This window comes from Streptomyces sp. NPDC051563 (assembly GCF_044454225.1).
Classification (GTDB): Bacteria; Actinomycetota; Actinomycetes; order Streptomycetales; family Streptomycetaceae; genus Streptomyces.
The window spans coordinates 342307-383444 of the sequence record NZ_JBITDL010000004.1; the positions used below are offsets into that span (position 1 = coordinate 342307).

The 41138-nt window shown below is 72.2% G+C and carries 34 protein-coding genes (1 of these 34 running past the window's edge); 10 read left to right on the forward strand and 24 right to left on the reverse strand.

Going from position 1 to position 41138, the window contains the following annotated elements; genetic code table 11:
- Window positions 1-174: the beginning of a signal peptidase II gene (gene lspA / locus ACIA8F_RS07535; protein WP_399377300.1), read on the reverse strand. It extends 390 nt beyond the left edge of the window; 174 of the gene's 564 nt are visible here — the first part of the coding sequence; its start codon is at window positions 172-174; its stop codon lies off the left edge, out of view.
- Window positions 175-358: 184 nt separating this feature from the next.
- Window positions 359-1261 carry a TraR/DksA family transcriptional regulator gene (locus ACIA8F_RS07540; RefSeq protein ID WP_399377301.1) on the reverse strand — a complete coding sequence of 301 codons (903 nt, stop codon included), beginning with the start codon at window positions 1259-1261 and terminating at the stop codon, window positions 359-361.
- A 683-nt stretch (window positions 1262-1944) separates the two neighbouring features.
- On the opposite strand from ACIA8F_RS07540, the gene ileS reads away from it, so the two are divergent.
- On the forward strand, window positions 1945-5091 hold the full coding sequence (gene ileS, locus ACIA8F_RS07545) for an isoleucine--tRNA ligase (protein ID WP_399377302.1): 3147 nt from the start codon (window positions 1945-1947) through the stop codon (window positions 5089-5091).
- A 350-nt stretch (window positions 5092-5441) separates the two neighbouring features.
- On the opposite strand, the gene ACIA8F_RS07550 is transcribed toward ileS, so the two are convergent.
- From ACIA8F_RS07550 to rsmH, 16 genes are all read right to left on the reverse strand, one after another.
- Window positions 5442-6701, reverse strand: a complete 1260-nt coding sequence (locus tag ACIA8F_RS07550) for a DivIVA domain-containing protein (RefSeq protein WP_399377304.1) — start codon at window positions 6699-6701, stop codon at window positions 5442-5444.
- Between the two features lie 82 nt (window positions 6702-6783).
- Complete coding sequence (locus tag ACIA8F_RS07555) at window positions 6784-7080, reverse strand: YggT family protein (RefSeq protein WP_112450285.1); 297 nt, start codon at window positions 7078-7080, stop codon at window positions 6784-6786.
- Between the two features lie 60 nt (window positions 7081-7140).
- The gene (locus tag ACIA8F_RS07560) at window positions 7141-7761 is read right to left on the reverse strand and encodes a cell division protein SepF (RefSeq protein ID WP_399377305.1); all 621 of its coding nucleotides are present in this window, start codon (window positions 7759-7761) and stop codon (window positions 7141-7143) included.
- A gap of 151 nt (window positions 7762-7912) precedes the next feature.
- A complete protein-coding gene (locus ACIA8F_RS07565) occupies window positions 7913-8632 on the reverse strand; it encodes a YggS family pyridoxal phosphate-dependent enzyme (RefSeq protein WP_399377306.1) in 720 nt (239 codons plus the stop codon).
- A 3-nt stretch (window positions 8633-8635) separates the two neighbouring features.
- Window positions 8636-9367, reverse strand: coding sequence for a peptidoglycan editing factor PgeF (gene pgeF / locus ACIA8F_RS07570; protein WP_399377307.1), 732 nt, complete (start codon window positions 9365-9367; stop codon window positions 8636-8638).
- Complete coding sequence (gene ftsZ / locus ACIA8F_RS07575) at window positions 9364-10563, reverse strand: cell division protein FtsZ (protein WP_243330151.1); 1200 nt, start codon at window positions 10561-10563, stop codon at window positions 9364-9366. The genes pgeF and ftsZ overlap by 4 nt, the downstream gene beginning before the upstream one ends.
- Before the next feature lie 280 nt (window positions 10564-10843).
- A complete protein-coding gene (locus ACIA8F_RS07580; RefSeq protein ID WP_399377308.1) occupies window positions 10844-11719 on the reverse strand; it encodes a cell division protein FtsQ/DivIB in 876 nt (291 codons plus the stop codon).
- 31 nt (window positions 11720-11750) lie between these two features.
- Entirely contained in the window at window positions 11751-12845 is a 1095-nt protein-coding gene (gene murG / locus ACIA8F_RS07585; protein ID WP_399377310.1) for an undecaprenyldiphospho-muramoylpentapeptide beta-N-acetylglucosaminyltransferase, read from the reverse strand.
- A 6-nt stretch (window positions 12846-12851) separates the two neighbouring features.
- The gene (gene ftsW, locus ACIA8F_RS07590; protein WP_399377311.1) at window positions 12852-14273 is read right to left on the reverse strand and encodes a putative lipid II flippase FtsW; all 1422 of its coding nucleotides are present in this window, start codon (window positions 14271-14273) and stop codon (window positions 12852-12854) included.
- A 78-nt stretch (window positions 14274-14351) separates the two neighbouring features.
- The gene (murD, locus tag ACIA8F_RS07595; protein WP_399377312.1) at window positions 14352-15779 is read right to left on the reverse strand and encodes a UDP-N-acetylmuramoyl-L-alanine--D-glutamate ligase; all 1428 of its coding nucleotides are present in this window, start codon (window positions 15777-15779) and stop codon (window positions 14352-14354) included.
- Window positions 15761-16831 carry a phospho-N-acetylmuramoyl-pentapeptide-transferase gene (gene mraY, locus ACIA8F_RS07600; protein WP_250743750.1) on the reverse strand — a complete coding sequence of 357 codons (1071 nt, stop codon included), beginning with the start codon at window positions 16829-16831 and terminating at the stop codon, window positions 15761-15763. Before mraY ends, murD begins: the two co-directional genes overlap by 19 nt.
- Entirely contained in the window at window positions 16828-18246 is a 1419-nt protein-coding gene (gene murF, locus ACIA8F_RS07605; protein WP_399377313.1) for a UDP-N-acetylmuramoyl-tripeptide--D-alanyl-D-alanine ligase, read from the reverse strand. Before murF ends, mraY begins: the two co-directional genes overlap by 4 nt.
- On the reverse strand, window positions 18243-19943 hold the full coding sequence (locus ACIA8F_RS07610) for a UDP-N-acetylmuramoyl-L-alanyl-D-glutamate--2,6-diaminopimelate ligase (RefSeq protein WP_399377314.1): 1701 nt from the start codon (window positions 19941-19943) through the stop codon (window positions 18243-18245). The genes murF and ACIA8F_RS07610 overlap by 4 nt, the downstream gene beginning before the upstream one ends.
- A gap of 45 nt (window positions 19944-19988) precedes the next feature.
- Complete coding sequence (locus ACIA8F_RS07615; RefSeq protein WP_399377315.1) at window positions 19989-22001, reverse strand: peptidoglycan D,D-transpeptidase FtsI family protein; 2013 nt, start codon at window positions 21999-22001, stop codon at window positions 19989-19991.
- Window positions 22002-22328: 327 nt separating this feature from the next.
- Window positions 22329-22832: a hypothetical protein gene (locus ACIA8F_RS07620; protein ID WP_399377316.1), complete on the reverse strand. Its 504-nt coding sequence runs from the start codon at window positions 22830-22832 to the stop codon at window positions 22329-22331.
- Complete coding sequence (gene rsmH / locus ACIA8F_RS07625; RefSeq protein WP_399377354.1) at window positions 22829-23758, reverse strand: 16S rRNA (cytosine(1402)-N(4))-methyltransferase RsmH; 930 nt, start codon at window positions 23756-23758, stop codon at window positions 22829-22831. Before rsmH ends, ACIA8F_RS07620 begins: the two co-directional genes overlap by 4 nt.
- Window positions 23759-24099: 341 nt before the next feature.
- Here rsmH and ACIA8F_RS07630 point away from each other — a divergent pair, with 341 nt between their 5' ends.
- The 4 genes from ACIA8F_RS07630 (at window position 24100) to ACIA8F_RS07645 (ending at window position 29664) form a co-directional block, all read left to right on the forward strand.
- Window positions 24100-24651: a beta-class carbonic anhydrase gene (locus tag ACIA8F_RS07630; protein ID WP_399377317.1), complete on the forward strand. Its 552-nt coding sequence runs from the start codon at window positions 24100-24102 to the stop codon at window positions 24649-24651.
- Window positions 24652-24824: 173 nt separating this feature from the next.
- A complete protein-coding gene (locus tag ACIA8F_RS07635) occupies window positions 24825-25835 on the forward strand; it encodes an AAA family ATPase (RefSeq protein ID WP_399377318.1) in 1011 nt (336 codons plus the stop codon).
- Window positions 25835-27244, forward strand: a complete 1410-nt coding sequence (locus ACIA8F_RS07640; RefSeq protein ID WP_399377319.1) for a DUF58 domain-containing protein — start codon at window positions 25835-25837, stop codon at window positions 27242-27244. Before ACIA8F_RS07635 ends, ACIA8F_RS07640 begins: the two co-directional genes overlap by 1 nt.
- Window positions 27241-29664, forward strand: coding sequence for a transglutaminaseTgpA domain-containing protein (locus ACIA8F_RS07645; protein WP_399377320.1), 2424 nt, complete (start codon window positions 27241-27243; stop codon window positions 29662-29664). The genes ACIA8F_RS07640 and ACIA8F_RS07645 overlap by 4 nt, the downstream gene beginning before the upstream one ends.
- A 323-nt stretch (window positions 29665-29987) precedes the next feature.
- Here the strand turns inward: ACIA8F_RS07645 and ACIA8F_RS07650 are convergent, their stop codons facing one another.
- From ACIA8F_RS07650 to ACIA8F_RS07660, 3 genes are read right to left on the reverse strand one after another with little or no spacing between them, the layout of a single operon-like run.
- Window positions 29988-30620: a TetR/AcrR family transcriptional regulator gene (locus ACIA8F_RS07650; RefSeq protein ID WP_399377321.1), complete on the reverse strand. Its 633-nt coding sequence runs from the start codon at window positions 30618-30620 to the stop codon at window positions 29988-29990.
- 36 nt (window positions 30621-30656) lie between these two features.
- Entirely contained in the window at window positions 30657-32741 is a 2085-nt protein-coding gene (locus ACIA8F_RS07655) for a YhgE/Pip family protein (protein WP_399377322.1), read from the reverse strand.
- A complete protein-coding gene (locus ACIA8F_RS07660) occupies window positions 32713-33654 on the reverse strand; it encodes an ATP-binding cassette domain-containing protein (protein ID WP_399377323.1) in 942 nt (313 codons plus the stop codon). Before ACIA8F_RS07660 ends, ACIA8F_RS07655 begins: the two co-directional genes overlap by 29 nt.
- 258 nt (window positions 33655-33912) lie before the next feature.
- Between ACIA8F_RS07660 and ACIA8F_RS07665 the strand changes: the two genes are divergently transcribed.
- From ACIA8F_RS07665 to ACIA8F_RS07685, 5 genes are all read left to right on the forward strand, one after another.
- Window positions 33913-34410 (forward strand): SAV_6107 family HEPN domain-containing protein, encoded by a 498-nt coding sequence (locus tag ACIA8F_RS07665; protein ID WP_399377324.1) that lies wholly within the window; start codon window positions 33913-33915, stop codon window positions 34408-34410.
- 70 nt (window positions 34411-34480) lie between these two features.
- Window positions 34481-35239, forward strand: coding sequence for a class I SAM-dependent methyltransferase (locus ACIA8F_RS07670; protein WP_399377326.1), 759 nt, complete (start codon window positions 34481-34483; stop codon window positions 35237-35239).
- 286 nt (window positions 35240-35525) lie between these two features.
- Window positions 35526-35927: a DUF3040 domain-containing protein gene (locus ACIA8F_RS07675; RefSeq protein WP_399377328.1), complete on the forward strand. Its 402-nt coding sequence runs from the start codon at window positions 35526-35528 to the stop codon at window positions 35925-35927.
- Window positions 35928-36053: 126 nt separating this feature from the next.
- Window positions 36054-36668, forward strand: coding sequence for a DUF4126 domain-containing protein (locus ACIA8F_RS07680; RefSeq protein WP_383950572.1), 615 nt, complete (start codon window positions 36054-36056; stop codon window positions 36666-36668).
- A gap of 10 nt (window positions 36669-36678) precedes the next feature.
- Entirely contained in the window at window positions 36679-38079 is a 1401-nt protein-coding gene (locus ACIA8F_RS07685) for a phytoene desaturase family protein (protein ID WP_399377329.1), read from the forward strand.
- Window positions 38080-38290: 211 nt separating this feature from the next.
- Here ACIA8F_RS07685 and ACIA8F_RS07690 read toward each other — a convergent pair whose 3' ends face one another.
- From ACIA8F_RS07690 to thiE, 3 genes are all read right to left on the reverse strand, one after another.
- Window positions 38291-39208 (reverse strand): hypothetical protein, encoded by a 918-nt coding sequence (locus ACIA8F_RS07690; RefSeq protein ID WP_399377330.1) that lies wholly within the window; start codon window positions 39206-39208, stop codon window positions 38291-38293.
- 50 nt (window positions 39209-39258) lie between these two features.
- Window positions 39259-40173 carry a methylenetetrahydrofolate reductase [NAD(P)H] gene (metF, locus tag ACIA8F_RS07695; RefSeq protein ID WP_399377332.1) on the reverse strand — a complete coding sequence of 305 codons (915 nt, stop codon included), beginning with the start codon at window positions 40171-40173 and terminating at the stop codon, window positions 39259-39261.
- Window positions 40174-40325: 152 nt separating this feature from the next.
- Complete coding sequence (gene thiE / locus ACIA8F_RS07700) at window positions 40326-40976, reverse strand: thiamine phosphate synthase (RefSeq protein WP_399377333.1); 651 nt, start codon at window positions 40974-40976, stop codon at window positions 40326-40328.
- Window positions 40977-41138: the final 162 nt, after the last annotated feature.

Here is a 41138-nt window from a genome sequence, read left to right on the forward strand (position 1 = left end):
GTGCTCCAGCTTCGCCACGACCAGCATCTTGCTGCCCAGGTCGACCAGGTAGGCGAGAAGCGCCACGACCAGCAGCGCGACGATCCGCCGCCGCCCCTTGGGCGCCGCGGATTCGGGCTGGGTGCCGTCTTCCCCGACCTCCGGCGTACCGATGATGCTCTCCGCCTCTGCCACGTGAGTCCCTCGAAAGCTCGAACCAGGTTGTTGGACGGCACCGCGCCGGCCGACCCGCCAGGTTCCCGGACCCTGACGAGACACGAGAGTACGTCAGGGCGCCCTCGGGCCGCCGCCCCGGCCGGACCCCGCAGGAGCCCGCCCGGGCCGTCCCGGGGCCCGCCCGGCCCCGCTCAGCCCCCGCTCAGTGCCGGCGCTCCTGCTTCTGCTTGCAGTCCACGCACAGCGTGGCCCGCGGGAAGGCCTGCATCCGCGCCTTGCCGATGGGCTGACCGCAGTTCTCGCAGAGGCCGTACGTGCCCGCCTCCAGCCGTTCCAGCGCGCGCTCGGTCTGCTCCAGCATCGAGTTGGCGTTCGCGGCGAGGGCGAGCTCGGACTCCCGGGTGATGTTCTTGGTCCCGGTGTCGGCCTGGTCGTCGCCCGCGCCGTCGCCGGAGTCCCGCATCAGCCCGGAAATGGCCGCGTCGGAGGCCTGGAGCTCGGCGCGCAGCCGCAGGATCTCGCTCTCCAGCTCGGCCCGCGCGTCGGCGACCTCCGCCGGGGTCCAGGGGTCCTCACCGGGCCGTACGGCGAGCTCGCCGGGCGCCAGGCCCGCCGTGCCCCGCGCCTTGGGCAGCCCGCTGGTCGCGGCCGCGGCAGTCTTCCTGGCCGTGCCGGTGCTCTTCTTGGCAACCACTTTCCGGGCTCCCGTCTCGTGCGCGGCCTGCGCCGCCCCCTCGGCCCCGGCCGTCTTGGCCGTGGCCTTCTTCGCTGCCGCCTTCTTGACGGCGGGCGCCTCGCCGGCGGGCACCGTCCCGGCAGCCGCCTTCTTCGCGCCGCCGGCCTTCGCCCCGGCAGCCGTCTTCGCTCCGGCAGCCGTCTTCGTCCCGACCGCCGTCTTCGTCCCGACCGCCGTCTTCTTCGTGGCCGCCGCCTTCTTCCCGGCGGCAGCACCTTCCACCGGCCCGGCCTCCGGATCGCGGGCCGCCACCTCCGTCACCGACTCCTGCGCCGGCTTCTCCGCAGCCTTCCCGACAGCCTTCTTGGCAGTACTCCCGGCGGTCTTCTTCGCCACCATGGCCGCGGCCCCTTCACATACTGTGATCATTGCTCGCGAATCGTGCCGGAACGATAAATCGCCTCCGGCCCCGCGGCAACGGGGCACGCGTCCATCGAGGTCAACCTGCATCCGTTGTGCCCAGCAGGGAGCCCGGTAATCCGCCCCACCGGCCCCGCCGCACCCCGGAGCGGCCCATCGGCCCATTCGGGTCAACCGGGTCCCGGAACCGGGCCCCCTCCGGCCCCGGTCCGGACCCGCTCCGGAGCCCGGCTGCGACCCCCGGTCCGACCCCCGACCCGGACCCCGGCCAGACCCCCGGCCAGACCCCCGACCCGGACCCCGGCCCGACCCCCGGTCCGCGCCCCGCCCGGACCCCCGCGCCACGCCCCGTAAACCGGTCTGCCGACCGGCCCCCCGGCCCGTACACTGGGCCCAGCGAGAGGCATGGATGGGGACGAGTAGCGTCGGACGCAGCCAGGAGCGACCCGGGGACGGTGAGAGCCCGGGGGCGAGCGCGATGCGAAGGATCACCCCGGAGCCGCCGGAAGAAAGCCCGTCGGGATTCCCGAAGGGCGAGTAGAACCGGCTTCGCACCCCAATGAGGGGGCCGACGGACCACAGGTCCGCAGGCCAAGGAGGGTGGTACCGCGGGAGCAGACCCTGATCTTCAGGGCGTGGCTCTCGTCCCTCCGGACGGAAGTGACACCCCGCCGGAGGAAGAGTTCAGCCTCATGACCACACCGCCGCAGTACCGCCCGGTACCCGCCCAGGTCGACCTGCCTGCCCTTGAGCACGCGGTCCTCGACTTCTGGCGCGAGAGCAACACCTTCGCCAAGACCCTGGAGCAGTCCGAGGGGCGCCCCGAGTGGGTCTTCTACGAGGGCCCGCCCACCGCGAACGGCATGCCCGGCGCGCACCACATCGAGGCCCGCGTCTTCAAGGACGTCTTCCCCCGGTTCCGCACCATGCGCGGCTACCACGTGGCCCGCAAGGCCGGCTGGGACTGCCACGGCCTGCCCGTCGAGCTCGCCGTCGAGAAGGAACTGGGCTTCAACGGCAAGAAGGACATCGAGGCGTACGGCATCGCCGAGTTCAACGCCAAGTGCCGCGAGTCCGTCACCCGCCACACCGACGCGTTCACCGAGCTCACGAACCGCATGGGCTACTGGGTCGACCTGGACGACGCCTACCGCACCATGGACCCCGAGTACGTCGAGTCCGTGTGGTGGTCGCTCAAGGAGATCTTCAACAAGGGCCTGCTCACCCAGGACCACCGCGTCGCCCCCTGGTGCCCCCGCTGCGGCACCGGCCTCTCGGACCACGAGCTGGCCCAGGGCTACGAGACGGTCGTCGACCCCTCGGTCTACGTCCGCTTCCCGCTGACCTCCGGCCCCCTCGCGGGCGAGGCCGCGCTCCTCGTCTGGACGACCACCCCGTGGACCATGGTGTCCAACACCGCCGTGGCCGCGCACCCCGACGTCACCTACGTCGTCGCCACGAACGGCGAGGAGAAGGTGGTCGTCGCCCAGCCTCTGCTGGAGAAGTCCCTCGGCGAGGGCTGGGAGGCCACCGGCGAGTCCTTCACGGGCAAGGAGATGGAGCGCTGGACCTACCAGCGCCCCTTCGACCTGGTGGAGTTCCCCGCCCCCGCCCACTACGTCGTGAACGCCGAGTACGTCACGACCGAGGACGGCACCGGTCTGGTCCACCAGTCCCCCGCCTTCGGCGCCGACGACCTCGCGGTCTGCCGCGCGTACGGCCTGCCCGTCGTGAACCCGGTCCGCCCCGACGGCACCTTCGAGGAGGAGGTCCCGCTCGTCGGCGGGGTCTTCTTCAAGAAGGCCGACGAGAAGCTGACCGCCGACCTCGACGCGCGCGGCCTGCTCTTCAAGCACATCGCCTACGAGCACAGCTACCCGCACTGCTGGCGCTGCCACACCGCCCTGCTCTACTACGCGCAGCCGTCCTGGTACGTCCGCACCACCGCGGTCAAGGACGCGATGCTGCGGGAGAACGAGAAGACCAACTGGTTCCCGGACTCCGTCAAGCAGGGCCGCTTCGGCGACTGGCTGAACAACAACATCGACTGGGCGCTGTCCCGCAACCGCTACTGGGGCACCCCGCTGCCCATCTGGCGCTGCGAGGAGAACCACCTCACCTGCGTCGGCTCGCTCGCGGAGCTGAGCGACCTCACGGGCACCGACCAGTCGGAACTGGACCCGCACCGCCCGTACATCGACGAGGTCACCTTCCCCTGCACGGCGGAGGGCTGCGAGCTCACCGCCGTCCGCGTGCCGGAGGTCATCGACGCCTGGTACGACTCGGGTTCGATGCCGTTCGCGCAGTGGGGCTACCCGCACAAGAACAAGGACGTCTTCGAGAAGCGCTACCCGGCGCAGTTCATCTCGGAAGCCATCGACCAGACGCGCGGGTGGTTCTACACGCTGATGGCGGTCGGCACCCTCGTCTTCGACAAGTCCTCCTACGAGAACGTGGTCTGCCTGGGCCACATCCTCGCCGAGGACGGCCGCAAGATGTCCAAGCACCTGGGCAACACCCTCGAACCGATCCAGCTGATGGACACGCACGGTGCGGACGCCGTGCGCTGGTTCATGGCGGCCGGCGGCTCCCCGTGGGCGGCACGCCGCGTGGGCCACGGCACCATCCAGGAGGTCGTCCGCAAGACGCTCCTCACGTACTGGAACACGGTCGCCTTCCAGGCCCTGTACGCCCGCACCTCGAACTGGGCCCCGTCGGCCTCCGACCCGGCGCCCGCGGACCGCACGGTCCTGGACCGCTGGCTGCTCTCGGAGCTCCACACCCTCACGACCGAGGTCACCGAGGCGATGGAGGCGTACGACACCCAGCGCGCCGGCAAGCTCCTCTCGTCCTTCGTGGACGACCTCTCCAACTGGTACGTCCGCCGCTCGCGGCGCCGCTTCTGGCAGGGCGACGCGGCCGCGCTGCGCACCCTGCACGAGGTCGTGGAGACGGTCACCCGCCTCCTCGCCCCCCTCACCCCCTTCATCACGGAGCGGGTCTGGCAGGACATGGTCGTCCCGGTCACCCCGGACGCCCCGGAGTCGGTGCACCTGACCACGTGGCCGGTGCCGGACGCCTCGGCGATCGACCCGGAGCTGTCCCGGCAGATGCTGCTGGTACGCCGCCTCGTGGAGCTGGGCCGCGCGACGCGGGCCGAGTCGGGCGTGAAGACCCGTCAGCCGCTCTCCCGCGCGCTGGTCGCCGTATCCGGCTTCGAGACCCTCACCCCCGAGCTGCACGCGCAGATCACGGAGGAGCTGAACGTCTCCTCGCTGGCCTCGCTCTCGGAGGTCGGCGGGTCCCTGGTCGACACCACGGCCAAGGCCAACTTCCGTGCGCTGGGCAAGCGGTTCGGCAAGGGCGTGCAGGACGTGGCGAAGGCGGTGGCCGCGGCCGACGCGGCGGCCCTGTCCCTGGCCCTGCGCTCCGGCGAGGCCTCGGTGGAGGTGAACGGCGAGACCGTCACCCTCACCCCCGAGGAGGTCATCATCACGGAGACCCCGCGCGAGGGCTGGTCGGTGGCCTCCGACTCGGGCGCGACGGTCGCCCTGGACCTGGAGATCACCCCGGAGCTGCGGCTCGCGGGCCTGGCCCGTGACGCGATCCGCCTGATCCAGGAGGCCCGGAAGAACTCCGGCCTCGACGTGGCCGACCGGATCGCCCTGCGCTGGTCCTCGTCGGACCCCGAGCTGGTGGCGGCCCTGACGGACCACGCATCGCTGATCGCGGACGAGGTCCTGGCCACGGACTACGCCTCCGGCGAGGCGGACGCCTCGTACGGCGCCCCCTTCGAGGACGAGCCCCTGGGCCTGACCTTCCGCCTCCGCAAGGCGTAGCCCCTTCGCCGATAGCGGCCCGTGCCCCTCCCCTGGGGGCGCGGGCCGCTTCGCATTTCCCCTACCCGCCCTTCCACCGTTCCCCGGGCTCCGCCCGGACCCGGTCCTCAAACGCCGGACGGGCTGAAATGACGCTCCGCCGGGGAAAATCCAGCCCCTCCGGCGTTTGAGGAGCGGGGTCTGGGGCGGAGCCCCAGGGAACGGTGGAAGGGCGGGTAGGGGACAGCCCCCGCAGGGCCCACCGCCCGGCCCGCGGGGGCCTCGTACCGCCCGGGTACGGAAACGGGCCGGGCCCGGTGCCCCCGAAGGGGAACCGGGCCCGGCCCGTACCGTCTGCCGACGGCTACTGCTTAGTTGTCGTCCTCGTCGATCAGGAAGCCCCGCATGGGAGACGGCGCCTGCTGCATCGGCTGCGGACCAGCCGGCCGCACCGGAGCCATCGGCTGCGTCATCGCCGGGGACATCTGCTGCTGGCCGCCACCGTAGGAGGGGGACATCGGCGACGGGCCACCCATCGACGGACCGCCCATGGAGTGCATCGCGCCGGCCGGAGCCATCGACGGGGTCGGCGACGGCGGCAGCGCGGGACCGGCGGGGTTCCGCGGCGGAGCCAGCGAGTCGTCGGCCTGCGTCTCCAGCTGGCGCAGCTGCGATTCCAGGTAGGACTTCAGACGGGTGCGGTACTCACGCTCGAAGCCCCGCAGGTCCTCGACCTTGCGCTCCAGCGTGGCGCGGGCGGACTCCAGGGAGCCCATCGCGACGCGGTGCTTCTCCTGCGCGTCCCGCTCCAGCGCGTCGGCCTTGGCGCGGGCGTCCCGCTCCAGGCCCTCGGCGCGCGACCGGGCCTCGCCGACGATCTTGTTGGCCTCGGAGCGGGCCTCCGCGATCGCCTGGTCGGCGGTCTGCTGCGCGAGCGACAGGACGCGGGCGGCGCTGTCGCCACCGGGACCCTGCTGCGGAAGCTGCTGGGGCTGCTGCTGGTGCATCTGCTGGCCCATGGGCTGCATCTGCTGGCCCATCGGCTGCATCTGCTGACCCATCGGCTGGCCCATCTGCTGGCCGAGCGGGTTCTGGCCACCCATGGACTGCTGCTGCTGTCCCTGCATCGGGCCGCCCATCAGGCCGGGACCCTGCTGGCCCATGCCCTGCTGTCCCATGCCCTGCTGGCCCATCTGCTGCTGGCCCATCTGCTGCTGCCCACCCATGGTGTGCTGCTGCATGGGGCCGCCCATCGGGCCGGGACCCTGCGGACCGTGCCCACCGGGGCCGGCCGGAAGCTGGGGCGGGCCGCCCTGGAGCTGCGGCTGGCCCATCGGGGGCTGCTGCTGCTGCGGGGGGCCGGATATGGCCGCGGGCACGGGGGCGCCGGGGCCACGCTGGCCTCCGCCGTCCTGGGGGTCCGGCTTGCGCATGCCCTGCTGCTGGTTCTGTGCGGCGGCACGCGTGGCGGCCGCCAGCTTGGCGCGCAGGTCCTCGTTCTCGCGCAGCAGGCGCGTCAGTTCGGACTCGACCTCGTCGAGGAAGGCGTCGACCTCGTCCTCGTCATAGCCTTCTCGCAGGCGGACGGTCGTGAACTGCTTGTTCCGCACGTCCTCGGGAGTCAGCGGCATGTCTTCTTCACCTCTACGTAGTCGTCGGCAGTCGGCAGGACCGTATCGGGACTGTCCCCGCGCCTGCGGGGGAGCTCATCGTTCACACGCTTCTCGCAGCGGTGCTCACGAAACTGATGAGGATGTAAACGATGATCATCAGAACGAAGAAGGACAGGTCGAGTGCCACGCCCCCGAGACGCAACGGCGGGATGAGCCGCCGAAGGAGCTTGAGCGGTGGATCGGTGACAGTGTAGGTGGCCTCCAGAACGACCACCATCGCCTTGCCGGGTGTCCATGAACGTGCGAACTGGAACACGTAGTCCATGACCAGTCGGAAGATCAGCACGATGAGGAAGCACATCAGCGCGATGTAAACCACTTGCAGTGCTACGCCCATCCCGCGCTTCCCTCTCCCCTGCTTCCGCCCTGTACCCGGTCCCGTATCTGACGGATCGGTCTAGCTTTGGTTGAAGAACCCGCCCTCCGCGATGCGGGCCTTGTCCTCCGCCGTGACATCGACGTTAGCAGGAGACAGCAGGAACACCTTCTGTGTCACGCGTTCAATGCTGCCGTGCAGACCGAAGACGAGACCGGCGGCGAAGTCGACAAGACGCTTCGCGTCCGTGTCGTCCATCTCCGTGAGATTCATGATCACCGGAGTGCCCTCACGGAAGTGTTCCCCGATGGTACGGGCCTCGTTGTACGTCCGGGGGTGCAGCGTCGTGATGCGGTACGGCTCCCGCTCGGAGACGACCTTGGGCATGATCACGGGGGCGTTCTTCTCCAGATTCGAGCGTTCGGGTGTGATGGACGCCACGGGGGCAATTCGCGCAGGACGTCCGTTTTCAACCGGCATTGGGATGGGTTCCCTTGGCGCCGGAGGCTGGGCAACTCGTACCGGTTCGTCCGATACGGGCGTTTGATGCGAAACGGGCTGCTGCCGACGGTCCCGCTCGCGCGGCCGTTCCGGCTCCGGCTCGGGTTCGAACTCGTCGTCGGGGTCGTACCCCGGGTTGTCGTACCGGTCGTCCTCCACGAGGCCGAGGTAGACCGCCATCTTGCGCATCGCGCCGGCCATTCTCTGAGTCCTCCGCTCTGTGGTGGATCGCCCTGTCGCAGGTGTCTCGCCGTGTCACGAATGTCACCAACTGCCCGCGATCCACGTGGCCTGTCCGCTCATCAGCGGAAATGACCATATTTTCTGCTGTGGTCCGACTTTCTTCGCGACGTTACCCGAGCCGGGGTCTCGCGCCGAGTACCGCAGTGCCGACGCGTACATGTGTCGCACCGGCCGCAACGGCCTGTTCCAGGTCTGCGCTCATCCCGGCCGACACCATCGTGGCAGCCGGATGGTCCGCGCGCAGGCGGGATGACAATTCCACCAGCCGCTCGAAGGCCGCCTGTTCGCGTCCCGCGTACTGCCCGGCCAGCGGAGCCACCGTCATGAGGCCCTCGATGCGCAGTCCGGGAGCCGCGGCCACGAGGTCCGCGAGCTCGGCGAGCTGCTCGGGCGCCGCGCCTCCGCGGGCCCCCCGTTCGCCCGACTCGGCGTCGAGGGCGATCTGCACGAGGCAGCCCAGTTCCCGTCCGGCGCCCTGCGCGGCCGCCGAGAGGGCCGTGACGAGCTTGGGGCGGTCGACGGACTGCACGAGGTGCGCGTATCCCGCCACCGAACGGACTTTGTTCGTCTGCAACTGGCCGACGAAGTGCCAGGTGAGGGGCAGATCCGCGCAGGCCTCGGCTTTGGGGGCCGCGTCCTGGTCCCGGTTCTCCGCCACGTGACGGACCCCCAGGTCCGCCAGCAGTCGTACGTCGCTCGCCGGGTAGGTCTTGGTGACCACGATGAGGGTCACCTCTTCCCGCTTGCGCCCGGCGGCCGCACAGGCGGCCCCGATCCGCTCCTCCACGTGCGCGAGGTTCGCGGTGAGCTCGGACTTACGATCCGTCATTCTTCAGTCCAACCAGACATATCCGGCAAGCCGCCCGGTCATCCGGTCGCGGCGGTACGAGAAGTGGTCCCGCGACTCCAGTGTGCAGAACGAGGAACGGCCGAGGTCGGCCACCCCCGCCTCCGCGAGCTGCGCGTGCACCCCGGCCACCACGTCGACGGCCGGTGTTCCCCAGCTCGTCTCCGCGTACGCGGCCGGCACCACCTCCGCGACCGCTTCCCGCATCTCGGCGGGAACCTCGTAACAGCGTCCGCACACCGCGGGCCCGGTACGGGCCACCATGCGGGCGGGGTCCGCCCCGAGCGCCACCATCGCCTCGACGGCGGCGCCCACGACTCCGGCGACCAGCCCGGGCCGCCCGGCGTGGGCGGCTCCGGCGATGCCGGCGACGGGGTCGGCCAGCAGGACGGGCGTGCAGTCGGCGGTGAGGACCGCGAGGGCGAGTCCCCGACGGGCGGTCACCACCGCGTCCACCGCCGGGATCTCCTGCTCGGAGCCCCACGGACCGTCGACCACCGCCACGTCCCGGCCGTGCACCTGGTTCATCCAGACCACCCGGTCCGGCGCGATGCCCAGCGCCTTCGCCGCGGCGGCCCGGTTCGCACGAACGGCGGCCGGGTCGTCTCCGACCGCGCCGCCGAGATTGAGCTCCTCGTACGGAACGGCGCTCACCCCGCCCCACCGGTCGGTGAAGGCGAAGTGGGCGCCGCTCTCGCTGTACTGCTCCAAGGTCACTTCAAGAAGTCCGGGACGTCCAGTTCCTCGGCCGGGCTGTCCTGGTACGGCCGGGCCGTCGGGACCTGCGGGGCCGGAGCCTCGGCGACCGGGACGGGCTCGCTGCGGACCGGCTCCTCGCGCGGGGTGACCGAGCCGAGTCCGCCGAAGGCCGGGCGGGCCGGCTCGGCGGCACGGACCGGAGCCGGGGCCGGCTCCTCGCGCTTGGTGGAGGCCGCGCCGATGACGTTGTCGCGGCGGGCCGGGGGCTGTCCGCCGTCGAACCCGGCCGCGATGACGGTGACCCGTACCTCGTCGCCGAGCGCGTCGTCGATGACGGCACCGAAGATGATGTTCGCCTCGGGGTGCGCGGCCTCGCTCACCAGCTGCGCGGCCTCGTTGATCTCGAAGAGACCGAGGTCCGAGCCACCGGAGATGGAGAGCAGCACGCCGCGGGCGCCGTCGATGGACGCCTCCAGCAGCGGCGAGGAGATCGCCATCTCGGCGGCGGCCACCGCGCGGTCGTCGCCGCGGGCCGAGCCGATGCCCATCAGCGCCGAGCCCGCCTCGGACATCACGGACTTGACGTCCGCGAAGTCGAGGTTGATCAGACCCGGGGTGGTGATGAGGTCGGTGATGCCCTGGACGCCGGACAGCAGGACCTGGTCGGCCGACTTGAAGGCGTCGAGGACGCTGACCTGGCGGTCCGAGATGGACAGCAGGCGGTCGTTGGGGATGACGATGAGGGTGTCGACCTGCTCGCGGAGCTGGGCGATGCCGTCCTCGGCCTGGTTGGCGCGGCGCCGGCCCTCGAAGGTGAACGGCCGGGTGACCACACCGATCGTCAGGGCGCCCAGCGAGCGCGCGATGTTGGCGACGACGGGTGCGCCGCCGGTTCCGGTGCCGCCGCCCTCACCGGCGGTGACGAAGACCATGTCGGCCCCCTTGAGGACCTCCTCGATCTCCTCGCGGTGGTCCTCTGCCGCCTTGCGACCGACATCCGGGTTGGCGCCTGCGCCCAGTCCCCGGGTCAGTTCGCGGCCGACGTCGAGCTTGACGTCGGCGTCGCTCATCAACAGCGCCTGGGCGTCTGTGTTGATGGCGATGAACTCGACGCCCTTGAGACCGACCTCGATCATTCGGTTGATGGCATTGACACCACCGCCGCCGACACCGATGACCTTGATGACTGCGAGGTAGTTCTGCGGTGCTGCCACGTCGAAGGCCTCTCGCCTCGAGTTACGTGTCGTTCGCCTCGCGGGCCTGCGGTGCGACGACTGATGCCGAAATTGGGACGGTCCGTACACGCCGACCCGAACCCTAACCCTGAAGTTTAGGGTTATGAGTGTGTCTGTTCCTTGGACTCTTCCGAACAGGACACTAAGTCGACAAGTAGCGCGTGTTCAACGAACACGCCGAACCTCCCGTTTTTCTTTTCACCCTATGTGATCACCCGTATCGGTGGCCAACCAGGGTGCGACGCTGTTCGACCGGACGTCAACTACCGGACACCGCCGGGGCGGTGGGGACGCTGACGTCGAATCGGTCAGCCTTGGGCGAGGCCTTCAGGAGCGCCGTCAGTGCGCGGCCCTTCGCCTCGCCCTGTTCGCCGCTCCCCCAGACCACCGACCGGCCGCCGGTCAACTCCAGCACCACCGAGTCGTAGGAGCCCACCTTGACCTGCGCGGTCTCCTTGCGGACGGATTCCGGGAGGACGCCGGCGATCTGGACGGCCTCGCGCAGCAGCCGTTCCTCGTCGAAACGGCGGCCGCTCGGAGACTGCTGGGCACTCAGTTCGAGGAGCGGAACACCCGCCGGTGCTTGTCCGACCGTGTCGAATCGCACACCGGAAGCGTCCACTTCCACGAACTGCACGCCCTTCTTGATGAGCAGAACGGGCTTGCGTTCCGTCACCTTCAGCCCGATTCCGTGCGGCCAGGCCCGCACCACATCGACCGAATCGATGCGGGGCAGGCGGCCGCGGAGCCGGGATGCGATCTCGTCGGTGTCCACGGACACCAGGGGGGCGCCGACGGGGACGGCCGCCGCCGCCAGCACCTGGTCCCGTGTCAGGACCTCGGCGCCGGTGGCGGTGACCTTCTCGACCCGGAGCCAGGAGGAGCCGTAGAGCACCCAGGTGCAGCCGGCCGCCAGGAGCAGGGCGAGGACCGCGCCGGCGACCACCAGGGGGCCGCGGCGCAGCCCTCCCGGGAGCCGCCCGCCGGGGCCCGGACCGCGGGTTCCCCCGGGGCCGGATCCCTTCGGCGGCTTCGGCGACTTGGGGGCCTTCGGGGTCCCCGGCCGCTTGAGGGGGCCGGAGCCCTTCCCCGCGGCTCCCGGACCGCCACGCTGCGCAGTGCTCGCTCCGGCCACTCCTGTGCCTCCTGCGTCGGTGCTTCCCGCGTCAGCGGGCTCTGTTGGCTGCGATCGCCTCGTACACCATGGCGACGAGCAGGTCGTCGGCGTCCCGGCGGCCGAACTCGGCGGCGGCGCGGGACATCTCGTACAGCCGGTGCGGGTCGGCGAGCACCGGGAGGACCTGGCTGAGCACCCACTGGGGCGTCAGTTCCGCGTCGTCCACGAGCAGGCCGCCGCCGGCCTTGACCACCGGCTGGGCGTTGAGCCGCTGTTCGCCGTTGCCGATCGGCAGCGGGACGTAGGCGGCCGGCAGCCCGACGGCGGAGAGTTCGGCGACGGTCATCGCGCCCGCGCGGCACAGCATCATGTCGGCGGCGGCGTACGCGAGATCCATCCGGTCCACGTACGGTACCGGCACATACGGCGGCATCCCGGGCATGTTGTCGACACGCGGCAGTTCGTTCTTCGGGCCGACCGCGTGCAGGATCTGGACCCCGGAGCGCTGGAGGGTCGGCGCGACCTGCTCGATCACCTCGTTGAGGCGCCGGGCGCCCTGCGAGCCGCCGGAGACCAGCAGCGTCGGCAGGTTGGGGTCCAGGCCGAAGGCGGCGCGCGCCTCCGGGCGGACCAGTGCCCGGTCGAGGGTGGAGATGGAGCGGCGCAGCGGGATGCCCACGTAGCGGGCGCCGCGCAGTTTGCTGTCGGGGGTGGAGACCGCGACGGCGTGCGCGTACCGGGAGCCGATCTTGTTGGCCAGTCCGGGCCGGGCATTGGCCTCGTGGACGATGATCGGCACCCCGAGGCGCTTGGCCGCGAGGTAGCCGGGCAGCGCCACGTAGCCGCCGAATCCGACGACGCAGTCGGCCTTGGTGCGGATCAGGATCTCCTCCGCGGCCTTGATGGTGCCGCGCAGCCGTCCTGGGACGGTGATCAGCTCGGGCGTGGGCCTACGGGGCAACGGGACGGCCGGGATCAGTCCCAGCTCGTAGCCGCGCTCGGGCACCAGGCGGGTTTCGAGTCCGCGTTCGGTGCCGAGGGCGGTGATGCCCACGGAAGGGTCCTGCCTGCGCAGGGCGTCCGCGAGGGCCAGCGCCGGCTCGATGTGGCCGGCGGTCCCCCCACCGGCGAGTACGACATGCACCGAAATTCACCGCTCTCCGGACGGACGCTTCTTGACGCGCCGTCTCATCGACTTCCATCTCTGCCCGGTCCGCGGCCGGCCGTTCTTGGGCCTCCGCATCGCGAGCGCCGCCCGTGCCGCCGGCTCCTCCCGCGCGAAGGCGATGAGCAGTCCGACCGCGAACATGGTCGGCAGCAGGGCCGACCCCCCGTAGGAGAACAGCGGGAGCGGGACTCCGGCGATCGGCAGCAGACCGAGTACCGCACCGATGTTGATCACGGCTTGCGCCGTGATCCAGGTGGTCACGCCTCCCGCGGCAAACCGTACGAAGGGGTCCTCCGTGCGTCCGGCCACGCGGATACCCGCATAGCCTAGGGCCGCGAACAGGGCGAGCACCGACAGCGTCCCCGCCAGCCCCAGTTCCTCGCCGGTGATGGCGAAGATGAAGTCGGTGTGGGCCTCTGGCAGTTGCCCCCATTTTTCCACACTGGCACCCAGTCCGGAACCGAACCATCCGCCCGATGCGAGGGCGTAGATTCCGTGGACGGCCTGCCAGCACAGGCCGTTCTCGGGCAGTTCGGTGACTCCGATGCACTGGAGCCGGTCCATGCGGTGCGGGCTGGTCTTGATGAGCAGGGCGACGAGCACGCCCACGGAGGCCAGGACCCCCGCGAACATCCGCGTCGGGGCTCCGGCCAGCCACAACAGACCGAACAGGATGGCTCCGAGGATCATCGCGGTGCCCATGTCCCCGCCCAGCATGATGAGCCCGAGCAGCAGGAAGGTGACCGGGACCAGCGGCACCAGCAGGTGTTTCCACTGGCTCAGCAGGTCCTTGTCGCCCTTGCGGGCCAGCAGGTCGGCCCCCCACAGGATGAGGGCCAGTTTGCCGAACTCACTGGGCTGGAGCATGAACGGACCCCCAAGGGAGATCCAATTCTGGTTGCCGTTGATCGACACCCCTATCCCGGGAACCTGGACCAGGACCATCAGGAACAGCGTGCCGGTGAGCACGGGGTACGACAGGGCCCGGTGGAGTTTGACGGGCATCCGGGAGGCGATCAGCAGCAGTACGGTGCCGATCGCGGCTGCCAGGAACTGCTTCTTGAAGAAGTACGCGTCGCCCAGGCCGAGCTGGAGCGCCTTGATCATGGAGGCCGAGTAGACCATCACCAGGCCGAGCACGGTGATGAGCAACGAGCTGCCGAAGATCAGGTAATACGCCGTGAGCGGCCGGTCCCAGGCCCGGCGCAGCCGGCTCTGGGTGCGCCGCAGCCGGGTGAGCGGCCCGCCGTCGGCGGGCCGCCGCGGTCGCGCCGCGGGCCGCCTGCGGCCCAGCACTCTCCGGCCGGTCCCGGGCACCCCTGGTCCGGCACCCGCTTGCCCGGCTTCCTTGGCGGTCTTGGCGGCGGACGGCCGCCGCCCCGGCAGCACTTGCTTGGCCGGCATCTGTGATCTTCCCCTCCCACTCGTACGAGGCGAGCAGCCGGTCGGCCGGAGGGAACCTGCCCTTGGATCGAGCCGGACCTAGGCCTGCTCGGCGGCCAGTTCGCGCACCGCGTCGGCGAACGCGTCTCCACGCTTGCTGTAGTTCGCGAACATGTCCATCGAGGCACAGGCAGGTGCCAGCAGAACCGTGTCGCCCGGCTCCGCGAGCCGGGCCGCTTCCCGGACCGCCGCGAGCATCGCCCCAGTGTCGGTCCGTGCGAGGTCCACGACCGGGACCTCCGGGGCGTGTCGCGCCAGTGCCTCGGCGATCAGGGCCCGGTCGGCGCCCATCAGGACGACGCCCCGCAGCCGCTTCGCGGCCTTCTGCACGAGTTCGTCGAAGGTCGCGCCCTTGGCGAGGCCGCCGGCGATCCAGACGACCGGCTCGAAGGCCGCCAGGGAGGCTTCCGCGGCGTGGGTGTTGGTGGCCTTGGAGTCGTCGACGTACGTGACCCCGCCCACCTCGTCCACGTGGCTGACCCGGTGGGCGTCCGGGCGGAAGTCGCGCAGTCCGTCGCGGACGGCGCGCGGCTCCACGCCGAAGGCGCGGGCCAGGGCCGCGGCGGCGAGGGCGTTGGCGATGTTGTGCGGGGCCGGCGGGTTGACGTCCGCGACCTCGGCGAGTTCCTGGGCGTTCTTCTGCCGGTTCTCCACGAAGGCCCGGTCGACGAGGATGCCGTCGACCACGCCGAACATGGAGGGGCCGGGGGCGCCGAGGGTGAAGCCGATGGCCCGGCAGCCCTCTTCCACGTCCGCCTCGACGACCAGGTCCTCGGTGGCCTTGTCGGCGGCGTTGTAGACGCAGGCGACCGTGTTGCCCTCGTAGATCCGGCCCTTGTCGGCGGCGTACGCCTCCATCGAGCCGTGCCAGTCGAGGTGGTCCGGGGCCAGGTTCAGGACGGCCGCGGAGTGCGGGCGCACCGAAGGGGCCCAGTGCAGCTGGTAGCTGGAGAGTTCGACGGCGAGCACGTCGTACGTCTCCTCGCCGAGCACCACGTCGATGATCGGGGTGCCGATGTTGCCGACGGCGGCGGTCCTGAGGCCGGCGGCCTTCAGGATCGAGGCGAGCATCTGGGTGGTGGTGGTCTTGCCGTTGGTGCCGGTGATCGCCAGCCAGGGGGCGGCGTCCGGCCCGCGCAGCAGCCAGGCGATCTCGACGTCGCCGACGACGTCCACGCCCGCGTCGGCCGCGGCCGCGAACAGCGGGCTGTCGGGCTTCCAGCCGGGCGAGGTGACGACCAGTTCGGTGCCCTCGGGCAGGGTCTGCGCGTCGCCGAGGCGTACGGAGATGCCCGCCGCCTCAAGTTCCGCGGCCCGGGCGCGGTGGCCCTCGCCGTCGCCGCCGTCCACGACGGTGACGACCGCGCCGAGGCCGGCCAGGGCGCGGGCGGCGCTGATGCCGCTCACGCCGAGGCCGGCGACGGTGATGTTCTTGCCGTGCCAGGCGGTCACTTGTCGGCTGCCCATCCCGCGTAGAAGACTCCGAGGCCCACGATCACGCACATGCCCTGGATGATCCAGAACCGGACGACGACCAGGACCTCCGACCATCCCTTGAGTTCGAAGTGGTGCTGCAGCGGTGCCATCCGGAAGACGCGCTTGCCGGTCAGCTTGAAGGAGCCGACCTGGATGACGACCGACATGGTGATGAGGACGAAGAGGCCGCCGAGGAGCGCCATCAGGAACTCCGTGCGGGAGCAGATCGCCAGGCCGGCGAGTGCGCCGCCGAGGGCCAGCGATCCGGTGTCGCCCATGAAGATCTTGGCGGGCGAGGTGTTCCACCACAGGAAGCCGAAGCAGGCGCCCATCAGGGCGGCGGCGACGACCGCGAGGTCCAGTGGGTCGCGCACCTCGAAACAGGCGGCCGGGTTGGTCAGGGTCTGCGCGTTGGCGCAGGACTCCTGGTACTGCCAGACGCCGATGAAGGTGTAGGCGCCGAAGACCATCACGGCGGCGCCCGTGGCCAGGCCGTCGAGGCCGTCGGTCAGGTTCACGCCGTTGGACATCGCCAGGATCATGAACAGCGCCCAGACCACGAACAGCACCGGGCCGATCGACCAGCCGAAGTCCGTGACGAACGACAGCTTGGTGGAGGCGGGGGCCAGTCCGCGCGCGTCCTTGAACTGCAGCGCGAGCACCGCGAAGGCGATGCCGACGATCAGCTGGCCGGCCATCTTGGCCTTGGCCCGCAGACCGAGCGAACGCTGCTTGACGATCTTGATGTAGTCGTCGAGGAAGCCGACCACGCCCATGCCCGCCATCAGCAGGAGGACGAGGAGGCCCGAGAAGGTCGGCTGGCTTCCGGTGATCACCTTGGTGAGGGCGTACGCGATCAGCGTGGCCAGGATGAAGGAGATGCCGCCCATGGTGGGCGTGCCCTTCTTCCCGGCGTGACCGCGCGGCCCGTCGTCACGGATGAACTGGCCGTAGCCCTTGCGGGCCAGACCCTTGATCAGCAGCGGGGTGCCGATGAGCGTGAGGAAGAGTCCGATGACTCCGGAGAACAGGATCTGCCTCATCGGCCGGCGACCTCGCCGTCGAGCAGGGCCTGGGCCACCCGCTCCAGGCCGGCTGACCTGGAAGCCTTCACCAGCACGACGTCTCCCGGGCGCAGTTCACTGCGCAACAGGTCGACCGCCGCCTGCGCGTCGGACACGAGCACCGACTCCTCACCCCACGAACCCTCGTTATATGCGCCCAGTTGCAGCCAGGAGGCTTCCCTGCCCCCGACCGCGACCAGCTTGCTCACGTTGAGCCGGACGACAAGCCGTCCGACCGCGTCGTGCTCGGCGAGCGCGTCGTCTCCGAGCTCGGCCATCGGGCCGAGCACCGCCCACGTGCGGCCCCCGTTCGCCTTGCCGGCACCGCCCATCGCGGCGAGTGCGCGCAGTGCGGCCCGCATGGACTCGGGGTTTGCGTTGTAGGCGTCGTTGACGATCGTCACGCCGTCCGCCCGCTCGGTGACCTCCATCCGCCACCGGGACAGGCTGCCCGCCCCGGAGAGCGCGGTGGCGATCTCCTCGGCTGACATGCCCAGCACGTGGGCGACGGCGGCCGCGGCGAGCGCGTTCGACACGTGGTGCTCACCGTACAGCCGCAAGGTCACGTCGCTGCACCCGGTCGGTGTTCGCAATGTGAAGGAAGCCTGTCCCCTGTCCGTCATCCGGACTTCGGTGGCCCTGATGTCGGCGTCCTCGGCCTCGCCGAACAGCACCGTACGCGCCTTCGTACGCCCGGCCATGGCACGTACCAGCAGGTCATCGGCGTTGAGGACGGCGATGCCGCCCTCCGCCTCGGACGGCAGGGCCTCGACCAGCTCGCCCTTGGCCTGCGCGATCTGCTCCCGGCCGCCGAACTCCCCGATGTGCGCGGTGCCGACGTTGAGGACCAGGCCGATGCGCGGGGGCGTCAGCCCGGTGAGGTAGGCGATGTGGCCGATGCCGCGCGCGCCCATCTCCAGGACCAGGTGCTGGGTGTCCTCGGTGACCCGCAGCGTCGTGATCGGCAGGCCGATCTCGTTGTTGAGGTTCCCCGGGGTCCACACGGTCGGCGCGTGGTGCTGCAGGACCTGGGCGATCAGGTCCTTGGTGGAGGTCTTGCCGGCGGAGCCGGTGAGGGCCACGACGTCGGTGCCGAGGCGTTCGACGACGGACCGGGCGAGCGCGCCGAGGGCGGCCACCACGTCGGGGACGACGATGGCCGGAACACCGACGGGCCGGGTCGCGAGGATGCCCACCGCACCGGCGGCTACGGCGCGTTCGGCGTAGTCGTGGCCGTCCACGCGCTCTCCGACGAAGGCGGCGAACAGGCTGCCCGCCTGCACCTCGCGGGAGTCGTAGACGACGGGGCCGGTGACCAGGACGGACGGATCCGGTATGTCGTGGGGCTGCCCGCCGGTGATGTCGGCGATCTCGGCGAGGGAAAGGGCGATCACTGGTTCACCTCGGCCTGTCGGGGACGCTGGCCTGCTTGGGTCTCGATGGCCGCGCGCAGGACCGCCCGGTCGTCGAAGGGGCGTACGACGCCCGCGATGTCCTGGCCCTGCTCGTGGCCCTTGCCGGCCACCAGCACGGTGTCCCCGGCCTCGGCGCGCGCGACGGCGGTGGCGATGGCCGCCGCACGGTCGGCGTCGACGAGGACGGTGCCCCGCTCGGCGGGCGGCACGGACACGGCGCCGCGGAACATCGCGGCGAGGATCCCGAGGGGGTCCTCGGAGCGCGGATTGTCGGAGGTCAGTACGGCGGTGTCGGCGAACCGGGCCGCCGCGGCGCCCATCGGGGCCCGCTTGGTGGTGTCGCGGTCGCCGCCGCAGCCGATGACGACGTGCAGCCTGCCGGTGGTGACCTCGCGCAGGGCCCGCAGGACCGATTCGACGGCGTCCGTCTTGTGCGCGTAGTCCACGACGGCCAGGTACGGCTGTCCCGCGTCGACCCGCTCCAGCCGGCCGGGCACCCCGGGGACCGCGGCGACGCCGTCGGCGGCGGTCTGCGGGTCGAGGCCGGCGGCGGCGAGGGTCACGACGGCGGCCACGGTGTTGGCCACGTTGAACGGGCCGGGCAGCGGGGCGGTGGCCGTGACCCGCTCGCCCGCCGGACCCACCAGGGTCAGGGTCGAGTCCATGTGGCGCGAGACCACGTCCTCGGCCCGCCAGTCGGCCGCCGGGTCGCCCGTGGCGGAGAACGTGACCACCGGGATCGGCGACTCCTTGGCCAGGCGGCGGCCGTACTCGTCGTCGATGTTGACCACGCCGAGGCGGGCGCGGCGCTCGGTGAAGAGCTGCGCCTTGGCCTGGAAGTAGTCCTCCATGTCGGAGTGGAACTCCATGTGCTCCGGGCTCAGGTTGTTGAAGACCGCCACGTCGAAGACGCAGCCGTCGACCCGGCCGAGCACCAGGGCGTGGCTGGAGACCTCCATGGCGACGGCCTCGACGCCGCGTTCGCGCATGACCGCGAACAGCGCCTGGAGGTCGGTGGCCTCGGGGGTGGTGCGCTCGGACTTGATGCGCTCGTCGCCGACGCGCATCTCGACGGTGCCGATGAGCCCCGTCTTGCGTCCGGCGCCGCGCAGGCCGCCCTCGACGAGGTACGCCGTGGTGGTCTTGCCGGAGGTCCCGGTGATGCCGATCTGGAGCAGGGCCTCCCCGGGCCGTCCGTAGACGGCGGCGGCCAGTTCTCCCATCCGGCCGCGCGGGTCGGCGACGGCGAGGACCGGGAGTCCGGTGGCCGCGGCGCGCTCCGCGCCGTCCGGATCGGTCAGCACGGCGGCGGCGCCGAGGGCGGCCGCCTGGGCGGCGAAGTCCGCGCCGTGCAGCTTGGCGCCGGGCAGGGCCGCGTACAGGTCTCCGGGGCGCACGGCACGGGAATCGTGCGTGATGCCGGTGATCCGCGTCAGCGCGCCGGGGGTTTCCACTCCCAGCAGCTCCGCCAGCTCGCCGAGCGGTGTCGGGCGGACGGACAGGGGGCGTGGCGCTCCCGGCGGCGCTGCCGGTGCGTCGTTCTGGGTGGTTCTGGGCTGATCAGCGTGGGGCACGGCGGTGAGCGTACCGGGCCCGGCGGGCCGCTCGCGAAGCGAGGGCCCGGCCTCGGGGGCGGCGGACGCATGGTTCCCGGATTCGGGGGTGATCGTTGTCACTGATGGTGCCTCACGCTTTTCTGGGGCGGGCCGGCCGGTCGGCGGTCACTGACCCGGCTGCGGGCTCGACTGCGGGCCGGGCTGCGCGCCGGGTTCGTAGGTGACCGGAAGTCCGGCGGGGGCGGTTCCGGTGGGAGCGATCTGGAGGGTTTTGAGGGCGAACTCCATGACCTTCTTGTAGATGGGCCCGCAGATCTGGCCACCGAAGTAACTGCCCTTGGTGGGGTTCTGGATGGCGCAGTAGACGGTGATGCGGGGATTGTCCGCGGGTGCGAAGCCCGCGAACGAAGCGGTGTAGCCCTTGTAGCGGCCGGTGGCCGGATCCACCCGGTTGGATGTGCCCGTCTTGCCGCCGACCCGGTAGCCGGGGATCCGTGCCTTGGTGCCGGTGCCCTCCTGGTCGTCGACCACCGACTCCAGCATTTCCGCGAGGGTCTTGGCGGTCTCCTTGCTGACCACCTGCGTCTTCGCGGGTGCCGGGGCCGGGGTGAAGCGGCCGTCGGGGCCCTTGGTTCCGCGGACCAGGGTCGGGGCGATGCGGACCCCGCCGTTGGCGATGGTCGAGTACACGGAGGCCGCCTGCATGGCGTTGAGGGACAGGCCCTGGCCGAACGGGATCGTGTACTGCTGTGAAGTGGACCAGTCCTCGGGCTTGGCGAGGATGCCCCGGGACTCGCCGGGGTAGTTCAGCCCGGTGGGCCGGCCGATGCCGAACTTGTCCAGGTACGAGAACAGGACCTTGTTGGACTCGGGCTGCGTCGGGCCGAGCTGACCGGTGGCCAGGATCGTGCCGATGTTGGAGGACTTGGCCAGGACCCCGTTGAGGGTCAGGTACCAGGTCGGGTGGTCGATGTCGTCCTTGAAGAGCCGGTCGCCGCGGTGCAGCCGGTTGGGGACCTCGACGTGGGTGTCGGGCTTGGCCTTCTTCTCCTCCAGGACGGCGGCCATCGACATCACCTTGGCGGTGGAGCCGGGCTCGTACACGTCTTGGAGCGCGGCGTTGCCCATGGCGGCGGAGCTGGCCTTGGAGAGGTCGTTGGGGTCGAAGCCGGGGGCGTTGGCCATGGCGAGGACCTCGCCGGTGGTCGTGTCCTGGACGATGACGTACCCGCGGTCGGCCTCCGACTTGGCGACCTGCTCGGTGATGGCGCTCTGCGCGGCCCACTGGATGTCGCGGTCGATGGTCAGCTCGATGTCCTCGCCGGGCACGGCGGGCTTCTCGCTGGACCCGGCAGTCGGCACGCGGCGGCCGCCCGACTGGGCGTAGGTGAGCTCGCCGTCCTTGCCGGAGAGCTTCTTGTCGAGGGAGGACTCCAGGCCGCCGCCGCCCTTGCCCTCGGCGTTGACGTAACCCAGTATCCCGGCGGCGAGGTCGCCGTTCGGGTACACGCGCTTGCTGCTGTTCTCGTTGAACACCCCGGCCAGGACGTTGGCGCCGGGGCCGTTGTTCTTCTTGTCGGCGGTCGCCTTCTCGGCGAACACCTTCTTGAGGTCCTTGATCTGGTTCCAGACCTGCGGGGTCTGGCGGCGGGCGAGGACGACGTAGCGGGTGTTCTTCGTCTTCAGCCGGGCCGTGAGCTCCTTGGCGTCCTTGCCGAGGATCGGCGCGAGGAGGGCCGCCGCCTGCTCGGGGGCGTCGGGGGCCTTGCTCTCCTGCACGGTGAACATGTGCGGGTCCGCGGTGATGTCGTACGCGTCCACGCTGGTGGCGAGCGCCACGCCCTTGCGGTCGGTGATCTCCCCGCGCTCGGCGGCCAGGGTGTAGCTGGCGTAGCGGTTCTCGGAGGCCTTGGCGGAGTACGCCGACGCGTCGACGGCCTGCACCTGGAGCAGGCGTACGACGAACACCAGCATCACCATCGTCAGCCCGACGCTGACCAGCCGCAGCCGGGGCTTGGGGGCGCCGAGCCGGATCGTGTGCGGCTTCCTCGCGGGGGCGGGGCGCCGGGTGGCTGGCCTGGCCCCGACCGGCCGTGCCGTGGCCCGCGCCCGGTCCCCGCCGGGCCGGGGCCGCCCGGGCCCGGGCACGCGCCGCCGCGGCGGCTCCTGGGGGCTCACGCGGCGGCCCCCCGTACGTGCGCGGAACCCGGCTGCACCTGGGCTTCTGGGGCGCCGCCCCAGACCCCGCTCCTCAAACGCCGGAGGGGCTCGATTTGGCCGGCACCGGTCCGCATGTGCGCGTCGCGGGGGTGGATGCGGGCGGCGTCAGCCCGCGCGTTCCTGGCGCCGGGCTGGGCAGATTCAGCCTCGCCGGCGATTGAGGCGCGGGGGTCCGGGGGCTGGCCCCCGGCGACGGTGCCGCGTGTGGCAGGGGTCCGGGCGGAGCCCGGGGAACGGCCGAAGTGCGGGTAGGGGACCAGCCCCGCAGGGGTACGCGTCATTACGTCACCGTCCAGGGGTCTGGGAGGGCTGAGCGGCTCCGCCCGACGGGGCGGCGGGGGCCGGGGCCGGGGAGCCGGCCGGGCTGGGGACGGCCGCGCCCGGCGAGGGCGGGGCGGCCGGCACGGAGCCGGCCGGCACGGAGGCGGCCGGCGGCGACGGCGGTGGCGGCTCGGCGGCCGGCGAGGCCGTGCCGGCGACCTTGCCGTCGGGCCCGATGAACACCGGACTGCCGCCCGGTACGAGACCCAGCTCGTGCGCCCGCCGCTGCAACGCGTCCGGCGCCGAATAGCCGTCCACGTCGCGCTGCAGCGCCTGCTCCTCGTCCGTGAGCGCGGTGGTCTCCCGTTTCAGCTTGCTCAGCTGGAAGGAGCCCTGGTTCAGCGCCGAGTTCAGCAGCAGCAGGCTGATCAGCCCGCCGCCGAGCAGCGCCACGACCAGCAGGACGAACGGGGTCCGCGCCGCCTGTCCGGCGACCGGTCCCCCCAGCACCCGCCCCAGGCGTTTCACAGCCGCGCCTCCCGGATGCGCTCCACCCCGCGGCAGCGGGCCGGCGCCGCACGCCGGTTCTCCGCGATCTCCTCCTCCGTCGGAAGCTCCGCGCCGCGCGTCAGGAGCTTCAGCTTCGGCTGGTACTTCTCCGGTACGACCGGCAGCCCGGGCGGGGCCGTCGAGGTCGCGCCGGCCACGAAGACCTGCTTGACGAGGCGGTCCTCCAGCGACTGGTACGAGAGCACCACGATCCGGCCGCCGACCGCGATCCGGTCCACCGCGGCGGGGATCGCCCGCTCCAGTCCGGACAGCTCGCCGTTGACCTCGATGCGCAGGGCCTGGAAGGTGCGCTTGGCCGGGTTGCCGCCGGTCCGCTTCGCCGCCTGCGGCAGGGAGTCGCGGATCAGTTCGACGAGGCGCGCGCTGTTGGTGAAGGGGTCCTTGTCCCGCTCGCGCACCACCGCGGACACGATCCGCTTGGCCTGCTTCTCCTCGCCGTACTGGCGCAGGATGCGGACCAGCTCGCCGGGCGCGTAGGTGTTGAGGACCTCGGCCGCGCTGATGCCCGTCGTCTGGTCCATCCGCATGTCGAGCGGGGCGTCCTGCGCGTAGGCGAAGCCGCGGTCGGCCTCGTCCAGCTGCATGGAGGAGACGCCGAGGTCGAAGAGGATGCCCTGCACGGCGGGGATGCGCAGGCCGTCCAGCACCTCGGCCAGGTCGGCGTAGATGGCGTGGACGAGGGTGACCCGGTCACCGAAGGGCGCGAGGCGCTCCCCGGAGAGGCGCAGGGCTTCCTTGTCGCGGTCCAGGCCGATCAGGTGGGCCTCGGGGAACCGGGTGAGGAGGGCCTCGCTGTGCCCGCCGAGCCCGAGGGTGCAGTCGACGACGACGGCCCCGGGCCTCTCCAGTGCCGGGGCCAACAGGTCCAGGCACCGCTGGAGCATCACCGGGACGTGTCGGGACTCGCTAGTCAAAGCGCCCTCTCAGATAACGGCGCGGCAGGCATACGCCGCGCCGCGCACGCGGAGTCTTACCAAAGGGCCGGGCGGCCGGTCAGGGCCGGGCTCCGGCCGGTTCGCGTCACTTTAGTGCAACGGTCGCCGCGGTCAACGAACCGCCCCGCGCGCCGTGCGCTCCGCTGCCACCGAAGCCGCAAAAGCCGCGAATCACCCGGTTGGCCGCGTGCGCCTCACCCCTGTGGGTTAGCTCACAACAGGATCAGGTGACCTTCTTTGTCCACCCTCACTCGATGCTCACACGGCCTGTGACCACTAACGTCGTATCCATGACGACTTCCGTACCCCTGCCCGCCGCCTCCGCGCCCCAGGCCGCCGAGGAGCTCTCCGTCACCGACCGCCTCGTCGACTCGAACCGCACCTACGCGGCGAAGTTCGCCGACCCCGGCATGGACGCCCGCCCGGTCCTCCAGGTGGCCGTCGTGGCCTGTATGGACGCCCGCCTCGACCTGCACGCCGCCCTCGGCCTGGAGCTGGGCGACTGCCACACGATCCGCAACGCCGGCGGAGTGGTCACCGACGACACCATCCGCTCGCTCACCATCAGCCAGCGGGCGCTCGGCACCCGCACGGTGATACTCATCCACCACACGGGCTGTGGTCTCGAAAGCCTGACCGAGGACTTCCGGCACGAGCTGGAGGACGAGGTCGGCCAGCGTCCCGCCTGGGCCGTGGAGGCCTTCCGCGACGTGGACCAGGACGTCCGTCAGTCGATGCAGCGGGTCCGCACGAACCCCTTCCTGCCCCACAAGGACGATGTGCGAGGCTTCGTCTTCGACGTGCACACCGGCCTCCTGCGGGAGATCGATCCCACCTCTTGAGTGACACCAGGGCCAAGCGCCGTCAAGAATGCGGGGAGACGTCACCCGGAAGCACTTCCGGGACGGTGTCCGCGTTTCGACGATCTTGATTGCTCGCGTTTCTGAGGTGTTTCGGGGTGGGCCGGTCATGCGCCATGGGGCGCCGGCCCTGGGAAAGGGTCGAGGAGAACCAGGTGACCACGTATGACGACCGAGCGAGCCTCGCGGATCTGACCAGCACGGCGCAGCAGGTGCGGGAGTCGATCGAAAGCGTGATCGAGGGCAAGCCGGAAGTGGTCCGCCTCGCGCTGACCGTCCTGCTCGCCGAGGGCCACCTGCTGATCGAGGACGTTCCCGGCGTCGGCAAGACCATGCTGGCCAAGGCGCTCGCCAAGTCCATCGACTGTTCGGTGCAGCGCATCCAGTTCACCCCGGACCTGCTGCCCTCGGACATCACCGGCGTGAGCATCTACGACCAGCAGCGCCGGGAATTCGAGTTCAAGCCGGGCGCGATCTTCGCGCAGATCGTCATCGGCGACGAGATCAACCGGGCCTCCCCCAAGACCCAGTCCGCGCTGCTGGAATCGATGGAGGAGCGCCAGGTCACCATCGACGGCACCACCTACGCGCTGCCCAGCCCCTTCATGGTGGTCGCCACCCAGAACCCGGTGGAGATGGAGGGCACCTATCCCCTCCCCGAGGCCCAGCGCGACCGCTTCATGGCCCGGGTCTCGGTGGGCTACCCCAGCCCCGAGGCCGAGCTGCGGATGCTCGACGTGCACGGCGGGCTCTCCCCGCTCGACGATCTGACGGCCGTCGCGCACGCCCACGACATCGGCAAGCTCATCGAAGCCGTCCGCGAGGTGTACGTGGCCGCGCCCGTCCGGCGCTACGTCGTCGACCTGGTCTCCGCCACCCGCAGCCACCCGGACCTGCGCCTGGGCGCCTCCCCCCGCGCCACCCTGCACCTGCTGCGGGCCGTGAAGGCCTGCGCCGCACTGGCCGGGCGGGACTACGTACTGCCCGACGACGTGCAGGCCCTGGCCGGTCCGGTGCTCGCGCACCGGCTGCTGCCCACCGCGCAGGCCCAGCTGAGCCGGCGCACCGCCGAGCAGGTCGTCGCCGACATCCTCCAGCGCACCCCCGTACCGGCCGCCCCCTCGCGCGGCGAGATCCCGCCCGGCGCGGGCATCCGGGGCTTCTGATGAGCGCCGGCGCCCCGCACGGCGCGGGCGGCCGGGTCCCGCAGGAGGGTGGCGGGCTGCGCGCCTCGCTGGCCGGGCTGACCACCCGCGGCCGGTCCTTCCTGGCCGCCGGGATCGCCGCCGGGCTGTGCGCGTACGTCCTGGGCCAGTCCGAGCTGCTCCGCGTCGGACTGCTGCTCGCCGTGCTGCCGCTGCTCTGCGTGCTGGCCCTGCACCGCACCCGCCACCGGGTCTCCGGCACCCGCCGGCTGACCCCCATGCGGGTGCCCGCCGGCTCCGAGGCCCGGGTGCAGCTGCGGCTCGACAACACCTCCCGGATGCCGACCGGGCTGCTGATGCTCCAGGACCGGGTGCCGTACGTGCTCGGGCCCCGGCCCCGCTTCGTGCTGGACCGGGTGGAGCCGGGCGGCCGCCGCGAGGTGTCCTACCGGGTCCGCTCAGATCTGCGCGGCCGCTACCCGCTGGGCCCGCTCCAGCTGCGGCTCACCGATCCCTTCGGGCTGGTCGAGCTGACCCGCTCCTTCTCCGCGTACGACACCCTCACCGTCATCCCGCGCACCGAGGCCCTGCCCCTGGTGCGCTTCACCGGCGAGTCCTCCGGCTACGGCGACGGCAGCCGCCGCTCGCTGGCCCTGGCGGGCGAGGACGACGTGATCCCGCGCGGCTACCGGCGCGGCGACGACCTGCGGCGCGTCCACTGGCGCTCCACCGCCCGCTACGGCGAGCTGATGGTGCGCCGCGAGGAACAGCCGCAGCGCAGCCGGGCCACGGTCCTGCTGGACACCCGGCGCCTCGCCTACGAGGGCGCCGGCCCCGACTCGGCCTTCGAGTGGGCCGTCTCCGCCGCGGCGTCGGCCCTGGTGCACCTGCTGGAGCAGGGCTTCTCCGTGCGGCTGCTGACCGACACCGGGGACTGCGTGCCCCGCGAGGGCGGCGGCTTCACCTCCGGCGGGCAGGAGTCCGCGGAGGCCGCGGGGCTGATGATGGACACCCTCGCGGTGGTCGGCCACTCCGACGGCGCGGGGCTCTCGCGGGCCTGCGACGCGGTGCGCAGTAACGGCGCCGGCAGCGGTTTCGGCGGAGCGGGCGGGGACGGGCTCCTCATCGCCTTCTTCGGAGACCTGGACGACGTACAGACGGGGCTGGCCGCCAGGATGTGCCGGCGCGGCGGCGGCGCCGTGGCCTTCGTCCTGGACTCCGCGGACTGGTCCGGACGGCCGCCGGGGCTGGCCTCGGTCATGGCCCAGGGCCTGCCTCCGCTGGAGGAGCGCCTGGCCGGGCTCCAGGACGCGGGCTGGACGGCCCTGGCCGCCCCGCCCGGGGTGCCCTTCGGAGACCTGTGGCGCCAGGCGGGCAACGCGCCGATCGGCACGACGGGCGGTTCGGGTTCTGCGGGGGGCTGGGGATGAGCGGGCGGGCGAGACTGACGGTCTTCGCGGCTCTGGCGACGCTGTTCACCGCCTGGTCGCTGAACCCGCTGGTGGAATCGGGCGGCTGGCTGCCGCAGGCGGCGCTGCTGCTGGCGCTGCAGAGCGCGGTGGGCGCCGGGGCGCGGCGGGTGCCGCTGGCCCGGACGCTGACCGTGGCGGCGCAGCTCCTCGTATCGCTGCTGGCGCTGATGCTGCTGTTCGGCGGGAAGCTGCGGTCCGCGGCGAGCGACGGCCTGTTCGACTACCTCGTGACGGACTTCGGCGCGCTGTTCCGCCAGGGCGTGCAGGACGTGAACGAGTTCGCGATGCCGGCCCCGCTGACGGACGGGATCCGGCTGCTGCTGGTGTCCGGGGTACTGCTGATCGGGCTGCTCGTCGACCTGCTGGCGGTGACCGTACGGACGGCCGCCGCGGCCGGGCTCCCGCTGCTCGCGCTGTACTCGGTGGCGGCGGGCCTCTCCAGCGCCACCACCGGCACCAGCGCCTCCTGGATCGCCTTCCTCCTCGCCGGCTGCGGCTACCTCCTGCTCCTGCTGTCCGAGGGCCGCGACCGGCTCGCCCAGTGGGGCCGGGTCTTCGGCGCGGCCCCGCGCGGGCAGGTGGCGGCCGGATACTCCGGCGGCGGCCGGGCGCTCGCCCCGGTGCGCACCGGGCGGCGGATCGGCGCGGTCGCGCTGGGTCTGGCGCTCGCGGTGCCGGCGGTGCTGCCCTCGCTGGGCAGCGGCGTGCTCGGTTCGGGCAGCGGCCCGGGCGACGGCGAGGGCAACGGCCTCGGCCCCTCGATCCAGGCGGTCAACCCGCTGGTCTCCCTGCAGAGCAGCCTGAACACCCAGGACAACCGGGTGGTGCTGCGGTACCGCACCAACAGCCCGGAGGCCGGCGAGCAGTACCTGCGGATCCTGGCGCTGGACGAGTTCAACGGCATCAAGTGGGAGGCGTCGGGGCGGGCCCTGACGGACGTCCCCAAGCGGATGCCGAACCCGCCCGGGGTCAGCGAGAGCGTGCTGAACGGCGCGACCGAGGTGGAGACCTTCATCTCCTCGGCGCAGACCTACGCACAGCGCTACCTGCCGATGCCGTATCCGGCGACGGGGGTGGACATCACCGGGAAGTGGCGGTTCGAGCCGGCCGGGCGGACGCTCGTCGGGGACCAGCTGGGCAAGGACAAGTTCCAGAACGCGCAGGGCGTGCAGTACTCGGTGCGCAGCCTGCTGCTGAACCCGACGGCGGAGCAGCTGCGCAGCGCGCCGGCGGCGAATCCCGAGATCGCGGCCGAGTACACGAAGGTGCCGGACAACCTCCCGGAGGTCGTCGTCCGGACGGCCCGCGAGGTGACGCGCGGAACGAAGGACGACTACTCGGCGGCGGTCAAGCTCCAGGACTACTTCGCGGTGAGCGGCGGGTTCCGCTACGACACGAAGGTCTCCTCGGGCACGGGCTCGCAGGCCATCGCCAAGTTCCTCGCCGACAAGGAGGGCTTCTGCGTCCACTTCGCCTTCTCGATGGCCTCGATGGCGCGCACGCTCGGCATCCCGGCGCGGGTCGCGGTCGGGTTCACGCCCGGGGTCAAGCAGTCCGACGGCGTCGTCAACGTCTCGATGCGGGACGCGCACGCCTGGCCCGAGCTGTACTTCGAGGGGGTGGGCTGGACCCGCTTCGAGCCGACCCCGCGATCGGGCATCACGGTGCCGGACTACAGCCTGCCCGCCGCCCCGCGGCCGCAGACGAGCGCGCCGACGGCAGCGCCGTCGGCGAGTGCGGCGCAGCCTTCGGCCGGGCCCTCGACGGCGGAGGACTGCCCTCCGGACCAGAAGAAGCTGGGCGAGTGCGGTCCGGCCGCGGCGCAGCGGAACACGGGCGCGGGCGACGGCGGCCCCTCGGCGGGCACGGTCCTGGCCTGGACGGCCGCGGGCATCCTGCTGCTGGGCCTGCCGCTGCTGCCGTTCTTGTGGCGCGGGCGGCTGCGGGCGCGGCGGCTCGGATCGGGGCAGGTCCTGGCCGCCTGGCGGGAGCTGGGCGACGCCGCGTGGGACGTCGGGATCCTGCCGGACGAGGCGCTGTCCCCGCGGGGGGCGGCGGACCGGCTGGTGTCCCTGGGCCGACTGGACGCGGAGGCGGCCGATGCCGTACGCCGGGTCGCGGGCGGGGTGGAGCGGGAGCTGTATGCCCCGCCGGGGGCGGAGGCCCCGCACGGGGAGCCGGCCCCGGACGTGCTGCTGGCCCGGGCCGGGCTGCTCGCGGGGGTGTCCCGGTGGGCCCGGCTGCGCGCGCTGTTCTTCCCCCGTTCGGCGGCGCGGATCGGCTGGGCCGCCGCGGCCCGCCGGTCGGCCCTGACCACCCGCTTCGCCGACACGGCCTCCCGGGCCCGGTCCCGCCTCCCCGCACGCGGCCGCAGCTGACACCAGCCCGGCCCCGCACCCCCTGCGGGGCCGGGCTGCGAGCCGGGAACGGGTCCGGGGCCGGGGCTCGATCCCCCCGAGCCCCGGCCCCGTTCCCACCCCGTCGGTCGGAGAGACCCGGTCCGCACCTGCCGCCCCGTGTCGGCCGTGCGCGCCGGGCCCCTGTCCGTTGCCCCCAGTCTGGCGTGCCGCCCCACCGCACCCCATCCGCGCGGGTACTCATTTCCGCGTCTAGGTACGGATACTCAGCCGCCCCACCAGTTCTACGCCGCCCCGCCACCCCCGCGGCACCGCCGATCGGGGGTCACCGGCGACCGGAACCGTCAGCGGTTCCCGCTCACCCTGCCCCGCAGCAGCAGCGACAGCGCCGAGTGCACGTCGTCGAGCGAGCGCTCGCTCTGGAAGGACTGCCAGTCGAGCGCCGCCACCAGCACCATCCCCACCAGCGCCGCGGCCGTCAGCGGCACGTCGATCTCCGTGCTGAGCTCGCCCCGTTCCACGCCTTCCCGCAGCACCGTCTCCACGACGGCGACGGCCTCCCGCCGGACGACCATCAGCGTGGACTGCCAGGTCCGGTTGGTGCGCCACAGCTCGGCGACGTAGAGCTGGGTGAAGGCGGGGTACCGGTCGATGAAGACCAGTCCGGCCCGGATCATCTCGTCGAGCGCCTCGACCCGGGTCCCGCCCCTGGCCTCGGTCGATTCCGCGGCCGTCCGCAGGGATGCGGTCAGGAGTCCGACTCCGTGCCGCAGCAGCTCCTCGAAGAGGTCGTTCTTGCTGGCGAAGTTGTAGTAGACGGTGCCCTTCGCCACGCCCGCCCGCTCGGCGATCTCCTCGACCGTGGTCGCGGAGAAGCCCTGCTCCGCTATGAGGGTGACGGCTGCTTCGTAGAGCTTCTGCCGTGTGGCCTGGCGGCGGCCGCCGCCCGTGGCCGTACCGGTGCTGCTGCTATCCATGGCGCTGATTGTCACAGGTCAACCTGTCCCTTCCCGCTACAGGCTCAGTTCGGGGCGCAGCCGGTCCATCGTCCACACCTGCTTGCCGCGGGCGGCGAGCGCGGTCAGGGCGAGGGCGCCGGCCGTGAAGGCGGTGAGGACCAGGCAGCCCTGCCAGACCGGGGCGAGGTCGCCGCCGGTGATGAGCCTGCGCAGGCTCTCGACCACGTAGGACATCGGCAGGTAGGGGTGGATGGCGTTGAAGAAGCCGGGGCTGGTCTGGACGGGGTAGGTGCCGCCCGCCGAGGTGAGCTGGAGCATCAGGACGGCCAGGACCAGGATCCGCCCGGCCGCGCCGAACTTGGCGTTGAGCCACTGGACGATCGCGGCGAAGCAGGCGGTGACCAGCATCAGGAAGCCGACGGTGAGCGCCGGCCGGGCCATCTGCAGGCCGAGCCCCCAGTGCAGTACGGACATCAGTGCGCCCACCTGCGCGGCGCCGATCCCGGCCACGGGCAGCCAGCCGGCGAAGGCGATCCGCCAGGGCGAGGCCCCGGCGGCGAGCGCGCGCCGGTTCAGCGGTGCGATCAGCATGTAGGCGACCATCGCGCCGACCCAGAGGGAGAGCGGGATGAAGTACGGGGCGAAGCCGGTGCCGTAGTTGGGCGCCTTGTGCAGGGACTGGTTGGCGAGCCGTACCGGGTCGGCCATGACCTCGGTGCGGGCGTCGCGCTGCTGCTGGTCGTAGGCCGGGATCTTGCCCGCTCCGTCGTGCAGGCCGCCGGCGAGTTCGCCGTTGCCGTCGACGAGCTTGACGAGGCCGCCGTCGAGTTCGTGCGCGCCGGCGCCGAGCTTGCCGACGCCCGCGCCGAGCGCGCCGGAGCCCTCGGTGGCGGAGCCGATGCCGGTGTGCAGCTTGGCCATGCCGGCGGAGACCTTGTGGGCGCCGTCGTTGAGGGCGTTCACCTGGGTGACCGCGGCTTCGAGGTCCGCGGAGAGGCCGGGGGCCTTCGTGACGAGGAGCCGGGCTTCGCGCTCCAGGTCGCCGAGCTGATTGTGGAGGGTGGCGAGGTCTCCGTTCGCGTCCTTGAGCAGGGTGTTCACGTCACCGGCGAGTTCGGCGGCTTCGGCCGCGTCGTCCTTGAGCCGCTTCAGCTGCGGGCAGGTTTCGGGGAGCGGCTTGGCGCCGGTGGTGCAGGTCTTCGCGTAGACGTCGGCGGCGCCGGTGGAGACGCGCTGGGTGACGGTGGCGGCGGCCGGGGCCGCCTTGGCGAAGGCTTCGAGGTGCTTGTCGACGACCTGTGCGGTGTCGGCGACGAGTTCGGCGCTGTCCGCGAGGCTCTTGGGGTCCTTGAGGAAGGGGCGGGCCTTGTCGGCGGCGCCGCCGACCTTGTCGGCGAGCTTCTGGGTGCCCGCCGCGACGTCCCCGGCCCCGGTTTCCAGCTGGGCGGCGGCCCCGTTCAGCTTCTTCAGGCCGCCGGTGAGCTCGCCGTTCTTCTCCTTCGCGGTGTCCAGGCCGTCGGCGAGGTCCTTGGCGCCCTTCTGTGCCTTGCCGGCGCCGTCGGTGAGCTTGTCGGCTCCGTCGGCGGCCTCGGCGGTCTTGCCGTGGAGGTCGGAGAAGTTGACGAAGATCTTGTCGAGGAACCCGCGGGAGGCGTTGGTGGACGCCGCCGAGCGGACCTCGGAGAAGACGGTGCGCGAGATCGAGCCGACGATGTAGTTGTTCGCGTCGTTGGTGCGGACCTGGAGGGCTCCGGTGGCGGGGTCCTCACCGGAGCTGGAGGCGATCTTCGCGCTGAAGTCGGCGGGCATGGTGAGGGAGAGGTAGTACGTGCCGTTCTCCAGCCCCTTGGCCGCCTCTTCGGCGCTGACCTCGCGCCAGTCGAAGGTGTTGCTGTCGTGCAGTTTGCGGGTGATCTCGCCGCCGGCGTCGATCTGCTTCCCGTCCACGGTGGCGCCCCGGTCGGAGTTGACGAGGGCGACCGGCACCTTGTCGAGGCGGCTGTAGGGGTCCCAGAAGGACCACAGGTACAGGGCTCCGTAGAGCAGGGGCAGCAGGAGCAGCGCGACGAGGGCGGCCCGGGGCAGCTTCCCCCGCCCGAACCGCTTCAGCTCAAGCGCGGCCAGCTTCGGCGAGCGCATCGTCGTCCCCCTTCGTGTCGTGCGGATCATGGGCGGCGGCCGGGTGGCGGGTCGCGTCGGAACCGCCGGATGCGTCGGATGCGTCGGAACCGCCGGATGCATCGGAGCCGGGCGGGGTGGCGGCCCGGGTTCCCCAGGTGATCTTGGAGTCCGTGGGCCGGGGCACCGGTCCGGATCCCGCGGCCGGGGCCGTGCCCGGAGCAGCCGCGGGTTCCGTCGCCGGGACCGTGCGCAGGACCGTCACGTCGGACGGGGCCTCGCTGCACACCGCGAGGACGGTGGTGCCGCGGGCGGCGAGGGAGCGCAGCAGGTCCCAGGCTTCGGCGCGTTCGGCGTCCGAGAGCTTGAGGTCCAGGTCGTCCAGGGCCAGCAGGCGCGGTGAGCCGAGCAGCGCGATGGCCACGGACAGCCGTACGGATTCCAGCCGTTCGAGGTCCCGTACCGAGGTGCGGGGTCCCTTCGGCAGGGCCGCGACGTCCAGTCCGGCGGCGGCCAGCGCGGCGTCGATCCGGGCCGCGGTGGAGGCGCGCCGCTCGCCGCGCGGGCGGAGCAGGGCGCGCACGGGGCCGTCGTAGCGGCGCTGGAGCAGGGCGCCCTCGCGCAGTTGCTCGGCGACGGTGAGGGCCTGGTCGAGGTCGTTGACCCCGGGGACCGGGCCGAGGGCGGCGATGCGGCGGACCGCGGCCATCTTCTTCGGCAGCCGGTGGCGGCCGATCTCGGCGTGGCCCTCGGTGGGCTTCATGCGGCCGGTGAGGGCGAGGAGCAGGCAGGTCCGCCCGCTGCCGGAAGGGCCTTCGACCGCGATGAGCGAGCCGGGCGCCGCGTCGATCCCGATCCCCCGGAACACCCAGCCGCGCGGGCCCTTGACTCCGAAGTCCTCGGCTTTGACGGCCGCGCCGTGCGGGCTGTCCACACCCTCCCCCTTCTTTTAAACTGACCGGTCAGTTCAAAAACTAGCATCCTCGGCGGCATCCGCTGCGCACCGGGCGGCAGTTGCCCGGCCATCACCCCGGAGCCCGGGGCAAAACTGCAGGTCAGCGCGATTGTCAGTGGGGGCCGTCACGATGGGTACACGTAAGAACGGCTCGATTTGCTCGAAGTGCTCGATGTGCTCGATGTGTAGGAGCTGCACCAGGCAGCGCGATGCGTATGCAACGACAGGAGGTTCGTCATGGCCACACCGTCCCCGTCCCCTGTCCACCCCGTCCCCCGGAAGTCGTCGGCCGACCCCGCCGCCCTCGACCTGCTCGCGAAGGCCCACGAGGGCCTGGCCGAAGCCGCCCGGCTGACCCGGCCCAACGAGCGGTACGCCACCGCCCATCTCGCCGCGCTGCGCGCCGCCGCGGCCGTGCTCGCCGCCCGCGGCCGGCCGGAGCCGGTGCACCCCCGGCGCAGGCCGCGGATCCGCAGCGCGTGGGAGGTGCTCCCGGAGATAGCGCCCGAACTGGACGAGTGGAGCGCGCTCTTCGCCTCCGGCGCGGCCCGCCGGGCGCGGGCGGAGGCCGGCATCACGGGAGCGGCCACCGGCCGGGACGCGGACGATCTGGTGCGTGCCGTCGCGATGTTCCTGCGTCTGGTGGAGCGGATGCTCTCGCTCCGCCCGCCGGCCCCGGCCGCCCCGGCCCAGGGCCTGCCGCTGCCGCGTGCGGAGCGTCCGGACGTGGGATGACCTGCCCGGCAGCCGGAGGCCATAGGGTGGGCAGCGACCGCTCACCCAACGCGCCGAGGAGCCATCAGCCGTGTCGGACACTTCCCGCCCCCGCGCCTCCCTCCGCACCGCCGTGGTGTGGGAGGTCCTCAAGGAGGCGCTCGACCGCCGGGTGAAGGCGACCGGGCGGGACGTGCTGGACGTGCTCGACACGGGTGGCGGCACCGGCAAGTTCGCCGTGCCGGTGGCCCACCTCGGCCACCGGGTCACCGTGGTCGACCCGAGCCCCAACGCGCTGTTCGGTCTGGAGCGCCGGGTCGCCGAGGCCGGCGTGGCCGATCTGGTCCGCGGGGTGCAGGGCGACGCCCAGGGTCTGCTCGATGTCGTCGAGCGCGATTCCTACGACGTGGTGATCTGCCACGGCGTGCTGGAGTACGTGGACGACCCGGCCGAGGGCGTGGCCAACGCGGTGGCCGCCCTGCGCCCCGGCGGCATCCTCAGCCTGCTCGGCGCCGGACTCGGCGGTGCCGTCCTGGCCCGCGCCCTGGCCGGGCACTTCACGGAGGCCCGTACGGCCCTGACCGACCCGGCGGGGCGCTGGGGCGCGGGCGATCCGGTACCGCGCCGCTTCACCGCCGAGCAGCTCTCCGCCCTGGCCTCCGAGGCGGGTCTGGCCGTGGGCGCGGTGCACGGGGTGCGGATCTTCGCCGACCTCGTCCCGGGCGTTCTGGTCGACACCGAGCCGGGCGCCGTCGAGGCCCTGCTGCGCCTGGAAGAGGCCGCGGCCGAGCTCCCGGCGTTCCACGCGGTCGCCACGCAGCTGCACATCCTGGGCGAGAAGCCCGCCTGATCTGCGGAGCTCGGCGGGAACGCGGTGCGCCACTCACCCTCCGAACCGGGGTCGTGACCCGTATGATCGGGGTCAGCGCCCGGCATGCCGAGCGGACCTCTGGGGAATAACGCCCTCAGTGGGCCGTTCAAGACGGCGCTGAGCATTCCCCAAGCGGTACTTTTTACGGGCAGTGTTTTTTTAGAACGTGGCGTAGAGGGCGGGTATCACGGGGGCGATTCCCCGCCTATCCTGAAGGGGACCCCTGGTCGCTACCCCCCGCGACCGACGGATGAGGAGGACTCCCGTGCCGCTCTCGGAGCACGAGCAGCGAATGCTCGAGCAGATGGAGCGAGCGCTGTACGCCGAAGATCCCAAATTCGCTACAGCGCTTGAGGGAAGCGGACTGCGCACGTACACCCGGCGACGGGTCTACCAGGCAGTCGCAGGCATTGTGGTGGGTATCGCGCTCCTCATGACCGGTGTGATCGTGCCGAACGTACTGTGGATCAGCGTGGTGGGATTCCTCGTCATGCTGGGCTGTACGGTGCTCGTGGTCACCGGTTGGCGCAAGGCACCCAAGCCTGGTGAGCAGCCCGTCTCCGGTAGTGCAGTCGGTTCGCCCCATGGGCAGAACCGGCAGCGTCGGTCGATGATGACCCGTATCGAGGAACGGTGGCAGCGCCGCCGTGACGATCAGGGGCAGTAGGCCCCACCGACAGACTCGGGTGAGGGGACGGCCGCCGGAAGGCGGCCGTCCCCTCACTGTTTTCCCCGGTTTTCCGCTGTTTCCCGATTCCGCGCCGGATCACGGCTTCTGGGACATGATGATCAGATGAGTGTGCTCCCCCTGGTCTTCACCAGCGGCTGGGCCAGCGGGATCAACGCATACGCCGTGGTCCTGCTGCTCGGCATCTTCGGCAGGACCGGCCTGACCGACGAGGTCCCCGCCTCCCTGCAACGCACCGACGTGCTGATCGCGGCGGCCGTCCTCTTCCTGTGCGAGGCCGTCGCCGACAAGATCCCGTACGTGGACTCCCTCTGGGACACCGTCCACACCGTGATCCGCCCGCTGTCCGGAGCGGTGGTCGGTGCGCTGCTGGCCGGGCAGAGCGGCTCGCTCTCCGACATCACCGCCGGCGCGGTCGGCGGTACCACGGCCCTGGCCAGCCATTTCGTCAAAGCCGGCACGCGCATGGCGATCAACACCTCGCCCGAGCCGTTCAGCAACGTCGTGATGAGCACCGCCGAGGACCTCGGCGTCGGCGGGATCGTCACCTTCGCGATGTTCAATCCCGAGGCCGCCGCGATCATCTGCGCCGTCCTGCTGATCATCGGACTCGCCCTGCTGATCTACCTCTGGGCCAAGATCCGCCGCTACCTGCGCCGCCGCGCCCAGCGCCGCGAGGAGAAGAGGCTCGCCGACGAGGTCGCCCGGGTCGCTCGATAGGCTCAGCGGCATGGCACGAATTGCGGTGATCGGCGCCGGGATGGGCGCGATGGCGACGGCGGCACGGCTGGCCGTGGCCGGACATCAGGTGACGGTGTACGAACGCGGGGCGACCTACGGCGGAGCCGTCGGCCGGTACGCCCGCGACGGCTTCGTCTTCGACACCGGCCCCGGGCTGGTGCACCTGCCCGCCGTCTACCGCGATCTGTTCGTCAAGACCGGCAAGCGCCCTCTGGAGGAGTGCGCGGAGCTGGTCCAGATCGACCCCGCCGTCCGGTACGTGCTCCCGGACGGCCGTACGGTCACCTTCCCGGGCGGCTCGCACGGCGGCGCCGCGGCCGCCGTCGAGGCCGCCTTCGGGCCGGGCTCCGGAGACCGCTGGAGCGCGGTCCTGAGCCGTGCCCGGGACGCCTGGGACGCCACCCGCCGGCCGCTCCTGGAGGAGCCGCTGAAGCAGGACCGGTCGGCCCTGGGCCGCGATCCGTACCCCGCCCTGCGCGGGAGCGGGCTGCTGCGCCGCCGGCCGCCGACCCTGGCCGAGGTCGCCGCCCGCGAGCTCGGCGGCGACGGCTTCGACGAACTGCTCACCTCGCGCGTACGGGCGTACGGGATCGATCCGGCGACCGCGCCCGCCTCGGCGGCGGTGCTGCCCTACATGGAGCAGACCTTCGGCAGCTGGTACGTGCGCGGCGGGGTCCGGGAGCTGGCCACCGCCGTGTACGAGCGGTGCCTGGAGCGGAAGGTGGCCTTCGCGTTCGGCGCGGCGGTACGGGAGGTGCTCGTACGGGACGGCCGGGCGGCCGGGCTGCGGCTGGCCGACGGCACCGAGGTGACGGCCGACCACGTGGTCTGCGCGGCCGACCCGCAGCTGGTGGAGATGCCGCCCGCCCTTGACTCCGCGCCCGCCCGTACGGAGCCCGCGCAGTGGTACACCCTGTTCGCCGCGCTGCGCGGGGCCCGCGAGGACGGGGCCGCGCACCGCACGCTGGCCGGCCACGTCACCGTGCTGCGCCCCGACGACCCGGCCGCCCGGCCGGACGCCGGGCACGAGGCGGTCACCGTGCACGCCGTGGTGACGGCGGGGACGGCGGCCGCTCCGACCGCCGAGGACCTGCTGGCGGCGGCCGCCCGCGTCGTCCCCGGGCTGCGGGAGCGGCTGCTGTGGCACGAGCTGCGCACCCCGGCCGAGGTCGGCGAGGCCACGGGGTCGGCCGGGGGCCGGGTGCCCGCGCCCTCGCTGGCCGGCGCCGGCGGCCGGATGCTGCACCCCGCGAACACCACCGGCGTGCCCGGGCTGTACCTGGCGGGCGGCTGGGCGCACCCGGGCGGCGGGCTGGCGCACGCCGGGATGACGGGGGCCCTGGTGGCCGGGCTGATCGTGGAGGGCGCCGGCTTCCGCGGCTCCCGGTAGGGCCGCGGGCCCGGCAGGATCCGAAAGGGACGGCCCGGCAGACGGCCTAGGCCGTCTCTTTCGGATCTTGTCGGCCGAGCCCGCGGCGTCCGGTGCCGTGCCCGGGCGTGCTGCCGGGGCGTTCGCGTACTGGGCGTACGTGGTCGCCCCGGCAGTGCGGCCGGGCGTGGTGCCGGGCGTCGCGGGCCCGGCAAGATCCGAAAGAGACGGCCTAGTAGCGGTACTGCTCGTACTCGCCCGTGCCCTGGTACGGATACGGGTAGGGCTGCTGCTGCTCCTCCGCCGGGTAGGGCTGGTTCGCGTCGCGCTGCTGCGGGACCCAGACCCCTCCGGGCGGGGTGTCCGTGGAGTACTGCTCCTGCTGCCCGGTGGCGTACGGGTCCGGGGCGTAGCCGCCGTACGGGGCCGGGTAGCCGTACGGCTGCTGCGGGGCGACGGCTCCGCCGGTGCCGATGTACGGATCCGAGTAGGCGGCGTAGACCTGCTGCTCACCGGGGGCCGGGTAGCCGGTGGTGTAGTCGTAGCCGCCCTGGGTCTGCGGGTCGTAGTACGCCGCGTACTGGTGGGCGTCCTGCTCGGCCTGACCGGACGGGGCGAACGAGGTGAACGGGGAGGCGAAGGCGCCGGTCTCGCCGGGGGCTCCGTACGGACCGGTCGCGTCGGAGGCGTCGGCGGCCGGCTGCCCGGGGTGGAATCCCTGGACCTGGGCGCGCACGGCCCCCGTGGTGAACGCGCTGGAGTCCTCGTCGGAGTCCTCGTCCCCGGCCGGATCGGGCCCGTACTCCAGGGCCGTCACCTCAAGGGACGGCTCCGGGCGGGTTCCGGCCGCGGGCCGGCGGCGCCGGCTCTGCGCAAGCTCGGGCTCGGGGGCCTTGCCCCGGCGCAGCGACCAGCCGGACACGAAGCCCTTGCGGAAGGAGAGGGTCACCAGCGTCTGGCCGATCGCGAACGCGACGGCACCGGCCCCGATGACGAGCACCGACGGCAGCACGACGCCGGCGACCACGCCGACGAAGCCGGTGAAGGCGAGCAGGCGCCAGCGCAACCGGGCCTTGTACTGCATCAGGACCTCGGCAAGCAGCCACAGCGCGACGAAACCGAACGCGATGTAGAGGACCGTCATTCCCATGCGGGGCCCCTCTCGGTACGGCCGCCCGCCCGGGAACGGGGGCCGGCCGATCAGGCCCGCTGGTGCAGGCCCAAGTTCTCGTAGATCTCCAGCGTCGCCGTGGAATTGTTCAGCGTGATGAAGTGCAGCCCCGGGACACCCTCGGACAGCAGCCGCGCGCAGAACTCCGTGGCGAACTCGATGCCAATGGAGCGTACAGCGGCCGCGTCGTCCTTGACGGCGAGCATGCGCTCTTTCACGGCCGCAGGGAAGACTGCGTTGCTGAGTTGCGGGAGGCGGTCGAGCTGCTTGATGTTCACAACAGGCATGACCTCGGGGATGATCGGGGTGTCGCAGCCCGCCTTCGCGACGCTGTCGCGCATCCGGAGGTAGTGGTCCGGATCGAAGAACATTTGGGTGATCGCATAGTCGGCGCCCGCGCGGCACTTGTCCACGAAGTGCCGGATGTCCGTGTCCCAGTCGCTGGAGCGCGGGTGCATCTCGGGGAAGGCCGCGACGCCGACGCAGAAGTCGCCGGACTCCTTGACCAGCCGGACCAGGTCGGCCGCGTAGTGCACGCCCTCGGGGTGCGGCACCCACTCGCCCATGGGGTTGCCCGGCGGGTCTCCGCGCACGACGAGCATGTTGCGGATGCCGGCGTCGGCGAACTGGCCGATGACGTTGCGCAGCTCGGCGATCGAGTGGTCGACGGCGGTGAGGTGCGCGACCGGGGTCAGCGTGGTGTCCGCGGCGATCTGCTCGGTGGCCCGGACGGTGCCGCCGCGGGTGGAGCCGCCGGCCCCGTAGGTCACGGAGACGAAGCTCGGGGCCACGGCCTCGACCCGGCGCAGCGCGTTCCAGAGGTTGCGCTCGCCCTTCTCCGTCTTGGGGGCCCAGAACTCGAAGGAGTACGAGCGCCCGGACGCGATGAGGTCGCGGACCGTGTGTGCACGGTCCGACCAGGTGGAAGAGGTACCAAGGGCCATACGGGGAGGTTAGACGCGGTCCGGTGTCCGTCGAAGCGTTGTCCACGGATTGGACGCGGAAATGAGACGCCGGGGTGGTGCGCGGGCCCCTTCTCCGCCGCCCGAGGTCGGCCAGGCCCTCCCTTTCGGCCCCTCTTCGGCCCCTTTTCGGCCTAGCCGAGCCGGGCGCGGACCCGCCGGGCGAGGTCGGCGGCGGCGGCGCCGGGGTCGGAGGCCTCCGTGAGGGCCCGTACGACCACGACGCGGGAGGCGCCGGCGTCCAGTACCTCGTCCAGGTTCCCCGCGTCGATCCCGCCGATCGCGAACCACGGCCGGTCCTGCGCGAGCGAAGCGGCGTGCCGGACGAGGCCGAGGCCGGGGGCGAAGCGGCCGGGCTTGGTGGGGGTGGGCCAGCAGGGGCCGGTGCAGAAGTAGTCCACGCCGGGCTCGGCGGCGGCCGCGTCGACCTCCGCCTCGGAGTGGCAGGAACGGCCGATCAGGACCTCCCGGCCCAGGATGGCGCGGGCGGCGGGCACCGGGATGTCGCCCTGCCCGAGGTGCAGCACGTCGGAGGCGATGGCGTGCGCGACGTCGGCCCGGTCGTTGACGGCGAGCAGCTTGCCGTGGCGGCGGGCCGCCTCGGCGAAGACCTGGAGGTGCTCCAGCTCCTCGCCCGCCTCCATGCCCTTGTCGCGGAGCTGGACGATGTCCACCCCGCCGGCGAGGACGGCGTCCAGGAACTCGGGGAGGTCGCCCTGCCGCTTGCGGGCGTCCGTGCACAGGTAGAGCCGGGCATCGGACAGCTGGGCGGCGATGGCGGACATGGTGGGTACCCCCGGGTGATGTGTCGTGCGTACACACGCGGTGGGGGGGGCGCCCCCCGGGGGGCGCCCCCCCCCCCCCCCCCGGGGGGGGGGGGGGGGGTGGGGGGGCCGGACGCGCGGCGCGAACAAACGCGGCCGCGCGGGGTCAAAACGCCCGGTAGC

Coding starts and splice junctions, on each gene's coding strand:
- ACIA8F_RS07550 (WP_399377304.1), bottom strand. CDS start 6,701: ATGCCGCTGACTCCCGAGGACGTGCGGAACAAGCAGTTCACGACCGTC.
- murD (WP_399377312.1), bottom strand. CDS start 15,779: ATGGGCAGCCGACAAGTGACCGCCTGGCACGGCAAGAACATCACCGTC.
- ACIA8F_RS07540 (WP_399377301.1), bottom strand. CDS start 1,261: ATGATCACAGTATGTGAAGGGGCCGCGGCCATGGTGGCGAAGAAGACC.
- ACIA8F_RS07665 (WP_399377324.1), top strand. CDS start 33,913: ATGGCCACACCGTCCCCGTCCCCTGTCCACCCCGTCCCCCGGAAGTCG.
- ACIA8F_RS07555 (WP_112450285.1), bottom strand. CDS start 7,080: ATGGGCGTAGCACTGCAAGTGGTTTACATCGCGCTGATGTGCTTCCTC.
- ACIA8F_RS07650 (WP_399377321.1), bottom strand. CDS start 30,620: ATGGATAGCAGCAGCACCGGTACGGCCACGGGCGGCGGCCGCCGCCAG.
- thiE (WP_399377333.1), bottom strand. CDS start 40,976: ATGTCCGCCATCGCCGCCCAGCTGTCCGATGCCCGGCTCTACCTGTGC.
- rsmH (WP_399377354.1), bottom strand. CDS start 23,758: ATGCTCCAGCGGTGCCTGGACCTGTTGGCCCCGGCACTGGAGAGGCCC.
- ftsW (WP_399377311.1), bottom strand. CDS start 14,273: ATGCCGGCCAAGCAAGTGCTGCCGGGGCGGCGGCCGTCCGCCGCCAAG.
- ACIA8F_RS07565 (WP_399377306.1), bottom strand. CDS start 8,632: ATGACGGATCGTAAGTCCGAGCTCACCGCGAACCTCGCGCACGTGGAG.
- ACIA8F_RS07640 (WP_399377319.1), top strand. CDS start 25,835: ATGAGCGCCGGCGCCCCGCACGGCGCGGGCGGCCGGGTCCCGCAGGAG.
- ACIA8F_RS07630 (WP_399377317.1), top strand. CDS start 24,100: ATGACGACTTCCGTACCCCTGCCCGCCGCCTCCGCGCCCCAGGCCGCC.
- metF (WP_399377332.1), bottom strand. CDS start 40,173: ATGGCCCTTGGTACCTCTTCCACCTGGTCGGACCGTGCACACACGGTC.
- mraY (WP_250743750.1), bottom strand. CDS start 16,831: ATGAGGCAGATCCTGTTCTCCGGAGTCATCGGACTCTTCCTCACGCTC.
- ileS (WP_399377302.1), top strand. CDS start 1,945: ATGACCACACCGCCGCAGTACCGCCCGGTACCCGCCCAGGTCGACCTG.
- ACIA8F_RS07685 (WP_399377329.1), top strand. CDS start 36,679: ATGGCACGAATTGCGGTGATCGGCGCCGGGATGGGCGCGATGGCGACG.
- ACIA8F_RS07645 (WP_399377320.1), top strand. CDS start 27,241: ATGAGCGGGCGGGCGAGACTGACGGTCTTCGCGGCTCTGGCGACGCTG.
- ACIA8F_RS07680 (WP_383950572.1), top strand. CDS start 36,054: ATGAGTGTGCTCCCCCTGGTCTTCACCAGCGGCTGGGCCAGCGGGATC.
- ACIA8F_RS07655 (WP_399377322.1), bottom strand. CDS start 32,741: ATGCGCTCGCCGAAGCTGGCCGCGCTTGAGCTGAAGCGGTTCGGGCGG.
- ACIA8F_RS07690 (WP_399377330.1), bottom strand. CDS start 39,208: ATGGGAATGACGGTCCTCTACATCGCGTTCGGTTTCGTCGCGCTGTGG.
- ACIA8F_RS07560 (WP_399377305.1), bottom strand. CDS start 7,761: ATGGCCGGCGCGATGCGCAAGATGGCGGTCTACCTCGGCCTCGTGGAG.